This is a genomic window from Paenibacillus radicis (ex Xue et al. 2023) (genome assembly GCF_024722015.1).
Taxonomy (GTDB): domain Bacteria; phylum Bacillota; class Bacilli; order Paenibacillales; family NBRC-103111; genus Paenibacillus_S.
This window is the reverse complement of the sequence record NZ_JANQBD010000001.1, coordinates 461,372-519,042: the sequence shown is the minus strand read 5'-3', so window position 1 is coordinate 519,042 and position 57,671 is coordinate 461,372. Positions and strand designations below refer to the sequence as shown.

At 45.7% G+C, this 57,671-nt stretch carries 46 protein-coding genes and 1 pseudogene (2 of these 47 running past the window's edge); 35 read left to right on the top strand and 12 right to left on the bottom strand.

What is annotated here, in order from left to right; genetic code table 11:
- The 3 genes from NV381_RS02190 to NV381_RS02180 form a co-directional block, all read left to right on the top strand.
- A protein-coding gene (locus NV381_RS02190) for a hypothetical protein (protein WP_258211609.1) crosses the window boundary here: on the top strand, positions 1–1,425 show its 3' portion. Its footprint begins 1,059 nt before the window's first position; only the last 1,425 of its 2,484 coding nucleotides appear in the window; its start codon lies off the left edge, out of view; the stop codon is at positions 1,423–1,425.
- Between the two features lie 264 nt (positions 1,426–1,689).
- On the top strand, positions 1,690–5,034 hold the full coding sequence (locus NV381_RS02185) for a glycoside hydrolase family 44 protein (protein WP_258211608.1): 3,345 nt from the start codon (positions 1,690–1,692) through the stop codon (positions 5,032–5,034).
- A gap of 35 nt (positions 5,035–5,069) precedes the next feature.
- Positions 5,070–6,257 (top strand): S-layer homology domain-containing protein, encoded by a 1,188-nt coding sequence (locus NV381_RS02180; protein WP_258211607.1) that lies wholly within the window; start codon positions 5,070–5,072, stop codon positions 6,255–6,257.
- Positions 6,258–6,317: 60 nt separating this feature from the next.
- Here the strand turns inward: NV381_RS02180 and NV381_RS02175 are convergent, their stop codons facing one another.
- On the bottom strand, positions 6,318–6,608 hold the full coding sequence (locus NV381_RS02175) for a hypothetical protein (RefSeq protein ID WP_258211606.1): 291 nt from the start codon (positions 6,606–6,608) through the stop codon (positions 6,318–6,320).
- Positions 6,609–6,927: 319 nt separating this feature from the next.
- On the opposite strand from NV381_RS02175, the gene NV381_RS02170 reads away from it, so the two are divergent.
- Positions 6,928–7,974, top strand: a complete 1,047-nt coding sequence (locus NV381_RS02170; protein WP_258211605.1) for a metallophosphoesterase family protein — start codon at positions 6,928–6,930, stop codon at positions 7,972–7,974.
- Between the two features lie 83 nt (positions 7,975–8,057).
- Here NV381_RS02170 and NV381_RS02165 read toward each other — a convergent pair whose 3' ends face one another.
- From NV381_RS02165 to NV381_RS02135, 7 genes are all read right to left on the bottom strand, one after another.
- Complete coding sequence (locus tag NV381_RS02165; RefSeq protein WP_258211604.1) at positions 8,058–8,714, bottom strand: SOS response-associated peptidase; 657 nt, start codon at positions 8,712–8,714, stop codon at positions 8,058–8,060.
- Positions 8,715–8,847: 133 nt separating this feature from the next.
- On the bottom strand, positions 8,848–9,666 hold the full coding sequence (locus tag NV381_RS02160; RefSeq protein ID WP_258211603.1) for a tetratricopeptide repeat protein: 819 nt from the start codon (positions 9,664–9,666) through the stop codon (positions 8,848–8,850).
- Positions 9,667–9,855: 189 nt separating this feature from the next.
- A complete protein-coding gene (locus NV381_RS02155) occupies positions 9,856–10,947 on the bottom strand; it encodes a CapA family protein (RefSeq protein WP_258211602.1) in 1,092 nt (363 codons plus the stop codon).
- 62 nt (positions 10,948–11,009) lie between these two features.
- Positions 11,010–12,644, bottom strand: a complete 1,635-nt coding sequence (locus NV381_RS02150; protein WP_258211601.1) for an extracellular solute-binding protein — start codon at positions 12,642–12,644, stop codon at positions 11,010–11,012.
- Between the two features lie 24 nt (positions 12,645–12,668).
- Positions 12,669–13,544 carry a carbohydrate ABC transporter permease gene (locus NV381_RS02145; RefSeq protein WP_258211600.1) on the bottom strand — a complete coding sequence of 292 codons (876 nt, stop codon included), beginning with the start codon at positions 13,542–13,544 and terminating at the stop codon, positions 12,669–12,671.
- A 24-nt stretch (positions 13,545–13,568) separates the two neighbouring features.
- Positions 13,569–14,528 carry an ABC transporter permease gene (locus tag NV381_RS02140; RefSeq protein ID WP_258211599.1) on the bottom strand — a complete coding sequence of 320 codons (960 nt, stop codon included), beginning with the start codon at positions 14,526–14,528 and terminating at the stop codon, positions 13,569–13,571.
- Positions 14,529–14,704: 176 nt separating this feature from the next.
- The gene (locus NV381_RS02135; protein WP_258211598.1) at positions 14,705–16,966 is read right to left on the bottom strand and encodes a helix-turn-helix domain-containing protein; all 2,262 of its coding nucleotides are present in this window, start codon (positions 16,964–16,966) and stop codon (positions 14,705–14,707) included.
- A gap of 165 nt (positions 16,967–17,131) precedes the next feature.
- Between NV381_RS02135 and NV381_RS02130 the strand changes: the two genes are divergently transcribed.
- From NV381_RS02130 to NV381_RS02085, 10 genes and pseudogenes are all read left to right on the top strand, one after another.
- Positions 17,132–17,680, top strand: coding sequence for a hypothetical protein (locus tag NV381_RS02130; protein ID WP_258211597.1), 549 nt, complete (start codon positions 17,132–17,134; stop codon positions 17,678–17,680).
- A 94-nt stretch (positions 17,681–17,774) separates the two neighbouring features.
- Complete coding sequence (locus NV381_RS02125) at positions 17,775–18,488, top strand: response regulator transcription factor (protein ID WP_258211596.1); 714 nt, start codon at positions 17,775–17,777, stop codon at positions 18,486–18,488.
- Positions 18,461–19,756, top strand: coding sequence for a sensor histidine kinase (locus tag NV381_RS02120; RefSeq protein WP_258211595.1), 1,296 nt, complete (start codon positions 18,461–18,463; stop codon positions 19,754–19,756). Before NV381_RS02125 ends, NV381_RS02120 begins: the two co-directional genes overlap by 28 nt.
- Before the next feature lie 98 nt (positions 19,757–19,854).
- Complete coding sequence (locus NV381_RS02115; protein WP_258211594.1) at positions 19,855–20,280, top strand: FMN-binding protein; 426 nt, start codon at positions 19,855–19,857, stop codon at positions 20,278–20,280.
- Between the two features lie 11 nt (positions 20,281–20,291).
- Positions 20,292–21,173 carry an FAD:protein FMN transferase gene (locus NV381_RS02110; protein WP_258211593.1) on the top strand — a complete coding sequence of 294 codons (882 nt, stop codon included), beginning with the start codon at positions 20,292–20,294 and terminating at the stop codon, positions 21,171–21,173.
- Between the two features lie 2 nt (positions 21,174–21,175).
- Positions 21,176–21,964 (top strand): RnfABCDGE type electron transport complex subunit D, encoded by a 789-nt coding sequence (locus tag NV381_RS02105; RefSeq protein WP_258211592.1) that lies wholly within the window; start codon positions 21,176–21,178, stop codon positions 21,962–21,964.
- 16 nt (positions 21,965–21,980) lie between these two features.
- Positions 21,981–22,459, top strand: a pseudogene (locus tag NV381_RS02100) (transposase); the annotation flags it as partial.
- Between the two features lie 353 nt (positions 22,460–22,812).
- The gene (locus NV381_RS02095; protein WP_258211590.1) at positions 22,813–23,331 is read left to right on the top strand and encodes a GNAT family N-acetyltransferase; all 519 of its coding nucleotides are present in this window, start codon (positions 22,813–22,815) and stop codon (positions 23,329–23,331) included.
- On the top strand, positions 23,322–25,109 hold the full coding sequence (locus tag NV381_RS02090; RefSeq protein ID WP_258211589.1) for a cache domain-containing sensor histidine kinase: 1,788 nt from the start codon (positions 23,322–23,324) through the stop codon (positions 25,107–25,109). The genes NV381_RS02095 and NV381_RS02090 overlap by 10 nt, the downstream gene beginning before the upstream one ends.
- Positions 25,106–26,749 (top strand): response regulator, encoded by a 1,644-nt coding sequence (locus tag NV381_RS02085; RefSeq protein WP_258211588.1) that lies wholly within the window; start codon positions 25,106–25,108, stop codon positions 26,747–26,749. The genes NV381_RS02090 and NV381_RS02085 overlap by 4 nt, the downstream gene beginning before the upstream one ends.
- Before the next feature lie 218 nt (positions 26,750–26,967).
- On the opposite strand, the gene NV381_RS02080 is transcribed toward NV381_RS02085, so the two are convergent.
- Complete coding sequence (locus NV381_RS02080; RefSeq protein ID WP_258211587.1) at positions 26,968–27,180, bottom strand: hypothetical protein; 213 nt, start codon at positions 27,178–27,180, stop codon at positions 26,968–26,970.
- Positions 27,181–27,322: 142 nt separating this feature from the next.
- On the opposite strand from NV381_RS02080, the gene NV381_RS02075 reads away from it, so the two are divergent.
- The 9 genes from NV381_RS02075 to NV381_RS02035 all read left to right on the top strand — a co-directional run bounded on the left by NV381_RS02075 (position 27,323) and on the right by NV381_RS02035 (position 40,162).
- Positions 27,323–28,651: an ABC transporter substrate-binding protein gene (locus NV381_RS02075; RefSeq protein WP_258211586.1), complete on the top strand. Its 1,329-nt coding sequence runs from the start codon at positions 27,323–27,325 to the stop codon at positions 28,649–28,651.
- A gap of 113 nt (positions 28,652–28,764) precedes the next feature.
- Positions 28,765–29,658, top strand: coding sequence for a carbohydrate ABC transporter permease (locus NV381_RS02070; RefSeq protein ID WP_258211585.1), 894 nt, complete (start codon positions 28,765–28,767; stop codon positions 29,656–29,658).
- A 13-nt stretch (positions 29,659–29,671) separates the two neighbouring features.
- Positions 29,672–30,517 carry a carbohydrate ABC transporter permease gene (locus tag NV381_RS02065; RefSeq protein ID WP_258211584.1) on the top strand — a complete coding sequence of 282 codons (846 nt, stop codon included), beginning with the start codon at positions 29,672–29,674 and terminating at the stop codon, positions 30,515–30,517.
- 82 nt (positions 30,518–30,599) lie between these two features.
- Positions 30,600–31,946, top strand: coding sequence for a sulfatase-like hydrolase/transferase (locus NV381_RS02060; RefSeq protein WP_258211583.1), 1,347 nt, complete (start codon positions 30,600–30,602; stop codon positions 31,944–31,946).
- A gap of 219 nt (positions 31,947–32,165) precedes the next feature.
- Positions 32,166–33,092 (top strand): glycosyl hydrolase, encoded by a 927-nt coding sequence (locus NV381_RS02055; protein ID WP_258211582.1) that lies wholly within the window; start codon positions 32,166–32,168, stop codon positions 33,090–33,092.
- Between the two features lie 2,138 nt (positions 33,093–35,230).
- On the top strand, positions 35,231–35,797 hold the full coding sequence (locus NV381_RS02050; protein WP_258211581.1) for an RNA polymerase sigma factor: 567 nt from the start codon (positions 35,231–35,233) through the stop codon (positions 35,795–35,797).
- Positions 35,784–36,269 (top strand): hypothetical protein, encoded by a 486-nt coding sequence (locus tag NV381_RS02045; RefSeq protein WP_258211580.1) that lies wholly within the window; start codon positions 35,784–35,786, stop codon positions 36,267–36,269. Before NV381_RS02050 ends, NV381_RS02045 begins: the two co-directional genes overlap by 14 nt.
- Positions 36,270–36,293: 24 nt before the next feature.
- Positions 36,294–36,929, top strand: a complete 636-nt coding sequence (locus tag NV381_RS02040) for a DUF6677 family protein (protein ID WP_258211579.1) — start codon at positions 36,294–36,296, stop codon at positions 36,927–36,929.
- 125 nt (positions 36,930–37,054) lie between these two features.
- Complete coding sequence (locus tag NV381_RS02035; RefSeq protein WP_258211578.1) at positions 37,055–40,162, top strand: efflux RND transporter permease subunit; 3,108 nt, start codon at positions 37,055–37,057, stop codon at positions 40,160–40,162.
- Here the strand turns inward: NV381_RS02035 and NV381_RS02030 are convergent.
- A complete protein-coding gene (locus tag NV381_RS02030; RefSeq protein WP_258211577.1) occupies positions 40,104–40,595 on the bottom strand; it encodes a hypothetical protein in 492 nt (163 codons plus the stop codon). The genes NV381_RS02035 and NV381_RS02030 overlap by 59 nt on opposite strands.
- Before the next feature lie 148 nt (positions 40,596–40,743).
- On the opposite strand from NV381_RS02030, the gene NV381_RS02025 reads away from it, so the two are divergent.
- The 6 genes from NV381_RS02025 (at position 40,744) to NV381_RS02000 (ending at position 49,795) form a co-directional block, all read left to right on the top strand.
- Positions 40,744–42,546 carry a cache domain-containing sensor histidine kinase gene (locus NV381_RS02025; RefSeq protein WP_258211576.1) on the top strand — a complete coding sequence of 601 codons (1,803 nt, stop codon included), beginning with the start codon at positions 40,744–40,746 and terminating at the stop codon, positions 42,544–42,546.
- Positions 42,547–42,559: 13 nt separating this feature from the next.
- Positions 42,560–43,660, top strand: a complete 1,101-nt coding sequence (locus NV381_RS02020) for a response regulator (RefSeq protein ID WP_258211575.1) — start codon at positions 42,560–42,562, stop codon at positions 43,658–43,660.
- Between the two features lie 538 nt (positions 43,661–44,198).
- Positions 44,199–45,869 carry an extracellular solute-binding protein gene (locus NV381_RS02015; RefSeq protein ID WP_258211574.1) on the top strand — a complete coding sequence of 557 codons (1,671 nt, stop codon included), beginning with the start codon at positions 44,199–44,201 and terminating at the stop codon, positions 45,867–45,869.
- A 104-nt stretch (positions 45,870–45,973) separates the two neighbouring features.
- Positions 45,974–46,945 (top strand): ABC transporter permease, encoded by a 972-nt coding sequence (locus NV381_RS02010; protein ID WP_258211573.1) that lies wholly within the window; start codon positions 45,974–45,976, stop codon positions 46,943–46,945.
- A gap of 77 nt (positions 46,946–47,022) precedes the next feature.
- Positions 47,023–47,907 (top strand): carbohydrate ABC transporter permease, encoded by an 885-nt coding sequence (locus NV381_RS02005; protein ID WP_258211572.1) that lies wholly within the window; start codon positions 47,023–47,025, stop codon positions 47,905–47,907.
- 43 nt (positions 47,908–47,950) lie between these two features.
- Entirely contained in the window at positions 47,951–49,795 is a 1,845-nt protein-coding gene (locus NV381_RS02000) for a glycoside hydrolase family 97 protein (RefSeq protein WP_258211571.1), read from the top strand.
- An 82-nt stretch (positions 49,796–49,877) separates the two neighbouring features.
- Here NV381_RS02000 and NV381_RS01995 read toward each other — a convergent pair whose 3' ends face one another.
- On the bottom strand, positions 49,878–51,110 hold the full coding sequence (locus NV381_RS01995) for a dipeptidase (RefSeq protein WP_258211570.1): 1,233 nt from the start codon (positions 51,108–51,110) through the stop codon (positions 49,878–49,880).
- A 19-nt stretch (positions 51,111–51,129) separates the two neighbouring features.
- The gene (locus NV381_RS01990) at positions 51,130–51,978 is read right to left on the bottom strand and encodes an alpha/beta fold hydrolase (protein ID WP_258211569.1); all 849 of its coding nucleotides are present in this window, start codon (positions 51,976–51,978) and stop codon (positions 51,130–51,132) included.
- 245 nt (positions 51,979–52,223) lie between these two features.
- Between NV381_RS01990 and NV381_RS01985 the strand changes: the two genes are divergently transcribed.
- From NV381_RS01985 to NV381_RS01960, 6 genes are all read left to right on the top strand, one after another.
- Positions 52,224–53,054 (top strand): IclR family transcriptional regulator, encoded by an 831-nt coding sequence (locus NV381_RS01985; RefSeq protein WP_258211568.1) that lies wholly within the window; start codon positions 52,224–52,226, stop codon positions 53,052–53,054.
- 36 nt (positions 53,055–53,090) lie between these two features.
- On the top strand, positions 53,091–54,746 hold the full coding sequence (locus NV381_RS01980; RefSeq protein ID WP_258211567.1) for an ABC transporter substrate-binding protein: 1,656 nt from the start codon (positions 53,091–53,093) through the stop codon (positions 54,744–54,746).
- 76 nt (positions 54,747–54,822) lie between these two features.
- Positions 54,823–55,770, top strand: a complete 948-nt coding sequence (locus tag NV381_RS01975) for an ABC transporter permease (protein ID WP_258211566.1) — start codon at positions 54,823–54,825, stop codon at positions 55,768–55,770.
- Positions 55,763–56,662 carry an ABC transporter permease gene (locus NV381_RS01970; protein ID WP_258211565.1) on the top strand — a complete coding sequence of 300 codons (900 nt, stop codon included), beginning with the start codon at positions 55,763–55,765 and terminating at the stop codon, positions 56,660–56,662. The genes NV381_RS01975 and NV381_RS01970 overlap by 8 nt, the downstream gene beginning before the upstream one ends.
- 21 nt (positions 56,663–56,683) lie before the next feature.
- Positions 56,684–57,667, top strand: coding sequence for an ABC transporter ATP-binding protein (locus NV381_RS01965; RefSeq protein ID WP_258211564.1), 984 nt, complete (start codon positions 56,684–56,686; stop codon positions 57,665–57,667).
- A protein-coding gene (locus tag NV381_RS01960; RefSeq protein ID WP_258211563.1) for an ABC transporter ATP-binding protein crosses the window boundary here: on the top strand, positions 57,664–57,671 show its start. It continues 958 nt past the right edge of the window; 8 of the gene's 966 nt are visible here — the first part of the coding sequence; the start codon lies at positions 57,664–57,666; the stop codon falls past the right edge of the window. Before NV381_RS01965 ends, NV381_RS01960 begins: the two co-directional genes overlap by 4 nt.

The window sequence follows — 57,671 nt, the reverse complement described above, 5'->3', positions numbered from 1 at the left end:
GGAAATGATTATGCACAGCCTGTTCAAGCTGCAGCTCAGTGGCAAGGCTTTCTGCAGCAGTATCCCAAGCATCCGGCGGCTGATGATGCCGCATATCGTCTGGCACGCTGCTATCAGCTTGCAGGAGATGGCGAGAATGCGCTCTATTGGATGAATGAAGCGGTTCATTTGGGAGATAGGGATCTTACTTACGATGCCAGAGGCATGCTGATCTTTGTACTTGATGTTGAAATGTCATCGGATGCTCTAGGTGCTGTAAATACAAAGAGGCTTCCGTCTTGGATGAAGCCATGGATTGACTATTCGCAGGCAGTTGAGTACATACGGGCAAGGAAGTATCGGGAAGCAGCGTCAGCGCTGCATGCTCTTATTGATACATACGGAGGGAAAGATATTTTTGCAGAGGCTTATGCCGTTAATCGGACAGATAATGCGGAGGTCATTTACCCGGAGGAGCGATATCCGTTCTGGGAGCGAATTAATGCTCAGCTTCAATTGACGGAACGTGCTGCGAAGCTGACGGAAGAGGCAGAGCAGGCGGCAGGCGCGGAGAAAGCAGACCGGCAGTATGCGTTGGCAGCGATGATCTACAGGGAACCGCTGATGTATTATAACCACCTATGGCGAGAGACACGTCAAAGCTTTTTCTGGTTCGGCCATATTAAAGAAATGGACTATTATGAACCTCTGGACCGTTACATCGGCCGGTTTAATCATCTGATACAAGCGATCGATCAGTTTAAGGCAATCGATATTCAGGAAGCTGGCGAACAGACGGCCGCCAAGACGTTGTATTCAACGGCGCTTAGCTATAGCAAGCTGACGTATTATGGGGAGGAGGCATCGTATTATTTGACGAGCTCCCAACTGAATGAGAAGGCTGCCGCTTATGCCAAACAGCTGGTCGAAAGCTTTCCTGAGTCCGAGCTTGCGGACGATGCGCTGCTGCTGTTATATGCTCATACTCAAGATAAGCAATGGCTGGAGCAGGTTGAGCTGCGTTACCCGGATGGGGATCAGGTGAAGAAAGCCATGGAGTTATTGGAACAGCTGGCAGCCAAGGAAAGCAAGAGGGCTACATCCTTGTACGGACCGTATGAGCCCATATCCACAGTTTACTATGAGCGGCTTCAGCGTGGTGACAGCCATCTCTCCTCCTCGGTCAGCCGGTGGATTGAAGAGCATCGGGGCACATCCTATCATGGCACTCTGGCAGATGGGGATTGGGTTTATGTATTACTTTCAGCTGATGAGGGAAAATCAATAGATTACATAAATATTGGGAGCAAAAAACTTCAAATGCAAGTAACCTGGCAGGAGAGGGCAGCGGATACAGTTTCTGATAAACAGGATATGCTGCTGGCGCGGGTTAAGAAAAAATTTGTGCATGACGGAGATTGGGCTTGGAAACTGTATAGTCCTTAAGCGTTGTAACGATATTTTTGGCTTGGAATAATGTGCCTAACAGCGAAGGCAGCCGAGCAACCGACAAAAAAGCTAAGTCAGATATCCACTGTGCGGATTGACTTAGCTTTTTTGTGTGTACGCCAGAAAGTTTAATCAGCCAGCTATAGCATGGCTTTCTATGATGATTTTTATGACTACGTCATAGTCAATTTGGTCCTACTTTGTAAGACTTGTTGCCTATATAATGTCGATGTAGAAAAAAGTCGAATCATGGAAGGTGTGATGGCAATTATTCACGCGAAGAAGATCCGATGTTTCGTCGCTTTGCTTGTATTTATGAGCTTGCTTGCGTCCTTTGCAGCAACAGGCGTCAAAGCGGATGCGGTTAACGAACAAATGATTTATAAGGACGCTCTGTCCCCAGGCATAAGCGATCACAGCTGGGCAGATCATGCATTAAATGAAAGTAAGACGGTACATACCGGAAGCCGTTCCATCCGACTGAATCCAAGCATGGACGGAGCGCTTTACCTGTACAGCGCAAATCCGTTTCTTGTTTCCGAGTATAACACGCTCGAATTTTGGATCCATGGAGGCGAAGCAGGAGGGCAAAAGCTGAACCTTATTGTGCAAGCAGGCGGCGAGCAGGCCGCTAAGCTGGATTTGGCGGCTTATTTACCGGATGGCCGGGTCACAGCCGGGGTTTGGCAAAAGGTTCAATTGGACCTCACCCAGCTCAAAATTCCTAACGGCGTCTATGATGGGATCGTGCTTATGGATCAAAGTCACACACGTCAAGGGGATGTATATTTGGATGATGTGAGAGTCTTTTATTCCAAAATTCCGGTGTCCAATAAGCCGCCCGTGCCGGTAAAGGAACAAACGGTTGTATATGACGATGCGTTGAACCAGGGCTTTCTTCATTTTGGCTCACCGCTGATCAGTAAGCTGAATGATTCAACAACCGTTCACAGCGGAGTTTATTCGGTCTCGTTAATTCCGGATGAATGGGAAGGCCTGTACCTGTATAAGGACAGGGTGCTTAATACGAACGAATTTACAACATTGGAGTTTTGGATACATGGTGGCACCAGCGGCGGACAGCAGCTGGATATGGTAATTCAAGCGGGCGGTGTTCCATTGCGTACGCAGCATGTGAATGATTACTTGCCTGATAGCTTGGTTGCAGCGAATGTTTGGCAAAAGATTTCGGTACCTCTAAGTGAGCTTAATTTGCCTAACGGGCTTATGGACGGTATCGTATTCAAAGGCCGGCTGCCAGGGCAGCAAAGCAAGCTGTATTTGGATGATATTAAGTTTATCAAGGAAACCTACCTGCAGCCTAAGGTCAAGGAGATCGTATTTCCCGTTCCGTCGATTCAGATGTATGCGGGCAATTCAGAGCCGTCTCTGCTCACAGCAAACTATGACAACGGCTATACGGAAAGAGTAACCGCTAATGTGTACTGGGCTTCCACGCGGCCGGATATTGCAGTCGTTGACAACAACGGTACGATAAAAGCTTTGCAATCCGGGAGCAGCGTACTTACAGCTACCTATGAAAACTTGAATGCATCCTTGCAAGTAAATGTAATTCAAGTTGACAGTGAAATTGTGTATGACGATGAGCTGCAAAATAATTACGCCAACTGGAGCTGGGGAACCGTAGAACTCAATGAGCGCGATGTGGTTCACTCCGGGAACCGTTCCATCCGCTTTTTACCAAGATGGTGGCAGGGCGTCTATCTGGATCATGACGAGGATTACGAAGTAAAAGACTATTACGGGTTTGAATTTTATATTCACGGCGGGGATGACGGCAGGCAAAAAATTCGTTTCGTCGTACAGGATATGAACAGCATACTGGGGTCCGTCGTACTGAATGATATTATGCCACGTGGCATTGAAGCGGGAAAATGGAATAAAGTTACGGTACGCTTGGCGGATTTGGGCATTACCGAAGGTTATTTCGACTCGCTCGTATTCCAGGCATGGGATTGGAAGGAGCAGGAGCCGGTTTATATAGATGATGTTAAGCTGCTCCGGTATAAAGACAGAGTTCAGAATCCGAAGCCTCCCGTTAATGAGGTCAGTATACAGATTGATACGAATGCGAACCGCAAGCCTGTAAATCCAGATATTTATGGCGTTAACTTTGAAGAAATTGAACCGAAGGACATGTCGCCTTTCTCCAAGTATCCGGTTGTCCGATGGGGCGGGAATTCTACAACCCGCTACAATTGGGAATTAAATGTCCAGAATCACGCATCGGATTGGTTCTTTATGAACCTGCCGAAAGAGAACAGCCCGAACACTCAGCTTCCTAACGGCTCGAGGACGGATCAACTGATCGATCAAACGTTAAGCAACGGAGGCAAAGTGCTGTTAACCGTACCTACGATCGGTTGGACGCCTAAAGAGCGAAAGGTCGATGTCGGCTTTTCGGTGAAAAAATACGGCTCCCAACAGCAAACTGAATGCGCTTGGGGAGAGTGGTGGTGCAACCCTGATGCCGGCAACGGAGTGAAGACCAACGGCCAATATGTGAAGGGCAATGATCCGAAGGACACCTCCAAAGAAATCGGACCCGAATTTGTCAGCCGTTGGATCGGCCATATTCAAAGCCGCGTAGGCAATAAAGTTAATTATTATGCGCTTGATAATGAACCGATGCTGTGGCCTTACACTCACCGCGATGTGCATCCACAGATGACGACTTACGATGAGGTATGGGGTTATACGCAAGCTTATGGCCAAGCGATTAAAGAAAAGGATCCCTCAGGGAAAATATTCGGTCCGGTTGTCTGGGGCTGGTGTGCTTATTTCTATTCGGCATCAGACGGCTGTTCACCGGGTCCTGATATGCAAGCTCATGACGGCAAGCCTTTCCTGGAGTGGTACTTGTCCAAAGTAAAAGCGTACGAAGACCGGACAGGCACCCGTCTTCTCGACTATTTGGATATTCATTATTATCCGACGGAAGCAGGCGTAGCTTTATCTACAGACGAGTCTAATTCGATCGCGGCACGGAGGTTAAAATCTTTGAAGGCTCTGTACGATCCGAAATTCAAAGATAGCTCCTCATGGATCGGCGAGCCGGTTAATCTCATTCCCCGGATGAAGGAAATGATCAGTAAGACGGCTCCCGGAACGAAGCTGGCCATTACCGAATACAACTTCGGCAACGGTAAAGGCATCAGCAGCGGCTTGGCACAGGCGGAAGCAATGGCCATCTTCGGCCGCGAGGGTGTGGATTTGGCAACGCGTTGGGGCCAGCCTTTGGCAAATACGTCGGTGGAGGATGCGTTTAAGCTGTTTCTCGACTATGACGGTAAAGGAAGCCGGATCAACGGGGACAGCGTTAAAACGGTCAGCACGAATGCGGACATGCTGGGTGCGTACTCGATTCACGGGGCAGACGGGAAGGTTTATATCCTGTTATTTAACAAGGATACTCTTCCTAAGAAGGCCAGTATTAACATAACGGGGACATCATTACGGCAAGGAGAGGTATACCGGTTTGACGCTGGACACCGTCTGGGACGGGTTGGCGCTTTACAGCTGGAAGACAGCTTCATCATTGATGTTCCAGAAAGATCCGCCACATTAATTGTGTGCTCTCCGTAACTTGGAAGGCAATACATGTTCATAAGGAGATTGCTATGGGATTGTGTTTAAACCGAACGAAGCATGGAACTGCCGTTAAATGGCTCTTGACTATTGCTGTTTTCGCCTCAGCTTGCGGTTCTGCCTTTGCGGATGCTGCGTTTACGGATCTGGAAAAGGGCGCATGGTATGAGAAGGCCGTCGGCTGGGCGATTGAGAACAAGATTGTATCCGGCTATGAGGATCAAACATTCAGACCGGGCAATGAAGTAACGGAAGCGGAGTTTGTGGCCATGCTGTTAAGAACAGCGGCAGCAACGATTCGCCCCTCCAATCCCGGTGAAAGCTGGTATGGGCCGTATTACGAAATCGCGGGCCGATACCAAATCCCATTGTCGGATAACGACACCGGTCGAAATGCACGGATTCACCGCGGGCAGGTTGCCCACATCATAGCTACTTATTTGGGGCAGAAGCTGGATCAAACCGGAGCGGTATTATTCCTGGTCAAGCACGGCATCTCGCAAGGAAAGGTGGCGCCGACGGCAGAAGGCTATATGTCCGACGATTTCCTTACCCGTTCCGAGGCTGTTATGTTTGTGCAAAATGTTGTAAACTATGCGGAAACGTTAAAGCCTGTTATCCCTGTGCCTGCATCAGAAGCGATACAGCCGACCGAGCCGTCTGCTCCTGAACCGGCGGTAGTCCAACCAGGGGCTCCGTCAAGCCGCGGCTCCAGCCGTCCGAACAGTAACAACGGGAATGGCATAGATAACGGTAACGGTAACGGCAATGGCAATGGCAATGGTAATGGCAACGGCAACGAGAATCCCACAAGACCGGATTCTCCTTCAACCGTGCCAAGCACGGAAGCGAGGGCCGTCTTAGCTCAAAACCTGCTTAATGATGCGGTTCAGCTAGGGATTACTTTGGAGTCCACAAGCAAAGGTTATAAAATAGCACATCCGAATCGAACAGGCGTCGGCGTTATTTTAACCAAGAACGATGAGTTTGCCGGTGATCTGCAAATTTTAGATGTTACCGATCCGGCGGTGGTCCGTTCTGCTTATGTTCTGCTCAAATCCATCGGGATTCATATGGCGGAGTCAGAGTTTACGGATATAATTAGTAAAGTGAATGCGACGGGCGCGAACAGAAGTTTAAAAATCGGCAGCCAAATAGTTACCGCCGCACGCAGCGTCCCGTCAGTAACCGTAGTCGTTCGTTATACATTGATCAATTAACCGGAACTTATGGATCTGCACATAAAAAACCGTCAGGGTGATTTTCCCTGACGGCTTTTTTTAAGCTTTTAAGGCCGTTAGGCTGGCCTCATGCGTTCCATCAAAATAATTTTTCAAGTACAAGCTTTTCATTTTAAAGTAATAATTTCTGGACCTGATATAGGCGATTATTCTGCAAATGGTTTGCATATACTTAACATCCTCTATGCCAGAGGCAATATTGTATACCGTATTTAAGCCGCCAATCGCTTCATCCTTGCTGATAAGTCCCCTCTCTAATTCTGAAAGCAGTCTTTCAATCTCCTGGTTAATGAACCCCATTGCTTTAGTTTTAATTACACTGTTAATCAAACCATGCACCTCCTGAAGTATGTACCCAAATAGCTTACTTCATGTGTCATGTGAAGTCTGTCGAAATACCAGCGTATGAAACCACTATTTTTGGAGATTAATGGAGAATAGTCTACGGAATCGGAATAGCAGTCAATGTATGAACGCCCATAAAGCCAAATTGTAGAAGGCAGGAGCCAATCTTGATTTTACCATTCAAAAAACAGTTCATGTTTATACCTATTTCGTTTATCATTAGTATGTAAGAAGTAGTGTAGCCGATACGTTTATTGAACGGTGTGCTAAGCAGGTTTTATACAGGGCGGGGGTTGGTTGTATCATGTTATCGAGAAGACATTTTATTAAAAAGATGGTTGCATTTATTGCTCTACTCTCAGGTGGAGGAGCCTTTCTGGCGCATGCCTTAAAAAACGATACTGAGGTAGGTGCGCTAGAGGGGGAGAAGCCAACAAAGCCGAACGAACAGCCTTCGACCTCTGTTCCAACTGCTGATAACGCAAATGAGCTGTTATTCTCGTTTTTTTTGCTAAGTGATCTGCATATTTCCGATGGGATTTCCATGATGACGGATAAGCTGCATTTTGCTTTAAAGGATGTTAGTGACTTTGAGTCTCCTGTGGATATGATTGTATTGGGCGGGGATTTGACTGACATCGGCAGAGATACCGACTATAAGCTGCTGCGCTCCATACTCAACAAGTATAAATTGCCGCCAATCTACGCAAACATGGGCAATCATGATTATTATGATATATGGCTAGACAAGAAAGGTGAGTTTGCGAAGGAAACGTTGCCGAATGGCAAAACGGATAGTATGGCGCGGGAACGGTTTATGAAGTTTTTTGGATATAAGGAAAAGGCGTATGTGGATTTGTGGGTGGGGGATGTTCATTTGATTCTGCTTTCTCAGGAAGCGTATGTCGGCGATAAGCCGGAATATGGGGAGGGCGCCTGGTATTCGGATGAGCAGCTAGCCTGGTTTGAAAAAACGATGAAGCAGCATGAGGATGGTAAGACAGCGCTTGTATTCATTCATCAGCCGCTGCCCGCCCCGGGTACCGATGGGGGATCTCACGCACTCGTCAGGGCCAAAGAATTCCGGGCCATTCTCAAGCCATACCGCAACGTCTTCGTCCTCTCCGGCCACACGCACCGCAGTTTTGTTGGGGAAGATCACTACAATACACAAAATTCGTTTCACTGGTTTAATAATGCCTCGGTTGGGAAAACCCGCAATACTCAGGATAATAACTCTGCCCAAGGAATGTACGTGCAGGTTTACAGTAAGGAAGTCGTCGTGCGCGGCCGCGAATTTTCCGACCGCAGCTGGATCGACAAGGCAAGCTGGACGGTTCCGCTTGTATAAACGAAATGTGCTCAGCTTGTTCGCCAAGTGAGCACATTTTTTTGTATGCGGTTTAAAGTTTACGAAGCTGCGGAGTAGAGATCTCAGACCAGCTCGGGATGCGGATAATCGAAGTCGGTTGGCGCTTCGAATTTATCCTCAGCTGAAGCGAGTGTGTATGACCTCATCCTTAAGCTGTCCATAGGGCGAAGCAGCCTGATTAGGGTAAATGGGTTCTTCGAATCAGGCTGCAGCCACTGGTCTACGTCATCCGGCTCAAGAATTGAAGGCATCTGCTCTTGATATGGAGCGATCAGAGAGTTGGCTTCGGTCATCAGCATCGTACAAGTTCGCAGCTCCTCGCCATCGAAGGAAGAGCGCCAAACATCATACAGGCCAGCAATCCCGAAAGTACCTGTATTCATAGTAAATTTAATCCACTGGGTATTCTTTTTCTCCGTTTTGGTTACATAAAAACCGCTGCACGGGATCACACACCGCTGTTTCTTGAGAATGAGCTTGTAGACCTTCTTGTCAGTGATCGAGCGGCTGTCCATACATACCGAATTTTTTCCCCAGAACGGCATAAGCCCCCAACGAAACTCGTCCAGCTGACGAGAGTTATCGCGAACTACTATCGCAGAGACAGATTGAGTTGGACTGATTTCATAACGGTTGGACAAATACGATAAAACATTGTCAATTTTAAATTGCTCGGTTACTTGCGATACATCGGCAAGCATACTTATCGATTTACACAATTGCTTCCACCACCTATGTTTTTGGTTATTATGATCCATAATTTCCAGAAACATGCAGTCTTCTTCCGATTAATATGATATGTGAAACAAAAAGGCCGCCCAAAAGTTAACATTAACTTTTGGGCGGCTATTCTCATGAAGCATTAAACTTCCGCCATTCCTCAAGCTTGTCCTCAATCATGCCACGGGTAAGGGTCGTAATCATAGAGGGCTCATAGGAAAGTGCTTGCTCCATTTTATTCCAGGCAGAAGCTTGGTCGCCGAGCTCAGACAATGTCAAAGCATAATAATAATAGGCTTCAGCAAAGGTAGGGTTCAGCAGCATCAGCTTCTCATAAATTCCCTTCGCTTCATTGTAGCGGCCGAGTAGATAATAGTTGAAGCCCAAATTATCGAGAATGGTCTTATCCGAGTCGGTGTATTCATAAGCTTCGAGATTGAAGGCCAGTGCTTTGTCCAAGTCGTTCATCATAAGATAATAGAGTCCCAGGTTGCCGTATACAATCGAGTTTTTGAAGGAGGGAAGGATTTCTTCCAATATAGCAATGGCTTCTTGCTGTTTTCCCAGCCTCCATAAGGCTATCGAATAGTTAATTTTGGCAGTCATTTCATTATTGCGGGACAGCTTGCGCTGCATGACTTGCGATAGAAGCTTCTCTGCTTGCTCGACCTCTCCTAACTTCAGCAGAATAAAGGCTTGGGAGATGGAGAAGCTTGAATTGCGATTTGCTTTGTAAGCTCGGCCGTAATAGTCATAAGCTCCCTTTAAATCCTTTTTACCGTAACGGATATTGGCTTGGAGCACAAAATAATTGCCTCGTAGCCAATAAATAAGAATAGCTGCGATTACGGCTAACCCAGCCACTCCATACCATAATCCCAATTTAAACAAAATAAAAAGGATCACTACCGGAACGGCGACTTGAAGCACAAGCTTAACCCATGTTTTCATATGTTTCCTCCTAAGAGCTTCGCTTTAGCGAAACTTACATCGTAAGCAAGTACAGAATTGCGTTTCAGCAGAACTTGCTTCATAGGCAAGTGCTGTAGTGCATGCGTTTTCTTCGATTCTATCAAAACCGCCAGTTATTGCAAGCCAAAAATCCTCCGATGCTGAAGCATGGAGGATTTTTGAATACATTTAACCATTACGAACTATCGCTTTACCTACACCTTGCTCCATATAAATGGATGTTTGGAATGGCCGGGACAGCCGGGCCAAATGACCAAGGATTTCCTCGCCCTGCTTCGCGTCAGCCAGGCTGGGGGCGTCCAAACAGGTATATCGTCCATACGCCAGTTCTTCGGGATTGCCTCCGACCAGGATCGATTCGAATTGCAATTCGGTTAAATTCCCATCAACACCGAAGCTGCACGTCGCAATAACGCTTTGCCAAGCTTTCATACCGATCTGCCCCATCCAGCGGGCGGGTTGATATGTGTGAAAGATAAAATTGCCAAGGCCGTAAAAAATCGGGCGCTGCTTGTATATCTCTACTCCTTGCAGCAAAGGTGTCCCGTGACAAACGATCGCATTCGCACCCGCATCGATGCAGGCTTTGGCGTATTGTTGTATCCAGTCCGGCGTTATCTCCATAACCGGCTCCCAGTGATGGCTATGCAGGTAGGCGACAACGAATTCCGCTTCGACTGCCGCTTCAGTAATCATAGAGAGATGCCAAGCGGCATCTTCTGGATTAGGTTCAAGCTGGCCTGCCTCATTACGCTGTACCAGCAATCGATTATTTCCTGGCCGTGAAGAAATCAGGTCATTTCCATCAAAAGCATACGCATATTCGGGCTGAGGTCCGCAATCAGCGGCAATAAGGGCGACACGGCCGAGGCTCGTTTCCTTGTATCTTGGCTTCGCCGCATCATTGCGGTCTGTTCCTATACCTGCATGCAGAAACGCTTTGCCTGTTGACTGCTCCAATGTCGATAATATACCGCCGGGTCCCAAGTCAAAGGCATGATTATTACACAGAGACAGCATGTTGAAGCCCATTTCTGCTAATGAATCAAGAACATGGGGCGGGGATGCGGCAACCGCTTTATTCTTGGTCGGCCAGCCTCCAAAGCTGCCTTTAATCGTTCCTTCAAAATTGGTAAAGGAGAAATCTGCCTGTTTGATGGTTTGAATGACTTTTGCAAGCCTGTCGCAGTGCATATACGGTCTTAAATCGCGTTTGATAAGCGCTTGGCCTGTTGCAGCAAATGTGAATGATTTGCGCATATATGAATCCCCTCTTGTTCAGGAAGGAGACATCGGTTGATGTCTCCTTCTCCATAATCCGATTAATTTTCGTACAGATCCTTGGTTAGCAGCGCAGAATTTTTATTGTCCGCATACCATTTTTTATACCATTCCTCGACCTTCTTGCCGCCGCCTTTATCCCAAGTCGACTTCGCCTCCTGAATAGCTTGATCTACGGTGTAGGAGGAGCCGCTTACAATCGCCTTAATCATCAATTCATTGATGGCTTCGCTTAAGTTCGTTTCAACGGAACTGACCTCTTGGGGAAGGGATGGCCAATAAAACTTGGAGGTAACATCGGGAATCGGACGTTCCTTGGATAAATAAGCTTTATCTGCAATGGGAACAAAGCTCGCAAATTCTTTATTCACCGGCTTGCTCATGTCGAGGCTTTTCTCGAAGGATGCACAATCGCCTTCCATGATTGTAGAAAAGAACCCTTGGAAATATTGGTTCCACGTAACTTCCTTCTTGCTTTTTTCTTCATCAATAGCCTGATAGCAGCCGCTGCTGTCTTTCTTCGAATGAACGCCCTCTATACCATACTTAATCGTATTCATCGTTGAAGGAGTAATCATAAAATCAATATATTTCATGACAGCTTCAGGGTCCTTTGCTTTGGCATTGACTACTGAAACCATGCGGACAGGAGGCTCAAGATAAGGGCTGAATTGGCCGAAAGGACTTTTAGGCAGCTCTATCGGCAGAATGGTTGCATCCGGGTTGTTCTTTTTGAACGTAGTGAACACCTTGTACCCTGTGCTTTTGACGCCGTTTTGAATACCGAAAATGCCCAGCTTGCCATTCACCCAATCTTTTTCCGCTTTAGCCCCGTTCTTATCGGCCAGGAAATCTTTATCCACTATACCTTCGTCATATAACTTTTTACGGAATACGGTATGCTCCTTAATACGATCCCAGTCACGAACAATTTGGTCATTGCTGACTACCCAGCCTACATCGCCAAACATTTCTCTAATATTATCACCGCTCATGAAGCTCAGGCTGGTTCCGAAAGTATCTTTTTTTCCATTACCATCCGGGTCCTGCTCTGCAAAAGCTTTAGCCACCTTATATAAATCTTCCGTCGTCTTAGGCACTTCAAGATTCAGCTTTTTCAACCAATCCGTACGTATGAACATAACATGGTTCGTGACCATTTTCTGCACACGGCCGATCTCATATATTTTACCGTCCGGCTTCGTTCCAAGCTTCTTTAACATGGGGTACTGCTGCATCAGCTTTTTATATTCCGTGCTGTACTTGTCAATCATATCATCCAGCGGCATCAGCTGCTTTTGTGTATACAAGCTGTTGCGGTAGGCATCGTCATATTCCGTAATTAAGTCCGGTGCGCCTCCGGAAGCAAACAAGGTATTGTAAATTTGGGTAGATTCTCGGCGTGTAATAGGTACGTATTGAACATCCACAGGTCCTTTTTCATTCACCCACGTTGCCCAGCTATTTTTTTGCGAGTTTCCTGCTTCAGCCGGTATTTGACCTTGGTCGTAGATCGATACTGTAATTTTGCCGCGTTTCTTCTCTGTTTTAGCTCCTGGTGCTTCAGCCTGCTTCTGATTACCGGGACTGCTCTGGGAGCATCCGGCTGCAATAACGCTGAGAGCAAGCCCACAGGTCAGCAATACCGGCCAATTACATACAGTGCGTTTACTCATAAAACGACCTCCTCAATGTTGGGACTAGCCTTTTATTGCTCCTATCATAACCCCTTTAACAAAATATTTTTGCAGCAGGGGATAAATCAAAACCATCGGTAAAATCATCACTATAATACCCGCCGACTTAATTCCTTCGGGAGTTACATCCGTCATTTCGTTGGAATCCAGCTTATTCATTTCAATTAATAACGACTGGCTGTTAACCATCTGCTGCACCATAACGGTTAAATTATGCATTTCCACATTTTGAATATAAATTAATACCGTCATAAACAGATTCCAGTAATGGACCCCATAAAACAACGTTAGAGCGGCAATAACAGGAAGCGAGAGGGGGAAAATAATCCTTATCAGCAGCCCAAATTCTCCACAACCGTCCATTTTGGCCGCTTCTTCAATCTCTGCGGGGATGTTCTCCAGAAAGCTTTTCAGCACTAGCATATTGTAAGCACTTACTAAACCGACCAACCAGACGGACCCGTACGAATTAACAAGCCCCAAGCCCTTCATCAGAAGAAAGGTGGGGATAATGCCTCCTGAAAAAAGCATCGTAAAAACAATCGCAAGCGTAAAAAAACGGGTATAGTAAAAATATTTTTTGGATAACGGATAGGCGGCCATAATTGTAAACATCATACTCAAAATGACTCCAACAACCGTTATAATCATACTGTTTCCAAAAGCTCTAATAACCGGGGTCCCGCTGATGAGCGACTTGTAAGACTCCAAGGAAAATCCTATCGGCCATAGTGAAACCAAGCCGGATCTAATGGCGTCAGCATTGCTAAAGGAAACCGATAACGTATACACGATGGGAATTAAACAGCTTATTCCTACAACAAATAATACGCAGTAGTTGAACATGTAAAACAGCTTTTCTCCTGCAGAAGCTTTCATCTTCCTGTCCTCCCACATCCTGTGCTACCAAAGTCCACGGCCGAATATTCTGGCAATTCGATTGGCGGCGAGCACCAAAATCAGACCAACTACAGATTCAAACAATCCCAGTGCTGTCGTTTCACTGAACTTCGCTCCTAATAAACCGTTGCGGTATATATAAGTGCTGATTACATCCGAGATATTCATTACGCCTTTATTCTGCAGTACAAAAACATGATCGAAGCCTACCTCCATAACCTTGCCTATCGATAGAATAAACATAAGAACAATAATGCCACTAATGCCAGGGAGAGTTATATGCCATATTTTACGAAACTTACCGGCACCGTCCAGGCTGGCTGACTCATAAAGAGCCGGATCGATGGAAGTTAAAGCTGCTAAATAAATGATAGCGCTCCAACCGGCTTCTTTCCAAACTCCCGATCCTAAGAAAATGGAAAGCCAAGAAAATTCTTTGTACAAGAAAGGATAGGGACTTCCTGTCCATAGCTCAATCCAATGGTTTAAAAAGCCGGACTGTTGGGAAAAGATCGTCACGACCATTCCTCCAAGAATAACCCATGACAAGAAATGGGGAAGGTACACGAGCGTTTGCACCGTTTTTTTAAACCACATTTTTCGAACTTCATTGAGCATAATAGCCAAAATAATCGGGAATGGGAAACCGACGAAAATGTTTAATAAACTAAGCAGCAATGTATTTTTAATAACATTCACTGTCTTGGGACTGCTGAGCATCATGTCGAAATGATACAGCCCTACCCAAGGGCTTCCCCATATACCGTCGGCAAAATTATAATTTTTAAAAGCGATAACCAGACCTGCCATAGGAAAATACTTAAAGATGAGAAAGTAAACGGCTACCGGTATAAACATTAACAGCAGCGGCATGTTTTGACGGAGCCTTCTTCCCCTTGCCTTTTCCGGACTGAGAGGTTTATATATAGGCGGGGCGGTTTGAAGCTGATCGGCTCTTTCCATTGTTTAATCGTCACCTCCCATCCTGTAATATTGTGCCTGCTTGCTAATCAATGTACACCAGTCCGATTTGCAGGGTCAATCCACATGATTTCCTGACCGCACCTTTTTCCGCATGTAGCATGAAATACAAAAAAGGAGGCATGAGCCCCCTTAACCGCACCTTTTTCCGTACTCACTTATTTCCTGCTAACGTTTTTCCTGTATTCTCCCGGGGTCATGCCTACAACCTTTTTAAATACGCGGGTGAATGAATACAAGTGGATATAGCTGACTTCAATTCCGATTTCCTGTAAAGTCTTATCCGTTTGCTCCAATAGCTGCTTGGCCTTTTCTATCCGAACGTTAGCTAAATAATCGACAAACTTTTGACCGTAGCCTTCTTTGAAAATTTGACTTATGTACTTGGCCGTTACCCCGAACGTCCCTCCCAGCTGCTCCAGCGATAAATTCGGATCATCATAATGCTCATCAATATAAGCTCGAATTTTCGGAATTAATGCATACTTGCTGCCACTTTCCCGGAAACTGTTGAGCTCCGTCTGAACCTGCTGCAAAAATCGGTACAGCTCCGTCTGAAGCTCATCGAATGTTTCACATCGTTCTAACAGATCTTTTAATTCAGGTAAATGAATAGATTCCCAGGCAGCTCGGAATTCATCGGGCAGCTTTAACATTTCTTTGTGTAAATGATAGTGCACATAATCGGCCAAGCTTCTGAATTCATCATTTGAAAACATACCCGCACGCAGTTTATTGAACAGGGCTAGAAATCTCTCCGTCCATTCTTCTCCGACCTGAAATAGCTGAACGATGGAACGGATCATTTGCAAATGATCATAAACTTCTTCTTGATGTCCTTCACCTTCATTAATCTCATTTTGTCTGATCAAACGGTTAGAGCCAAGGGTTGCTTTATAGCTTAGTGCCTCTCGTGCAGCAGCGTAAGAGCCTTGGATGTTGGAAAGATTCGCGGCGTAGGGCCCAATGGCTATGGTTACGGTGAAGCTCAAGTTCTCCGATACCCAGCACCGCAGTATCTCCTGCAATTGCTCACATTGATCAAGGCACTCATGTGCTTCTTCATTACTGAAATAAATACAGCCCAACCTGCTTTCAGACAGCCACTCCGCCCATAAAGTCCACGAGCGGTCTTCAGCGATCTCCTTGGTCGCTTTCAATAAAGAAAACTTCAAGAGTGATTTGTCTTGAGTGGAATAAGCTTGGTTAAAGGAGAATTCTTTATCCATCTCAATAATGACAGCTGCAGCACCTCTCCAAGCTCGATAAGGCTCGATGGCTAGCGCAAAACGTCCGTCTTCGGCTTCCGAAGCTTGTGATTGTTCAAGTAAATAACGGAAATCTTCCTGCCGTTTGACCGTTAAATACTTCTCTTGCTGCAGAGTATATTCGTTAAACTGCTCAATCATCTGATCCATGGCCGATTCAATCATTTTAAATTCGTCATTAGCTTTCTTTTGAACGGTCCCGCCATTGTTCTGCTTTTGGTTGGAATATACTTGAACCCGGCTCATAATAGATTCAATCGGCCTATAGTTCCTTCTCGTCACTATAATAATCCATCCGATTCCTGCAAGAAGCACGCCAATGCCTGCGAAGATCGCTACGTAAGTCAAACTGTTAACGAAATCGAGCTGTCCTCTGTTCCTCACACCGCTGCCAACTTCCCAGCCCGTGTAAGCCGACCTTACTCTTGCTAATTCTTTTCCTTCGCTAAGCTCGGTCATAAGCGCTTGATCTGCACTGCCGCCGGTCAGCGGTTTCCCTAATTGATCGAACAGCTGGAAATAGACCGTTTCCGAGTTGGATATACCGCTAATAAGCTTTTCAATCTCATCCGTGTTTATGTTAACGACGATCATTCCTTGTCCGCCTGAGATTTGCGGAACCCGTTTGACGAGCGAAACGACGGATTTACTTTTCTGCTCCCCTTCAAACTCTCGGAAGGTTCTTATTGACGTCCAATGCTCAGGGAAGTTCTCACTTATCATGCTTTGAATAAATTCCTTGTCCCCGAATTGCTCCAAGGGAGATTCCATGTTCTGGCTCAAAATTCTACGATCATGGATGCGAAATAAATACATCGAGTCAATCATAGGTACGGTTGTAATAATTTCAACCATTTTTTGTGACGGCTCGCGAATCGTATAATACGTATTGTCCCATAATGAATTGAAGAAAAATTGCTTGAGCTTGGAGTTGGTTTCAATTTCTTTATACAACAACTGGTCGATGGAACGAAGTGATTGATCAACCACATCCATGGCGTAGTTGGTATACGCCTCATTGATGGTTAAAGTCATTCTTTTGGAAACCATACTCAAGGATAAGAAAGATAGCGTCATTAATAAGACGGTCATAATTAAGAATACGGGAAGGTAAGAGAGCAGCATTCGGTTAAACCAGCGATTTTTAAACATAGTCACCTACAATCCTTTTTCCTCGGGTTAGATTTCTTTTAAGAGCTTGTTTACTTTAATGTAACTTTCGGTAGTTATTTGTCTATTCCTGCAAACTGTTTATTTTCATTTAGTTTTCAGAATAATAGAGTATATTATAGCTATCACGAAGGAGGGGGATTAACCATGCGTATTCAGAAAGATAATCTAACAAAACAAACATGGATCCCTCAAAAAGAACGAATTTGGGTGGCTGGCGCGATTACAGTTACTACATTAATCGTGGTATGGCAACTTTGGAGCCTATTACAGCTTCCATCAGCGACCCTGCACAGCCGCAGTTTCGAGCATACGTTTAAAAATTATGGATCGAACGCACGAATAGCCTTGTTTTTTGTATTAGCTAATTATGTGCTTGCCTTCATAATCAAACAGCGTATATGGGAACGGCTGGATGATCTGAAAAAGTGGATGGTTACCTTACTTCGATTCGCCAGAAGCTGGCATACGCCAATTGCTATTCTCGCTATTGCGCTTATTTTGCTTCATGTGGTTGCCGTTTTTATGTATGGTTTTAAATTTGATTTCAATAATATAAGCGGGATACTTGCGCTCTTAGTCTTGCTGCCGGTACCGGTTTCAGGCTTGCTTAGATATAGGAGGCTGGACCGAAAGTGGCATTTGCGTTTTGGACTGGCATTTGCCGTTCTATTTTTGATTCACTCTTTTTTTTAGTATGGATGCAGGCTAGCTGATCTTGTCCAGCGAGCTTGCTTTTTTTTAGGCGGAACTAAAAAATCATAGTCGATATGAAAGGAGCGGGTGTAGCATGAATATTTTGCTGGTTGAAGATGACAAAAAGCTTGGGGAATTAATCCAATATAAATTAAAAAAACAGTTGTACCAGGTGGAATGGGCACAAGAGGCGGATGCTGCACTGGATTTCATCGAAAGATTTTCCTTTGACATTTATATTTTGGATTGGATGATTCCTCAAAAAACGGGAATTGAACTGTGCAAAGAGATTCGAATGAAGAAAAATCGGACGCCCATTCTAATGCTGACTGCACGTGATTCAATAACCGACAGAGTACAGGGCTTAAATGCAGGTGCAGATGATTATCTGGTCAAACCCTTTGCTTTCGAAGAGCTGATCGCGCGTCTGAATGCCTTGTATCGCAGGAAAGAGACTAACTGGGAGGCGGATACCAAATCATTCGGCGATACGCTTGTCATTGACCATAGCACATACGAGGTTATAAGAAACGGGGTTCCTGTTGCACTTTCCCGACGCGAATTTCAATTACTGGCATTAATGTCGAATCATCCTAGACAAATATTGAGCAGGGAACAGCTTATGGATAGGGTATGGGGATTGGATGCTGAGATTACATTAAATGCCGTAGATGCCACGATCAAATTGCTTCGCAAGAAATTGGACGATCCTTTCCCCGAGAAAATCATTCAAAATGTACGCGGGCTTGGCTACCGTTTGGATGTAAAAGGGGGAGAAGTATGTTCGAGCGAACAAGAAAACAGCTGACGATATTTTTCGGAAGCATCCTTGCTGTCATTATAATTCTAATTACAGTAACTTATTATCTTATTCTTCAGCAAACGTTGCAAAAAAATGAAATCGAGAGATTGGTGAATGTCAAGGATAAAATGAATCACCAATGGGAGCATCGGGTAGAGGAGATGAAGAGAGAGCGACGAGCACCGGATCGTGAAATGAAGACGATGGAATGGGTCTTTTTGCTATCGGATGAATTGATTGCATTAGTTAACCCGGAAGGGAAGACATATACATCTCCAACTGCTTATACAGCAATGTCCAATCAACTTCTGAAATGGGCACAAAACAAAGAAGTAAAGAAAGAGCAAGGAGAACGATTCGAAATCACGGACGGAGTAAAAACGGAGGTATTTCTGGTGAGCTCAAACCAATTAAATAACTCTGGTGGAGCTTATTGGATGGCAATCGACATAACAAGGGATATCGAATTGTTGCGGAGTATTAAGCTGCTGCTGTTCTTCTTCACGCTTATATTGTTATCCATTGCTATTGGCTTAGCTTATCTATTTGCAGGGAAAGTTATGGTTCCCCTAAAAAAATCGTATCATCGACAAGTGGAGTTCACAACCAATGCTTCCCACGAGCTAAGGACGCCGCTTAGTGTTATTCATTCATCGGTAGAGCTGCTGGAGGATTGCAAAGAAGCGCTGCCCGAGTTTGAACAGCATGTGCTGGACGGTTTAAAGGATGAAGTGGAACGTATGATTCGTCTAGTTGAGTCGTTATTAACTTTGGCTCGAAGCGACTCGAAACAATGGGCATTCCAGCTGGAAGCTGTGGATTTAGGTCAAATTTCGCATGAAACCTATCAGGCCATGCTGCCGCTGGCTCTAAAAAAAGGAGTTGATATACAGATAGACCCGCCGACCATCGATGTCCATTCATCAGTAATTCAAGGAAATATAGATCAATTGCGGCAATTGATTTATATATTGCTAGATAATGCGATCAAATACACGCCATCCGGGGGGAAAGTGACTATTAAATATCTATGTGATACTCATTCGAGAACGACCCTGCAGATTACCGATACCGGGATAGGAATACCTAAGGATGAGCTTTCGCGTATCTTCGAAAGGTTTTATAGAGTGGATAAAGCGCGGTCCCGTGAATTTGGCGGAGCCGGGTTGGGGCTATCGATCGCGGCAGACATATTACGCAGTCATCAAGCATTTATTCATGTAACAAGTGAAGAAGGTAAAGGTAGCGTATTTGAAATTGTTTTTGAATCATAGCCTATTTCATTTTGTTTTCACTTACATGTTGTAAAGTAGGTATTGCAATCTAATATATCCTACAGGGAACAAATTTATCGCACATTGGAGGGATGTATATGGCAAAGATGAACAAAAAGTGGGTCGTCCTTTGTTCAACAGCCATTGGAGCGATATACGCGGCCGGATTATTCTCAACTGAAACTCAGGCATCCTATCAGCAACCTCAGCAATATAACCAAGCTAATATTCAGACAGGCAGCATTCAACCCAAAGCTCAATATAAAAGTGGGACTTTCTATGGAACAGGAAAAAATCGGCGCGGCTCCATTCAGGTAGCCGTTAGCATTAAGAACGATAAAATAACGGATGTTGAAATTAGTAATTTTGCCATGCACTATTCCAAAAATGATGTAGTCGGATTGCCGCAAGCAGTAATACAAAAACAAAGTGCGCAAGTTCAGAATGTATCAGGTGCAACGTATAGTACACAAGCTTTTAAAGATGCCATACAAGATGCGCTATCCCAGGCACAAAACACATAATGGCGGCAATCATGGAAAAAACCAAATTATTTATGGATACCGTTGTAACTATACAGGTTGTCACTCGGAAATCAAAGAATGAGTCGGAAGCGGCTATCGAGCGTGCTTTTGAGGCATTTCGAAAAGTCGAACATGCCTGCAGCCGTTTCAGTCTGGACAGTGAGCTGATGGAAGCCAGCCGGCAAATAAAGATTCCAGTACCTATTAGTCCGTTTTTATTTGAGCCTTTGAAGTTTGCTTTGGAGGTGGCCAAATGGACGAAAGGCATATTTGATCCTGCCGTGGGAAAAACGATGGAAGATCACGGATTCAACCAGCATTATTTAACCGGGGAAACTATCCAAAGCTCCTCGTCTGTTTCTGCTACCTATCGGGATGTCGTCTTAAATGAACAGGATCGTACGTTGTATTTACAAAAGCCTCTGGTGATTGATTTAGGAGGTGTGGCTAAGGGATTTGCCATCGATTTGGCCGCACACGAGCTGAAACAATTTGAAGGATTTGTCGTCAATGCCGGCGGGGACCTCTATGCTGGAGGTGTGGATGAAAAAGGAAGAAAGTGGAAAATTGACATTCAGCATCCAGAACACAAAGAACAAATGATACAAACGGTTGAAATTTCGAATGAGGCCGTATGTACCTCGGGCAGCTATGAGCGCAAGAGCACATTAAAAAATGGTGTGCATCACATCATCGACCCGAGAAGCAAGCAATCGCCTAACGAATGGATCAGCTGCAGCGTTATTGCCCCTTATGCCATGATGGCGGACGCCTTCTCGACGGCCTCTTTCCTACTGGGGTTAGATCGCGGGAGAACTCTAATAGAACAGCTTGATCTCAGGGGTATTCTAATTACATCCGATTTGCAAATATATAGAGTAGGAGGAATATAAAATTGAGAGTTAATCAATGGAAACATACACCAAAGGGATATGTCATAATTTCCATGGTTGCCTTTCTACTAATAGCAACGATCTGGTCACTGGATATCGGTGGTATTTATAATGCTATCATTGCCGTCGGAGTTTCTTCAGCGGTCGATTACCTTTGTTCCCGCATTGCCAAAAGGAAGCGAGTTTTGCCGGATAGTGCGGTTATAACAGGGTTAATCATCGCTTTGATTTTAAGCACAACGACCTCATGGTATATGGTTGCGGCTGCTTCCATTATGGCTATTTTGTCCAAACATTTACTTGTCTATAAGAAAAAACCAATCTTCAATCCAGCAGCTTTCGGACTGCTTCTATCCATTCTTTTTTTTCGAACGGGACAAAGCTGGTGGGGCGCATTCGGGGATATCCCTGTATGGACCCTTGTGTTTCTTTTAATCGGGGGATACATGGTAACGAACCGTGTGAACAAATTTCCTCAGGTTTTTTCATTTCTAGGAATATATTTCATCTTATTATTGTTCATGGGATTGATCAATATCGGGGATGCAACTGACGCACTTCGGCCCCCTTTTATTAATGCCTCTCTTTTCTTTGCACTTTTTATGCTTACAGACCCGCCTACTTCCCCAGCCAAATATAAGGATCAAGTTATTTTTGGCATTCTTAGCGCGGTAGTGGGAGTGGTCATTTATGGTTTCTATGGAGGGTTGATGTATTTATTTATAGGATTACTTGCAGGGAACCTATACCACCTATTAAAAACAAGAGTGCCTTCGCGCGTACTCAATTAAGATCCACATCCTGTTATGGAAAAAGTATGACTTCATTTAATTTGAAATGTTGCGAAAGCAGTGGCAAACGGTCGTATTAAAGCTGATAAGAAAGCATGTGAGTGCCGAAGAAAAGAAAAAAATACAGCCGCTGTTACAGAAGGCCTATTCAGAAAATGTAAAGGGCTTCTATATCCATTCCCGGAAGCAAAAGGGGGATGTGAAGATGCAGCTGGGGTATATGGGCCGTTTTAGGCGTCGACCTGCGATCGCGACAAGTCGGATGGAGGCCTTTGATAGGCAAACGGTGACGTTTCGATATACAGATAAAACAGATGGAGAAGAAAAGCGAGAAACCGTTATGGTAGAAGAGTTATATCGAGGGTGATTCGACCTATTCCAGACGAACAATTTAAGTCGATCCGGCATTACGGCATCTATTCATGTAGGACGAAAAGCTTGTGTAAAAAGCTTGTTACGGCATGGCAAAAAGAAGCGAGGAAATGGATCGTAAAGGCAATGGGTATGAATATCGCCTGACCGACAGGCTAGGAGCAGTCAAGAAAGAGGTAGCAGAAGGCAGTAAAGTAGAACCGTAAGAGGGAACGGGTGTGGGATGGAGGAGCGATAGCGTCCGCCTTTGAAGCTCGTGTTCCAACCGTTGCAAGTCATAAATTCAAATGGAACACGACTTCAACAGCGGCCGGAATCCCATACCCGATTCCCTTCCAACGCACAAACGTAGATTGTACACCAAGGACCTGGCCATCGGCCAGGTTTATCTTACGTTCGCCCTGTATATCCATGAACGGACTAAGTTTGTTACAATGGTATCGTTATTGATAATGACGGCAAAGGACGGATTGAACATGGATCAAAGCCAAGTAATTCTTCGAGCGTTTGAGAATGAGGATATTAGGGAGCTGCACCGATGGTTGAATGATCCGGTTTCCATAGCGATGGTTGGCCGAGCGCCGATGACGTACGAGCAGACGGTTAAGCATGTCGAGAAAAAGCGTAACAACGGCGATTTGGTGCTTGCAATAGAGAACGAAGAACACAAGCTGATTGGCTGGATCTTTCTGCAAAATATCGAATATGAGCATGGCAGAGCGAGTATCGGTATTTTACTGTCGCCCGAAGGTCGAGGACAGGGCTACGGATTGCCGGCCATGCAGCAAATGGTTGAAATTGGATTCAACCAGCTCCGTTTAAATAAAATTTATTTAACGACTAGAGCCATTAATGAACAAGCCGTAGGCTTATATAAAAAAATAGGCTTTATTATAGAGGGTCAACTAAGAAAGCATGCTTTCAGCGATGGGCAATACTATGATACTTATTTTATGGGGCTGCTGGCTTCGGAATGGAATGTGAAATGTTTATAAAAAAGAGCAGCCTTCAACAAAAAATGCTGATCTCTTTTCTGTGCTTGATTGTCATTCCTCTAGGAGTGTTTGGATATGTATCCCTAACTATATCCAAGCAAACTATTGAAGAGCAGACTATTACCTCCAATCTCAAAACGTTGGGGCTTATCTCTGAGAAACTGGATATTATGGCCTCCGACCTTACGGCTATATCGAATATTTACTTTTCCAATGAGGATTTACGTAAAATTTTGATGCAGCCTTCAGGTACAAGAACCTATGAGGAGCGAGCAAAAAAAGAATTTTTGACCAAAATGATCATCAATTTTAAATACGCTTACACTTGGCTGGAATACTATACCTCCATTCTGGGGTTAAACGCCTTTGAACTGCATACGTTCTATGATGGACGGGTCGGGATAGATGAATTGAAGAAGGAGGATTGGTATCAGGAGGCATTCCGGCAATACGGCGGGATCATCTGGGTGTCAGATCCTTCTCCCAAGCTGGTTCCAACGGTAAATGAAGAGCATTTTGTTTCGGCTGTCCGGGTACTGAAGGATTTTGAGAGCGGTGTACCGCTAGGTCTGCTTATGATCAATGTTAATGAGAGCTTTTTATTCCAGCAGTATGCCGAGGCCATGAAGGATTACGACCAGCTTATGCTGGTAGATGCGAAAGGAACGATTATTTCAACCACTCAAAAGTCTTTGCTGCACCAGAACATAAAGGACACCAAATATTATAAGCAAGCTACGAATGGAGAGCGCGGAAGCTTTAAGGATGAGATTGATGGCACAAAAATGCTGGTCACCTATCATAATGTTAAACACACAGGCTGGTCGATCATTGCCTATACGCCTTTTGATAAGCTGTTTGCGAATATTTATAGAGCGCAGCTATTGATTGTCATCGTGTTTGTAATTGTTCTGTTTCTTTCCATTCTTGTCTCTTATTTCATTGCAAACCGGCTTTCGGTTCCGATAAAACGTTTATATAGAAGCATGCAAAAGGTAGAAATGGGAGACTTGACGGAACGGACAGATGTGCTCGGAAGCGATGAGATAGGGGAGCTGGGGCGCAAGTTCAATCGAATGGTATCGAGAATCGAGCAGCTGCGCGACAGGGTTGTAGTGGAGCAGGAAATGAAGCGCAGAAGCGAGCTGCAGGCTCTCCAATCACAAATTAATACTCATTTTTTATATAATACATTAGCCTCCATCCGTTATATGCTACTGACTCAAACGGCTGAGAAGGTAGATTCGGTTATTGTAGCACTTGTGAAGCTGCTCAAGAGAACGTTAACGGATGAGAATGAATATATCTCTGTGGGCGAGGAAATCGAAAACCTCAAAAATTATGTCTACATTCAAAAAGCAAGGCAGGATGGAAAGCTGGAAGTCGAATTCCAAATCGACGAGGGGATTACCCATGCTCAAACCTTGAAGCTTCTTTTGCAGCCTATTGTGGAAAATGCTATTTTTCATGGAATTGAGCCCAAAGAAGGGAACGGCTGTATAAGTGTGAAGGGCTGGGAGGAGCAGGAGAACTTGATGTTTGAAATCACAGACAACGGGGTTGGCATTACGAAGCTGAAAACCGAAGGAGCAGCGGATCTTACAGAAGCCATACTCTCTATGGGGAGCGGGATGGGGCTGCGTAACGTAAACCATCGGATAGTGCTTCATTTTGGCGAGGAGTATGGATTGAGGGTATTTTCGCAGGAAGGGGAGGGCACCAAGGTTACCCTTAAGCTTCCCAAATTTGTAAAGGCTGAGGAGCTGACATCCTTATGAATGTTGTTGTAGTAGACGATGAGGTGCAAATTCGGAAATGGTTTCATATTCTGCTGCTCAAAACGGGATTGCCGCTGCAAATTGCAGGCTCTTGTGGAAATGGCAAAGAAGCTTTGGAGCTGTGCCGGGCTTCTCGGATAGATCTTATCATAACGGACATAAAAATGCCGGTTATGGATGGAATCGAGTTGATTCAGCATCTAAAATCCGAGTTTCCTGCTATACGAGTATTGATTCTGAGTGCTTATGGAGAATTTCACTATGCATCGGAAGCATTGAAGGCTGGTGCGAGTGAGTATATTTTGAAAGCCGAGGTCACTGTGGAAAGCTTGAAGGAAGCTGTTCTAAAAGTAATGGGTGATATCGATACCGAAAAAAAGCGAGTTCAGGAGGTTGACACTTTAAAAAGCACGTTGAATGAAAATCAAAATGCTCTGCGTGCTTTATATTTCACCGAGCTGCTAAGAGGTGTGCCGACAGCTATTCAAGAATTTGATAATAAGATGGGCGTCTTCAAAATTGCATTGGATAAAAGGCATATTACACTAATGGCCGTCTGTATTGACGATTACCGGAACACGCTCAAGACTGCCAGAATTAAAACTAAAGAGCTTCTGGATATGGCGATGGTCAACATTATGGATGAAACCTTGCAGAATGAAGCTAATGGCGGCTGCAGCTTGTTGTTCGAGCAAGGAGTATATGTGGTGCTGGTGAATACGCCGGGGCACGGCGGGAAATCAGCACGGGAAGCTACGCTTCGATATGCTCACCGGATATCCAATCATTTGTATGATTTTATAGGAGTGCCGGTCTCTATTGGCATCAGCCTTACCTATAATGATCTTTCACTGCTGGGCAGACAATATTCAGAAGCCTATGAAGCGCTGAGTAAGAAGCAGTTTTATGGAAGAAGAAGTGTTGTTTGGTATGAAGATGTGGAAGAGAGGCCGACCAAAAAGGATAACAAGGAATTAAATGCTGCACTCTCGGAATGGTCGCATTATTTAGATAGAGGCGATTATGAGCTGGCAAGGCGGTACATACAAGCTTTTATGGAGGACATGGGACGTCAAAAGCATATTCCTGAGCAAGAGTTGAAAATGTTTTGTCTGGAATCGGTGTTTCTGCTGCTGCAAAACTTAAGACGCAAGCTTAGTCAAGGTATGAACGAAGCACAGGCGGCATTTGATACCGGCTTGCCTCAACAGGAAATTAGTCAGCTGTCTTCCTTCCATGAAGTTAAGGAATGGATACTGCTGCGGATTGGGAAGCTATTGGAAGAAGCAGGTACATCCCGCCAAGGATATAGTGAAGCGATTCGTAAAACCTGCGATTATATTTATGCTTCATTTTCTGAGGAGATTTCCCTCCAGTATGTGGCCGAGCTGGTCCATCTGAATAAGACGTATTTAAGCGAGTTATTTAAGAAGGAAACCGGCACCAGCTTTAATGACTTTCTGACTCAGGTCCGCATTGAAAAGGCGAAGGAGCTTATTTTGGCAGGGGAAGTCAAGATGGGGGCTATGGCTGAGCAGGTAGGTTATCCGGACGGAAGCTATTTCACCAAGGTGTTCAAGAAGGTGACCGGAATGACACCGATGGAATTCAAGCAGTCCGGCGGACGGTTAAAAGGATAAAGCGTTAATTCAAGCAATCCGGGAGGCGGTTAGAAGAATAAGCGTCGATTCAAGCAATCCGGGAGGCGGTTAAAAGGATAAAGCGTCGATTCAAGCAGCAGCGGGGGCCGTGATGGAACCCGTTGTTTTGTTATTAATGCACCCCATGTTCAAGGGGGATTTTTATAGGAATAGCGGCGATGAGCCCTGGGGGATTTTGTACGGAACGGAGAGTTCCGTTATTCCATCTGCCGCCGCCAATCTGGGGCTATAGCGGAAGCGGGAGTTCCGTTATGTTGGCCGAATGGAGCATTTATGCACAAAAACAGAGCAATAACGGAACTGGCTGTTCCCGTATCACTCTGATTTTTGGACTTTTCATATGATAAAGGAACAATTACTTCCGCATTGCCCTTCACTTCCGTGGATGCAGTACCGGCGTGTTCCCACACCCATCCCTCCAAAGCGTACACTTACGAATAAATGACCAAAATATCTGAACAAATGACCAAAAATAGTTTTTCATTGATCTTATAATAAAAGCAAGGGCAAACCTAATTGTCGATAATACGATAAGAAAAGGCGGGTTGTTATATGAAAAGAAAGAACAAGATTATTATGGGGGCTGCAGCCGTAAGTTTGATGGCAACGATGACAGCTTGCAGCACAGGCGGGAATACTACGGCACCGGCTAAAGATGCCGGGGGCAATAAAGACGGTAAACCGGTTGAGATTACCTTCGCAAACTGGATTTCCGTTGAGGATGCAACCAAGGATGCGTACGCGAAGCTGATTGCCGATTTCGAACAGAAGCATCCTACGATTAAGGTCAAGTCGCTTGGGATTCCTTTTGCACAATTTAAGGATCAGGTCCTCGTAAATTCTGCGGGAGGTACACCACCGGATGTAACAATGGCGAATCAGAATTTTACGGCTGCTTTCGCTGGAGCGAATATTACAGAACCGCTTGAAGAAGCACTCGGCAAAGAGTTTGTTGATGACATTGTAGCGGGAAGCAGGGCAGGAGTTACATACAGCGGTAAAGTGATGGCGATGCCTTGGGCACCCCATCCGAATGCGTTGTTTTGGAATAAAACATTATTTAAGAAAGCCGGCTTAGACCCTGAGAAACCGCCTAAAACCTACGATGAGTTGATCAGCTATGCGAAGAAAATCGCAGCTCTGGGCAAGGATGAGAAGGGCAATCCGATTTATGGAATTGGTGAGAACTCCTCGACAGAATCTTATACAGGCAACATGCTGCTAAGAACGGCGCTTTCCTACGGCGGCAAGTTTGTTGATGATAAAGGGGCCGTCGTGTATGACCAAGGCTCGGCATTGAAGGATACGCTGGCTTATTACAAAGACATGATCAATAACAAGGTGTCTCCCAAAGGTGCGGCTATGAAGGATCTTCGCGGCATGTTCGCCAATGGTACACTTGGAATTCTGATTGACGGCGATTTCGGCCGCAGCAGCTTCCGCACGATGAGCGGTAAAGGTGAAACTTTTGATAAAGAATGGGGAGTATCCATTGTACCAGTCGGTAAGACAGGGCGCAGTGAAACGGTATTCACCGAGCATCAATTGATTATTACAAAAACCGGTAAGCAGAAAGCAGCGGCGGCTGAGTTGGTTAAGTACCTTGTTTCGAAGGACGCTATGCTGATCTATCATAAAACGAATGGCATCATGTCTTCGCGTAAATCGATTGCCGCATTGCCTGAAATGAACGAGGATGATTATGCCAAAGTATTTAACGAACAGATGAAAACAGCTTCGCCGCTTCCAGCTGCAAATCCTAAATTCGATAACGCGATGAAGGAATCATCCGATATGATTGTTCTTGTAACGGAAGGGAATAAGAGCCCTGAGGAAGCCATTACTACGGTTATATCTAAAATCAAAGATCTTTACAAGTAACCGTCTTTCGAGACAACAAGTGAACATTGTAATCGAAGGGACAGTGACAGTCTGCTGTCCCTTTCATTATTCATATGAAGGCATTACACTATCCGACAGACGGGGTGAGGAACTTGAACGCTAGGCTGACTCGTGAACAGCGCAACCTTTTCTTTGCTTTTTTATTGCTATTACCTGCAATTCTTCTTTTGGGTTTGACGATTATTAGTCCCCTTGTTAAATCCATTTATATGAGCTTTACGGACTATTCCTTACTTAACAGTGATCCTAAATGGAATGATTTCGCGAATTATTTGACGATTCTAAAATCCCCTGAATTTTATCATTCTCTTCAGATTACATTGACTTATGTTGTTAGTGCCGTTACTTCTGATTTGCTGCTAGGTCTTGTTATGGCGCTGCTGTTGAATAGAAATATTCGCATGCGAGCTTTTTTCCGCAGTATCGTTATGATTCCGTGGGCTATACCTACAATCGTAACCGCATTAATATTTATGTGGATTTATCAGTCCGACTATGGGGTTTTGAATTATAGCCTTATGAAGCTCGGAATTATTCATGAAAATATTAACTGGCTGCGGAGCATGGATTGGGCACTGACCTCCATCACAATAGTGGCTGTATTCCGACAAATGCCTTTGGTTGCTGTTATGCTGCTGGCTGGTTTACAGAGTATCTCCGCAAGCTTGTATGAAGCGGCGAGAATTGATGGAGCAGGCGGCTGGAAGCTGTTTCACCATGTGACGCTTCCGCTGCTGAAGCCGGTTATTACTAGTGTTTCATTAATTATGATTGTTAATAATTTCCAAATGTTTACTTTATTCTTTACTTTGACAGGAGGAGGGCCTGCGGGAGCCACTTCTTCATTAGCTATCCTCACTTATGAGACGGCATTTTCCAGGTATGAGCTGGGAAAAGGTTCCGCCATCGGTGTAATATGGCTTGTCCTGCTGTTCACCTTTTCGATCATTTATACCCGTTTTATGAATAGAAACACGGAATACTAGGGGGAGCTGCACAATGAATCCGGTTAAACATCTATTGTTCAAAAGAGAAGGATTAACCTACGCCTTGCTTCTCTTCCTGCTGTTCTTCTTCTTGTTCCCTATCTATTGGATTGTTGTGACCTCTGTACAAAATAACAGTGATTTGATGCAGCTTCCACCCAAATGGATACCGGTGCAAATTCAATTAACCAGTTATATGGAGATTCTTCGCTCTTCTGTATTTCTGACGTTTTACAAAAATACGTTCATTGTTGCATTGGGAGCGACAATATTATGCATCTTTGTTGCGATTTTCGCAGGGTATGCTTTATCGAGGTTTCGGTTTCGGGGAAGCAATTTGATCACTCTGATCTTTTTATCCGCCCAGATGTTTCCGACAGTCACCCTTGTGATCGGTTTGTATTCCCAATATCAAGCGCTGCACTTATTGAACACCTTATTCGTACTTGTATTGGCTTCGACCATGACGGCGCTTCCCTTCTGCATCATGCTGATGAGGACGTTTTTCAACGGCATCTCCAAGGAGCTTGAGGAGGCAGCGGAGATCGACGGAGCCTCTCGCTTCAAGACGCTCTTTATGATCATTGTCCCTTTGGCGAAGCCGGGTATTATGGCTGTTGCTATCTATACGTTTCTTATCGCCTGGGATGACTTTTTATTCGGCCTGACTTTAGTTAGCGACATTGATAAAAGGACGTTAAGCCCGGGACTATCGCTTACCTTCCTAGGCGAATATTCGTACAATTGGTCCGGTGCGACTGCTGCTGCGGTTACGGCAACTCTTCCTTTATTAATTGCTTTTATGTTTTTGCAGCGGTACATGGTGGAGGGGCTGACGGCTGGAGGAGTTAAGGAATAAAAGAACTGTTGTAAAAGAACGATGGAGTGGCTATAGTAAAACGATTATAGAAAAATGATTACGAGAGGAGCAACATCAGATTATGGAAAATCAACAGCAGAAACGCCCAAATGTGATTGTATTTTTTACGGATCAGCAGCGCTGGGACACCTCCAGCCTGCATGGCAATCCGATGCAATTAATGCCTAACTTTGAGAGGATGGCGCTTGGCGGAACGCATATCACTCACTCTTTTACATGCCAGCCGGTATGCGGACCCGCAAGATCCTGCTTGCAAACAGGGAAGTATGCAACGACAACGGGCTGCTTTGTCAATGGGATACCGCTTCCGGAAGAGTCGAAGACGTTAGCGCATTATTTCAACGAGGAGGGCTACCGCACCGGATATATAGGCAAATGGCATTTGGCGGGAGTAGAGCCTGTACCGGAGGGCAAACGCGGGGGATACCAGTATTGGCTGGCATCCGATGTATTGGAATTTACTTCTGACTCGTATCGTACGGTCATGTATAACAATGATAATGAGCCTGTTAAGCTCCCGGGATACCGTGTGGATGCAATTACAGATGCTGCGATCCGGTATATCGACGGGCAAAAGGAAAATCCTTTTTATTTGTTCCTTTCTTATTTGGAGCCGCATCATCAGAATCATCTGGACGATTACCCTGCACCTGACGGATATAGGGAAAGATATACCGGTGCTTGGCTTCCTCCTGATCTAGCTGCGCTTGGAGGAACCGTTCATCAGCATATAGCAGGATATTACGGTATGGTGAAGAGACTGGATGAAGCATTGGGAAGATTGATGGATGCGTTGAAGTCACTCGAATTGGATGAGAACACAATCATTCTGTTCACCTCCGACCATGGCTGCCACTTCAAGACGAGGAACGAAGAATATAAACGTTCAGGCCATGATGCTTCCATTCGTGTGCCGAGCGCGATAACAGGTCCCGGCTTTTGGGGAGGCCGCCAGTTGCAGGAGCTCGTGAGCTTGATTGATTTGCCGCCGACTTTGCTGGATGCGGCGGGAATTCCAGTGCCTGCGGATATGCAGGGACGATCACTGCTAACCGTGGACAAGTCGCCTTGGCCGGAAGATGTGTTCGTGCAGATCAGCGAATCGCAGGTAGGCCGTGCGGTCAGGACGAAGCGATGGAAGTATGGCGTAACAGCGCCGGAGAAAAATAGCTTCACCGATGCCGGGTCGGATCGTTACCAGGAGGCTTACCTGTACGATCTGAAATCCGATCCCTATGAGCTGACGAATCTCATAGGACTCGATTCCCACCGCGAGGCTGCTGATAGGATGAAGCAGCGTCTCATCCGGCGCATGCAGGAGACGGGGGAGAATGCCCCGGTTATTGAACTTGCGCCCTCCCGTCCGGGGGGACAACGGAGAGTAACAACAAAGGAAGCTATGAGTTGATACGGTAAAGTCCTTCACCTGGGAGATTCCTGGGTGGGGGATTTTTTTGTTGGTGATGGATTTGGAAGTACTGCAAGAATCATTTCTTCAACGCTGAAGAATTAGATACTTGCCGACATTTGGGCGATAAATGTACAATGAGGACAAATCGAGCCTTACATACTCTGATGGCAAGGCATTATACGGAAGGCTATGGAATTAACAAGGAGAGTGTAGCCAATGAATGCACCATTATTTAGAGATCCTGTATACGATGGGGCGGCCGATCCGGTTGTTATATGGAACCATCAAGCCCAAGAATGGTGGATGATCTATACGAATCGCAGAGCGACAGCGGAGGGCCTCAAGTTCGCGTGGGTTCACGGAACTGATCTGGGTATCGCTTCTTCGTCAGACGGAGGCCGCAATTGGGTTTACAGGGGGACTCTGCCCGGGCTGGACATTGAATGGGGACGCAATACATTCTGGGCTCCGGAAATTATATTCGAGGCCGGTACTTATCACATGTATGTCAGCTATATACAAGGGGTCCCTTACGATTGGGCTGGACATAAGCGTCGAATGCTTCATTATACAAGCCCTGATTTGTTGCAGTGGACGTTCCAATCTGAGATCAAGCTAAGCTCAGAGCGGGTTATCGATGCTTGTATCCACAAGCTTCCTGACGGACGCTTTCGGATGTGGTACAAGGATGAAGATAATGAGTCGCATACCTATGCGGCGGATAGCCATGATTTGTACGAATGGAGTGTTGTGGGGCCAGTCATAACGAGTCATCCCCATGAGGGACCGAATGTGTTTGAATATAAGGGAAGCTACTGGATGATCATCGACGAGTGGAGAGGGCAGGGAGTATACCGTTCCCAAGATGGAGAGAAATGGGAGCGCAACGGATTAATCCTAAGCGAAGCCGGAACCCGTGAAGATGACCGAACGATCGGTTTGCATGCGGATGTAGTCGTTCGGGGAGAAAATGCCTACATTTTCTACTTCACCCACCCTGACCGGGTACATCATAATGATCAGTCCCGCACCTATGCGGCTCGCCGTTCCTCTATCCAGGTTGCTCGATTGGAAGTGAAGGATGGGGTATTGCAGTGTGATCGTAATCAGTCCTTTGAGCTTGATTTGAATCGAGGGAACTGAGAGGAGCAAGAGAACCGAGAGGAGTAAGGGAAACGAGAGGAGCAAGAGGAGCAAGAGGAGCAAGAGGAGCAAGAGGATAGTTAGAGATAGGGGGCCATTTGCTCCATGAAAAAAACACTTAATAAGCCGGATTCATCTGAATAGCTGTTGATTTAAGGGAGGGCCACTGAAAAAGTGATGCTATTGAAAAATAAAGAAATTAGGCGATTCCGAGATGTCTCCCTAGCTGTGAAACGAGCCTTGGAAGCGATTCTTGAGGCTCATTTTTATTGGGCACTAAATCAAATCAGGGGCTGATGGAGTTAATCGATTTCGGTTGAGAACGTCGATGGCAGAGCCAAGATATTATTAGATCCAGCTCCGTACCCAGCCCAGCTCTAGACAAGACCTTAGAACGGCAATGGCAGAGCCAAGATATTATTAGATCCAGCTCAGTTCCTGCCCAACTCTAAACAAAACCTTAGAACAAAATTGGCAGAGGGCAAGATATCATTCGATTCGAAGCCATTGTCTACACCAAAAACCTGCATTCATACATCCTTTTGGCCGTTTTATCGTAGTATTCTGAAATTCATGCAAATGTGCATCTTTTTTCTCATTCTTAATTGAAACTGGCTGAATTATATGAGAATTGCTGTATATTCGCAGTTTTTTCCTCTCAACAGCAAATTTCTTCAGAAAATAACTGCATGTTTGCAGGAATTTATGCGGAATTATGGTCGGAGGAGGGGCAAGCGCTGATTTTGAGGTTGAGCTTTTTTGAATTTATTTTTTAAAAGAAACGCAGACCTTTTCAGTTCACTTGAGGAAAGACCGGAAAGACCGGAAAGACCGGAAAGACCGGAAAGACTGGTTTTTTGGTGTTTGTGTGTTTATACTTTGTTCGTTTTTGCCTTGTCTTGACTAAAAGAGTCGATGGAAGATGTATCCAGCTACCTGTGAATCATGAATTCGATGGGAAGCAAGACAAATAGGGCGATTACGTTCAGTAAAAGAGAGAAAAGATAGTGATGCCGCAAGGCGTTCTGTGCCGGGCTTTATATGTTTTGGGGCGAGCGAAGCTCACTCATTATTTCCAATTTATGGAGTGTTGAGGTATGCACTCGAACGACGTATGGCAACCAATAGATTTCGATGAGCCTACGGGCCTTTGATCCGGTACGGATAGCCAACGCTATATACAGTATAGGTGAGGTCTCTCTCTTAGGGGGAGTGGGAATGGGAACCTGATGAACATTTTCATCCACCTATGCTATGTTTTTGGATCATCTAACATGAATTCCGCTGACTAACGGAACGTCAATCCTCTATTGTTTGAAAACCCATCCCATTTCATGAAGTCGCGGAACTACGATACGTTATTTCGACTTTAATAGTCAGAAATGCGATATTTTAAACAAATAAGAGATCCTAGTTCCGTTTCGCTTGAAAAATAACGTTAAAACAATGAAATAACGCACCTCACTTCCGTCTAAGCGAGTGATTGGCAGTGTTAATGGGGATGAAGACACGCCACCGACTTTAGCTTTGAAGGTACATAGAGAATATTAAAATGGGGAATAGGGCTATGAATGCCGGATCGAAGACCGGATAAAGTAAGAAAGAAGGGGCAGGCAGCACAGAGTAGAACAAGGAGGGAATCGGTGTAGGGTGAAGAGGCGTGAGCGTCCGCCCTGATACCTCCAGTAAATCTACGGGTATGCAGCCTAACTATGAAGAATTACCTCCCAAGCACGTATGCGTTTGAACATATCGTGTTCCCACCGCTGCAAGCGTACCCATCCACGGAACACGATTTCAAGTACAGTCGAAACCCCACACCGATTCCCCTCCCACGCACACGTATGAGTTTGCACAAACAGGACCGTCAGGATTGAACTGAAGGTCCTTTTTATGCTTCCCAGAATATCTCTTCGTCTTAATCCGATGGAAAAAAATGTTTTTTAATTTTCTGAGGGGGACAGCGCCGTTTCTCGTCTTATATAACAGAAGGAAAACAAATACAATATCGCTTAATTGTTTGAACAAAAGCTTAACTGGTGCAAGGAACTGATCTTCACGTGGAATCGAAGCCCTTTATTTATATAGTTTAGGCTTGCGTGTGCACGTTTTCTGGAAATTATTTGGGTGGTGAAGCGATGGAGCAATGGACGGATGAGCAGCTGGTCGAACAAGTCCGTCAAGGCAATCAGGATGCGTATCGAATACTTGTGAACCGGCATAAAAATTATATTTTCTCATTGATATACCGGATGTTGAAGCATCGCGAAACCTCGGAGGATTTATCTCAGGAGGCATTTATTAAACTGTACCGATTTTTGGACGGCTATCAGGGCAATGCCAAATTTACAACTTGGCTGTATCGTTTGACTGTCAATTTGGTGAAGGACTACCAGCGGTCAAAGGGGCAGAAGCTCAATGAGACAGTGCTGGATAAAGTCAAGGGCTGGTTTGCGAGACGATCGGAGGGGCCGGAGGAACAGGCGGAGCTGAACGAAACGAGACATCTTGTACAATCCTTGCTCTCAAGCATGCCGGAGAAATACCGTTTGATTTTGTATTTGTATCACTATAAGCAAATGTCGTATCAGGAAATCGCCACGGTTACTAATTTGTCGCTTAAAGCAGTAGAAAACCGGCTGTACCGTGGAAAAATGATGCTTAAGGAAAAATGGTTGGAGGTGAACAGGGATGAGTCTTCGTAAAAAACACCCAAGCCAAGCTCTGCTGATCAGCTACCTTACTAACGACTGTACGATGCTTGAACAACAATGGATGGATGCTCATTTGGCTTGCTGTGCAGCTTGCCTGGAGAAGCTTGAGCTGGAACGGACGATAAACGAACTGCTTGACATTCTTCCTATCCTGCAGCCCGCCGACGATTTCACCGATCGTGTCATGGATTCGATTTCTGCAGCAGGCCAAGTAACGAATCAGGGTTCGTCAGAGGCTCCATCAGGGCATAAAAGCTACACCAATTGGAGGGCGGAGATTATGCACGCCATGATTGCATTTATGGGTACTTACATTTTCATTGCCTCCGGAACGCTGCATCGGATCGTAAATCAGTGGGCCGGACAATTTAGCTTTAGTGTGCAGGAGACGGTATTGAAATCAATGACCATCAGCTATAAATTGCTGGATCAAATAGCTGCATTATTTAATCATTTATCATAAATAAACATTTAGGAGGAAACAGCTATGGACGAACATTTGACTAATAATCCACATTCAAACATAAGGCATGAAGAACAGGATACGGATCCGTTTATGGAAGAACGCTTTAAACAGATGAACCCCCCGTTAACCCCGCCGCCCTTCATACCCTACGCACATAAAAGCAAGCTGATGGCTGGATTGTTAGCATTTTTCATCCCGGGTACCGGACACTTGTATTTGGGATTGATGCAAAAAGGGCTGCTGGTAATGATGCTCCTCGTTTTGGACATCTGCATGATCATAACGTTTGATGGCGATAAAAATGGGGGAAACCCGGTGCAGACTTTTTTTTGTTTGATGTTTCCGGTTATTTATTTCTACAGCCTTTTTGACGTTATGCATTCAACCGAAAAGGTCAATGCCAGAAATGCTTTCCTTTATAATGGGCACCTGGATTTCGAGCACATGAATCAGTGGTTTGACGAGCCGCTGGGCCTAACATTCAATCCGAAAAAATTCGGGCTGCTGCTCATTGCCGGAGGCATGCTGGTCTTCGTTTTCAGCACGAAGCCGCAGTGGATTGCCAAGCTGTTTGAATTCATGGGCTCCTACTTAGGCGCCATTGTGTTGATAGCTATAGGTATCTTCTTATTTTTGGGCAAAAGTAAAAAACAGTGAAACCAATGTCCATCTACAGCAATTCTTCAGAATAAATTAAGAGATTCCATCACTTAATCCTCAGATGTTTTAGATAAGATGAGTGTGTCTGTATTAACTAGCAGGGTTATGGAGGAGTAAAAAGGATGAGCAAGTTAACTGATTTTTCGATGAAAAACATTGCAGGCATACTCATCATTATGCTGCTGCTGCTTGGGGGAGGCAGTTATGCCGCAACGACGCTGAAGGTTGAGATGATGCCGGATATTTCATCAACGCGAGTTTACATCACCGCCCAATATACGGCTCCGCCTAAGGATATTATGGAACAAATCACCAAGCCGATCGAAAAAGCCGTGTCAGGCTTGCAAGGACTGAAGAGCCTGACCTCCACTTCGCAGGACAATAGCTCAACCATTGTTTTGGAGTTCGAGCAAGGCAAGAAAGTGGAGGATGCCAAAAGAGAAGCGGAAAGCATCGTCACCAATGTCCGTCTGCCTCAAAGCGCGGAAAAGCCCAAGGTGCTTACGGATGGCTTCGCCTCCAGTCCCGTATATTACATGGCCGTATATGGAAGTGATGGGATGAATCAGAATGAGCTCGATAAGATGTACAAGGATATTATCCTTCCCGGCTTTGAATCCATTAACGGGATGGACCATGTTGACTCCGCTGGAAATCAAGAAAGTGTGTTAACCATCCAATTGGATGCCGGGGCAATTAATAATTACGGACTTACACTGGCTCAGGTTACTGGCTTAATTCAGGCATCTCTAGTTTCAACACCCGCAGGCTTGGTCGATTTTAATGGAAATACGCATATGGTCCGGGTTCGAGGGCAGCTCAACTCCCTTTATAATCTTGAAAATCTCAAAATATCGTTACCTCAAGGGGGGACGCTTTTACTTAAGCAGCTAGCCAAGGTAGAAGCGATCAGTGAGTCAACCTTCATTGCTAGGGTGAATGATCAGCCGGCTATTGGCGTAATTTTATACAAAACAAAAGGAGCGAATGAAGTAGAGTTTGCCAACACAGTAGACCGTATGATCGCAGAATGGGAGCAGAAGCTGCCCGGAGTGGAGTTTCATATTGTTCTGAATGGCGCTACTTTAATAAAAGAGTCGGTTCATGGCATGGTCCAGGAAGGAATTCTGGGTGCCTTGTTGGCCTCTCTCATGATTTTCCTGTTTTCAAAAAATGTGCGAATGACCTTGATTGTATTGGTTTCAATTCCGCTTTCGATCCTCATCACCTTGTTGTTCATGAATCCGCTCGGTATTTCTCTTAACATTATGACATTAGGCGGATTAGCTATAGCGGTTGGACGTGTCGTCGATGATAGTATCGTAGTTATTGAAAACATATACAGCGAATTACAAAAAGCTCATGAACGCAATGAATCCGTGATCAAGCTGGCAACTCAGCAGGTTTCCGCAGCTATCACCTCTTCAACTATAACGACAGTCGGGGTTTTCGCTCCAATCGCTTTCGTCAGCGGGGAGATCGGAGAAGTATTTCGCCCCTTTGCGCTTACGCTAGGTTGTGCTTTGTTGTCCTCACTTTTGGTCGCGTTGACGGTTATACCGATGCTGGCGAAGCTTATGGTAATGAACAACCGTGCAATACCACAGCATGATGAGTCCAAGGTTGACTGGGTGGGGAGCCGATACAAAAGAGCATTGATAGGGTCGCTAAAGCACCGGATCAAAACTTTGGTCATCGCGGGTCTCGTGTTTGTTCTATCTATGGTACTAATCGTTCCGCAGCTTGCTAAGGACTTTATGCCGGAGGGCGAGTCTGACGGACAAATTTTTTATCAAATTGAGATGCCGAGAGAGACATCGATGGAAACGATGAATGCCAAATCGAAGGAAATCGAAGCTATGCTCAGAGAGGCCAAGGATCAAGAGGGCAACCCTTTATTCATCTACAATGAGGCGCTTGTTGGCTACAGCTTCAGCAGTGAACGAACGGCTTATAGAACCTCGATGTTTACCAAGGTTGCCAAGACTGCAAATGCCAATGAAGCGGTTAAAAAATATGAAGCTGAGATCCTCAATTTACTTCCGAAAGGCGCTACTGTAAAAGGTAAATTATTAAGCGGGGGGAGCAGCGGCGGTGGTGTCGATTTCTCTTACTCACTGCAAGGGGACGATCAGCTTTACCTGCAGCAAGCGGTGTTGATGGTCAGAGAGAAGATGAAGGAGTTTCCCGAGCTTTATGATATTACCGACGGTCTTAGTAAGTCCAAATCGGAAGTCGAGGTTACAGTTGATGAAAACAAAGCTGGTATTTATGGATTCACAACCGCCGGAGTACTGGAAAATGTGCATAACTGGATCAAAGAGGAAAAGCTCGGGGATTTGAAGTTCGATAATGTAACCTATGCGACAAAGGTGATGCTGGAACCGAGGTATAAAAATTCCGTTGACAAGCTGGGAACGCTGCTTATGAAGTCACAGACGGGCCAAACTATTCAACTTAATGAAATTGCCAAGGTCAAACTAATCGATGCACCGGTTGTAATAAGTCGCGAAGCGCAAAAGCAGGTGTTGAAGGTGACTGCCAAAATCGACAGCAAGGATAAAGGCGGCGTAAGCAATAAAATTTCAATGGAGCTAGGAAAGCTGGATCTCCCCCCAGGTGTAGGCCGTGAGGTGAAGGGGGTCGCCGATGATATCGACAATAGCTTCTCGCAAATGTACGCAGCCATGGCAGCATCCATCTTTATTGTCTACCTGGTTATGGTGCTTGCCTTCGGCAATGCCAGCGCTCCGTTCGCCATCTTATTTTCCCTGCCCCTGGCAGCTATTGGGGGTCTGTTGGGTCTGCTCGTTACTGGGGAATCACTCAATATAACATCAATGATAGGATTCTTGATGCTGATCGGTATCGTCGTAACTAATGCAATTGTGCTAATTGATCGTGTTCAGCAGCTTATAGAGCAGGGGCACTCAGTCCATGATTCGCTGGTGGAAGCAGGAATGACGAGATTGAGGCCGATTATTATGACGGCAGGAGCGACTATTTTAGCTTTGATGCCGCTTGCTCTTGGTTTTTCCAAAGGGACGTTAATTTCCAAAGGATTGGCTGTGGTAGTTATTGGAGGGCTTACGACCTCCACGCTTCTTACGCTGGTTATCGTGCCAATTATTTACGAGCTTATCTACGTATTTAAAAATAAGTTTGCCCCAGCTAGCAAAGCTCATGCAAATCCTTCATCAACCATTCATCCGTTCCATCTCGAGAAATAAACCATATATGGGTGAACTTTCCTTGAGGTTTATAGATCAATTCTTTAGCACGCAATATATCTGACATTCCGAAGGCTGGGGAAGCATTTCTAATAATTAGCGCAATAGGGTAAGTGGTGGAGTACTTATCTATTTTGATTTCCTTCGTTTGGATCCTTTTGTTTAATTCCTCGATTAACATCTCAATAACCTCAAGGCTGTGGACGCTTTCCTTGGAACGGCCTAACAGCATCTTGGCTTCTTCCGAATCATAAAATAAATGGGTGATCTCCACCCCCATTTTTCTATGGTACGAATCCTGCAGCACTGCATCCGGGCGCTCCCGCTGGTACAGCAACCTAAGCTTTTTATCATGGTTTTGGTTATAGATCTGGATGAAAATTTTTACCGCCGTACGCTCCAGGTCTCGCTTCTCTTGATAACCATGTACCATAGAACCCCTCCTAAATCTACCCCGATGACTTCTTCTAATTGTCTCATGAGAACGGTTAAAGGACAAGTCTTTACAGGGTCGGCTATTGCCAAACTCCCAAGAAACGATGATAATTTAAACTGTTCATCTGGCAGGGGAGGTAGATGTATTGCAGCTATATCAACGATGGACAGCGAATTGGAGATCCAGCTTGAAATGGAAGTTAGTTTCCGTATTTGCTGCTATCATTTTATGCAATTCTGTAGTGATAGGTTTATTCGTCAATAAGGAAGTAACGACTGTTATCGAACGGGATGAAGTCAGGTTGAGCGGGCTTGTATTGAAGCAAGCTAACTTGAACCTGGGCCGTTATTTACAAGAATATGAGCGATTCCTCATGACGCTGGGAACAAGCCAGGAAATGACTACATGGACCAACCTAAGCATTAACAAGAAAGTGGAGTCACTAGTACCTTATTCCATTCTTCAAAAGGATCAACTCCAGCCCTTTGCTAATGTTCATCCGGAGATTGTATCGATTAGTCACTATAATATAAATGAAAACCAGACGTTCTTTTCTCCTGAATGGGCACAGCGCATCGGATATTCGATGAGAAACGAGCCTTGGTTTGGGGAAATTCCGGTAGTGGGAAATATAAGCTATCATGTGGAAGAAAGCCACAGCTACATGGATTCCAGGCTTAACCCTATTACGATTCCGGTCGTATCACTCATTAAACGTTTCGGATTTAAAGGGGCCACTTATGTAAAAATTGATATTCGTCCGGATCTGCTCCAGAGCATATTGAATGAAATGCATTTGGGCGACAACGGTACAGGACTTATTGTGGATTCGAGCGGAACGATTGTAGCGCATCCTAACAAGGACCTGTTCTTATCTCCGCTCAATCAGGCGATGACAGAACGGATCCAGGATTCTGCTGAGGGAGCTTTCGTATTGGATGATACCAAGGAAATCGTTATCTATGATCCGGTAGCGAATACGGATTGGAAATCAGTCATTATTTTACAGTACGATGAGATCGCTCAAAGCATTTTTAAGATTCGTAATGTGATGCTGGCTACTACGATTATTTGCTTGTTACTTTCGGTAGCTTTGATCGTCTTTGCTTCGTTCTCGATCACACGCAGGCTAACCAAAATGAAGCAGTCGATGAAACAAACGGGGTTAGGAAAATTTAACGTTCCCGTACCCGTGGAGGGCCAGGATGAAATAACCCATTTGGCGCAATCGTATAATACGATGCTGGAGGATTTGCAGGATCAGATCAAACGACTTGCGGAGTCGAAGCTTGCAGAGCAGCAATCCGTTCTCTTTTCTCTGCAATCCCAGATAGACGCCCATTTCTTGTACAATACACTCGAAATCATTAACTCAATGGCTTCGCAGATCCAGCATCGGGACATCGAGGAAATCACAATCTCACTTGCCCATATGTTCAGATATATTGCCAACAATAAGCAAGCAGGTATTACCATAAACGATGAGGTTGGGCATTTGCGGCGGTACCTCCATATCATACGCATTCGTTATCGGGGACAGTTTACTTATAATCTGGAGATGAATGAGTCATGTCGGGATGCGGAATGCTTAAAGGTTATTTTACAGCCATTGGCCGAAAATGCTCTTAAACACGGTCTGGAAACTACGGGTCAATCCATTGACCTTTCCATTTCTATTCGGAATGTGGAGGATCGGCATGTCGAAGTGATCATATCCGATAATGGAAAAGGATTTGATGAGGAACGATTGCACAGTCTGACGGGTGAGCTGCAGAGAAAAAATTTCCAGTCAAGCAATTTTCAAAGAATAGGTCTGCTGAATATCCAATACCGCTTATCAACCCTGTATACTTCTGCAGAAGCGGGGCTGACCATAGGTAATAATAGTTCGGGCGGGGCTTATGTGCAAATTGTATTTCCTTATATCAAAAGCGATCAACAGCAGTAAGGGGGAGCATTCTGTGAAACGTATATTAGTTATCGACGATGAGCAGCACATTCGTGCGGGCGTTATCGCGAAGGTAGAGCAACTGGGCGATGAAACCATGCAGATTTGTGGTGAGGCTTCCAATGGGGCTGAGGGGCTCAAGTGGCTGGAAAGTAATTATGCAGACATTTGCATAACGGACATTCGTATGCCCATTATGGATGGATTGACGATGATTCCGCTGCTTGAGCAAAGATACCCTTGGATGCAGTGTATCATTATGTCCAGCTATGACGATTTTCAATATGCTCAACGAGCTATCCAGCTGGGTGTCACCGATTATATTCTAAAGCCGATTGAGCGTGAAATTCTGAGCGAATCGCTGGATCATGCATGCCATCAGATTGATCAACGACGCAAAGATCGAGCTTATCATGTGATGGCCAAGAGGATTCACGAATCACAAGCTCTCATGAGCCGTTGGAAAGATTTGATTGTAACACGTCAGTTCACCAAATATCCGCTGCTGGTGGCAGATACACTCAATAGTATGGAGGAGTGGAGTCAAGGTGCCTTGTATTTGTTGGAGGCCCTGTCTTACACATGGATTCAGATGGTGGCAGCGGAGGTGAAGCTGGGACAGCCCACAATGTCAGCTGTCAGCGACAGTGAGTTGGGCTTTGAATCGTTAGTTCTGCATCATGAAGATGCCCGATTTTACTTTCGGCTAAGTGCAGTCATGCGCTTGGAGAGAGGTATATTGGATTTATTCGAGATGGTGAAGGGCGGCGCCGTTCAAGAGAACGCTAAGGTTGTCGGTTCCGTGAAACAATATATTGATGAGCATTATGCGGAAAAAATCAATCTGGAGGAGCTTGCGGACCTGATCCCGATGAGCAGATCTTATTTGACCGTATTGTTCAAGCAAAGCACAGGGATAACGATATGGAATTATTTGGTCGAGGTTCGGATGAATCAGGCCAAGCTCATGCTGCTGGACCAACAGCTTAAAATTTACCAAATTGCCAACCGGGTCGGTTATGAGAATAGCGAGCATTTCTCCAAGCTGTTTAAAGAATACTTTGGGGTGACCCCCAAAGAGTACAGGCGTCTGGTTGAGTTGAATGTGGAATAAACATTTTCGTCAGAAGTGCTTCAGGAATCGGGTGTGCTCCCGATTTTTTTTGACGTATAAGAAAGTTTAAGTGCTTTACTTTACACACTAAAGTGGGGATACCCTTTCTAATGTTGCTTAAGTCATGGAGCGAGAACAGATGCTCAAAGTTTCTTTCATTGTAAAGGAGACTAGGATACTCTTACGGCTGCGAAAAGAAAGACGATAGATGGAAATCCTCCCGTTAATCCAGCCTGGATATCGTTTGAAAGCAATCTAACTGGAAAAACTCCTGCTAATAGAGATGATAGGGATGAGATGAGCCAAAATCCTTAGAATTAGCGTGAGAAATTCCAGTTATAGGGCTGGAATGCTATTTTTGGGAGAAAATAACGTGACAATTTCCTGATAATTGCGTGGGGATCGCTAGGCTGCAACCAGGGAATCATCTAAAAATCACTATGGTTTTAATCCTATTGCCTTGTTGTGAGCTAGTCGGCATTGGCTGATAATAATAGAGAGAGCAGTAAGATAAAGTTTTAAAAAGGGAGTATGGCCGATGAAAAGGAAAAAACTACTTGTATCGTCATTTTGTTTGGTACTCAGTATGTCTGTGGTCTTAAGCGCTTGCAATGGAACGAAGGATGGCACTAACAGTGGTGCCAAAGAGAACAACGGAGCGAAAATTAATCCTGTTGGAACGTATCCGATTTCAGATGAAAAGATCAATCTGAAAGTATTTACTCAGCAGGATGTAAACGTTGAAAACCTGGAAACCAATGATTTTACGAAATGGTATGAAAGCAAAACAAATGTTCATGTAGAGTGGGAGGTTGTGCCGAAGTCTGCGGCGGCGGAGAAGCTTCAAGTGAAGCTGGCCGGAGGGGATCTCCCCGAGGTATTCATGTCTGCAGGCATTACGGATAGCCAGTTGGTCGCTTATGGAAGCCAAGGATTGTTTATGCCACTCAATGATTTGATTGAGAAGTATGCGCCTAATGTGAAGAAAATGATGAAAAATTCGCCATGGCTTGATCAATATATGTACACGCCGGACGGAAAGATCTATTCGATTCCGAACGTAGGGGAAACATTTCATGCGACAATGCCCAAGAAGATGTTTATTTATAAGCCTTGGCTTGACAAGCTTGGCTTACAAATCCCAACGACAACAGAGGAGCTTTATAATGTGCTGTTGGCATTTAAGACTAAAGACCCGAATGGCAATGGGAAGGCAGATGAAATCCCGTTGTCAGGGGCGAACGGAACGACTAATTCGAATAATGAGCCGGAAAGCTTCATTATGCAGTCTTTCATATATTACGACAAAACGAGTTACTTAATGGTCGACAAAGGGCAGGTTGAATTTGCAGCTGATAAGCCGGGCTACAAAGAAGGGCTTAAATACATACGGAAGCTCGTGCAGGACGGTTTGCTGCAGCCAGATGCATTCATTCAAGACCGCAAAGCGTTGACTGCCCTGGCCGAAGATCCTGCGGGCTCAAGACTTGGAGCGGGAACCGCGCTGTATTGGGGCAACATGACCATTGATAATGGACCAAGCGGCCGGTATAAGGATTATGTTGCCGTTCCGGTATTAAAGGGTCCGAACGGTCAATTCTTCGGGTTCGATAGAGGACATGTTCCAAGCGCAGGAGCGTTTGTTATAACAAGAAACAATAAAAATCCGGAAGCGAGCATGCGTTGGATCGATTGGTTTTTCGATGAGCATGCCAAGCTTAATGAAGGCTGGAGCGATTATCTGGGGCAGGAAGGCGTCGGTTGGAAAAAGCCGGATGCCGGCATGAAAGGGATAGACGGAAGACCGGCTACTTATCATATGATCATGCCGTTCGGCACAAAAAATAATAACCGCTGGACGCAAACAGCCCCTCGATACCAGGATGAAGCTTTCCGCATGTCCTTGGCTGCCACACCGGAAGCGGAAACGGAAGTCAGGCTGCAGGCGAACACCAAGGAGCTGTACAAACCGTTTTCCAAGGCGGAAATGCAGGTTCCTCATATGTTCTTCAAAGAAGAAGACCTGGCGAAGTTCGGCGATATCCAAAAGAACATTACGACAGTCGTACAAGATTTTATGCTCAAATTCGTTACGGGTTCCCTGGATATTGAAAAGGATTGGGGTAAATACACTCAGGAACTGGACAATGCAGGATTGCAGCAATATTTAAAAATCATGCGTGAAAATTATTCGAAAATCAAAAAGTAATCCGGCTTCCTCACAATGAATGAGCAGGGCCTCCGACTCCGGGGATTGCATCGTTAATCTTACTTTGTGATCTTCGGAGAATTACCCAAAGGAGAGGATTCCGAATGTTGAATCAAGCTAAAACCCAATTGCATCCTTCCGCCAATGTCCCTGCTTCAGCTAATAGCAGGCTCAAAAAGTTGAAAAAGATCAGGGAGAATTGGCAGCTCTATTCGCTGCTCTTAATCCCGTTTGTATATGTAATTGTATTCCATTATGTTCCCATGACAGGTCTTGTCATCGCATTTAAAAATTATAATGTGGTCCAGGGCGTTTTTAACAGCAAGTGGGTGGGGCTCGCACATTTCCAACGATTTTTCAACTCGTATGATTTCTGGAATGTGTTGAAAAATACACTGACGTTGAGCGTTTATAACCTTGTTGTCGGATTCCCCGCCCCGATCATTTTGGCGTTATGTATTAATTATTTACCGAGTAAAAGGTTTAAAAAGCTGCTGCAAATGACGACCTACGCGCCTCATTTTATTTCAATCGTAGTTATTGCTGGCATTATCGTGCAGCTGCTCTCACGTGAAGGTCTTGTCAACACAATGATTGTGGCATTAGGTGGAGAACGGATCAACTTCTTGGGAACTCCTGAATATTTCAAATCCATCTATGTGTTCTCTGGAGTGTGGCAGCAAGCTGGTTGGGGCTCTATCATTTATTTGGCGGCTTTATCAGGAATCGACCCGCAGCTTCATGAGGCTGCCCGGATGGATGGGGCTAACAAGCTGAGACGGATATGGCATATCGACATTCCCGGGATTTTACCGACGATCGTTATCCTGCTTATTATGGATGTCGGCCGTATCATGAATATCGGGTTTCAAAAGGTGCTGCTGCTGCAAAATCCACTCAATGTATCGACATCGGAAGTCATTGATACGTATGTTTATAAAGTGGGCATCATTTCCGGTATGCCGAACTTTTCTTACGCTGCTGCCATTGGTCTATTCAAATCCATCATTGGAGTTATTCTGATCATAGCGGTCAATCGCATCGCCCGAAAGGTGAATGATACCAGCTTATGGTAAAGCAGAGGCTCCTGCTTGCGCGATGCCAGCTTCAGCTTTTTATGCAAGTAAGATAAGCTCTACAAGGAGGGAAGAAGATGAAAGAACAGAGGATCGGCAGTGATAAAATGTTTACCATCCTGATTAGCATCCTTTCATTTATCATATTGCTTGCCGTCTCGTATCCGCTCATTTATGTTATCAGCGCTTCCTTCAGTTCGCCTGGGGCATTGATGTCAGGGAGAGTATGGCTTCTGCCTGTGGAGCCTGGTTTGGAAGGATATAAAGCGGTTGTTGCGTACAAAAATGTATGGACGGGATACGCGAACAGTTTATTTTATACGATTATAGGCACTTGTATTAATGTTGTGCTGACTATTGCAGCTGCATATCCGCTGTCCAGGAAAGACTTGTCTGGCCGCAAGTTTATCTTGTTATTGTTTACATTTACGATGATTTTTTCCGGTGGAATGATTCCGACTTATTTGCTGGTTAAGGATCTGGGTCTTCTCAATACAAGATGGGCGCTGCTTATACCGAATGCACTTAGCGTTTTTAATGTTATTGTAGCTATGAGCTTCTTTCGCAGTAATATTCCCGATGAATTGCTCGAGTCAGCGAAGATCGACGGGTGCAGTAATTTCCGCTTTATGACGAGCATCGTGCTTCCTGTATCGGGTGCAATTATCGCTGTTATTAGTTTATTTTATGCAGTGGATCATTGGAACAGCTTTTTCGATGCTTTGTTGTATTTGTCGGACAAAAACAAATATCCGCTGCAAATTTTTTTGAGAGAAATATTGCTGTTAAATACTTCGGACAATTTGACATTGGATGTAGCGGATCAGAACCAAAGGCTGTATTTGAACGAGCTGTTGAAATATTCTTTAATTATTTTTGCTAGCTTGCCACTGATTATCACGTATCCTTTTGTGCAAAAGCATTTTGTCAAAGGTGTCATGATCGGTTCCTTGAAGGGATAAATGCTGCGAATCAATCATATAAGCTTGGGAGGGTTATTGAATTATGAAGCAAACGGTTGGATCATTAGTAGAGCAAAGCTGGTCACTTCAATCTCCGGATGGTTCCATTGAATTCATTGTAGCGCTGGATGGGCAAGGAAAGCTGGGGTATACGGTAGATAGAGCTGGAAAGTCTATTTTGGCGTTTTCTTCTCTAGGGATCGTGACGGAGAGGGAGAGCTATACGGAGGGACTCTCGTTCAATAAGGCTGTCCATACTATCATTGATGAAGCTTACAAGCTGCCTCATGGCAAAACTAGTCATTATTTAAATCACGCTAACGAGTTGACTCTTAACTTGGATAAAAACGGGCATGAGCTGCTGTTGGTATGCCGTGCTTATAACGATGGCATTGCGTTTCGCTATCAGCTTCCAGAAGAAGGAGAAATACAGATTACTTCTGAACCTACCGAATTTGTATTGCCTCAGGAGACACTTGTTAATGTGTGGGCACAAAAGTTCATGGAATGTTATGAGCGAACTTATGATCACAGTATGCTTGAGCTTATGGATGAAGAGGATTACGCCTTCCCGATGCTGTTCCAGGTGGGCAACGACGGCTGGATGCTGCTGACGGAAGCAGCCGTATTTGGCGAATACTGCGCATCTCATGTGAAAGTAAGCAGAGAGAAGGTGCGTACGCTCGATCTTGCCTTCGCCCCGGATCAGGCAGTGCCGAATGTGACGAAGGGTCCATTTGCCACACCTTGGAGAACTGCGATCATCGGCGGCGATCTGGCTGCTATTGTGGAATCCACTTTGGTGTTCCATTTGAACCCGCCTTCGGAGGTCGAAGATATTTCATGGATCAAACCGGGCCGCTCCGCTTGGTCTTGGCATCCGGACAGCATGTCCCCGAGAGATCAGGAGAAACAAAAGCGTTTTGTTGATTTTGCCGCTGAGATGGGCTGGGAATATTCGCTTGTTGACGGTGGTTGGGATCGCGAGGAAAGCACTACAGATGTCCCAGAGCTGATCCAGTATGCGGAACCGAAAGGGGTGGGCATTTGGCTGTGGTCCCATTTCAAAAATTTGAAAGAGGAAGATGAATGCAGACGGAAGCTCGCGCTATGGGCTGGTTGGGGAGTGAAAGGGGTCAAGGTTGATTTCTTCGACAGCGATGCTCAAGAGCGAATCCAAGTGTACGATATGATTGCCCGCGTTGCGATGGAATACAAGCTAATGATCAATTACCATGGCTCCACCAAACCATCCGGGGAGGAGCGCCGTTGGCCGCATGTCATGACCAGAGAAGGGATTCTCGGAGCTGAATATTGGAAAAATGATTGGAACGAAGGGCCTAACGCAGCTCATAATTGCACAGTTCCGTTCACCCGCAACGTCGTGGGGGCAATGGATTATACGCCGGTTACTTTTTCAAGGCTGACTCGTACAGGGCATTGCCATCAAATGGCTTTGGCGGTTATTTTCGAATCGGCCGTACAAAATTTTGCTGATTCAATTGAAGCGTATGAGGAAAGCATCGGGAATCCGTTCTTGAAGCAGGTTCCGGCGGCATGGGATCAAACCGTTCTGCTTGAGGGCTACCCTGGACGTTTCGTATCAATGGCCAGAAGAAGCGGGGAAGATTGGTTCGTAGGCTCCATATGTGCCGCTGGAGGAAGAAAGGCTCATATCTCCCTTGATTTTCTAGAGAGCGGGGGAGCTTATGAAGCGGAGATCTACGAGGAGGTTTTCGGTCCCTTGGATCATTACCGGTTTAAGCATTCCACTGAAATCACGGTGCGCAAGGAAACGGTAACCTGCAACGATACGCTGCATCTTCCGCTTAAAGTTAATGGTGGCTGTGTGATTCGGATTACGAAATCGGGGAAAGTTAGCTCATAAAAGTATAATGAAAAGACCTCCAATCCCAATATTCAACGGGGATCGGAGGTCTTTTATTAGTAAGGAATTCACAATCCATTGTTTACTTGTGATTCGGTCCATGGCCTTGCTTCTTCGGGTCGCACCATACTTCTTCCAATACCCGCATCGTATTGCCGCCGATCACCTTGGCGATATCTTGATCGGAGTAGCCATGCTTAACGAGCCAACGAACGATATTCGGGAAGCAGTCGCCGGGATTTTCCAGTCCTTCCACATATTCCACCTTCTCATAGGGCATGTTGCCTTTGGACGCGGAAAGCGACAGCGCTTCGGAAAGCGCTTTGTGTATAGCAACATGGTCGCCGAACAACGTGTCGGGTCCGAATGTAACATGATCTATTCCTACAAGCTGGACGCAGTATTCGAAATGCTCCATGAAGGACTCGATGTTATGCTTGGGATGGTTCTGGGTGATTGTTGTATGCGGTGCTGCTTCGATCGCGATAACTCCGCCTTTGGCCGCACAAGCTTTGATGACATCGTCCGGCTTGAGGCGGTTCGTATTCCACAGAGCACGAGCTCCGGCATGTGTGATGAAGATCGGCTTATCGCTCACCTCAATGGTATCTAGAGAGGTTTGGTCATTGGAGTGAGAAACATCGATGGCCATGCCGAGTTTGTTCATACGGCGTACGGCTTGCTTGCCGAATTCCGTTAATCCGCCGCTTTTTTCCTTCAAGCCCATGCCAAGGGCGTTGCCTTCGCTATAGGCGATCCCCATGCAGCGAACACCGAAGCCGTAAAGAATATCGAGGCGGTCAAGTTCATTCTCGATCATGCTGGCCCCTTCAATAGACGCAACGAATGCGATTTGACCGTTTTGCTTGGCACGGCGAATGTCATCCGTGGTCAAGCCCATGATGACCATATCCTGATGGGCGATATCACTCAAACGCATGCCAAGATCGTAAAGAATATCGTCCCACTTCCAGCCCCCGCGTGAGGTGATCATAGCGGTGCCGTTCATCAAATTATCGAACACGCAGTCCAGCCCGGAGCGAGATAACCCTTCGTATCCGGTGAAATCACGGCCCCAACGGCGGAATTCCAGAAATTCATTCAGGTTGGCTGGCGCTTTGAACGTATGTTCATGTAGCGAGATGACGATGTTTTCGGCAAGAATGTTTTGTACTCGTGCTTCTTGATCTTCAGTTATCGGAACAATATATTCGGGGAACAGCGTTGTTTCCTTCACAAGCTCAAAGCTCTTGAAATCTACGCCTGGCTCGAGATATTGATACGACTGGTAACCGCGGTAATTTTTTTTATTCATGATGTAATCACGCCTCTCATTATTTGGAAGTAGGTACAACTTCGTTCAAAAACCGACGGACTTCCGCCTGAAATTTCTCGCGTTCTTCATTCTGTGGGGAATGACCGCTATTCTCGAATACAACCAAGCGGCTGTTCGGGATTTCACGGGCGATTTCCTCGGATGCTTCAAGCGGCGTAATCCAGTCATGACGTCCACATAGAACGAGAGTCGGAGCTTGGATCGTTTTCAACCGGTCGACGATATTGAAATTGGGCTGATTATGGGAAAATGCCCAGTTGTGGGTTTCGTAACGAAAAATGATCGAGTTAAGATGGTTGTCCAAATCGGCCTGTGTAAACTTGACCCAATACAATGGTAGAATAGCCGCATACATCGACCGGAAATCGTCGTTGTCTTTGGCTTGTCCGTTGAACAGCCGGTCCAACAGCTCCTGTGTAATGCCGGGAAGGCCGCTTTTCATCGCACGTTCATGTGCCGTATACCGGTAAGCATTGGAAGCCGCCGTATCGCGAAGCACAATGCCGGCTACGTTCTCTGGATACCGAAGGGCATATTCAAGAGCCAAATACCCGCCATAAGAACCTCCGGCTATGATGATCTTACCTAATCCGAGCTCAGTGCGCAGCGCTTCTGTATCGGCATTGAACTGCTCGTGGCTGTATGGCTCTGCGCCTTCCGATTGGCCGTTTCCCCGTTGATCATAGGAAATCGCACGATATCCCTCGGAAGCAAACGTTCCATAGACGGCGGCGTCCCCATGTCTAGAGCCGAGTCCCGGTCCGCCGTGAAGAGTAATAATCGCCGGACCTTCGCCTTGATCCTCAACATAAAGAGTGACGCCGTTTATGTTCATCTTTTTAAGCATGTACCTACTTCCTTTCCGTTAGAAATCGTCCTGCTTTGTTAGTTGAAAATAAAACAAGTTTGATTACAAAAACGAAAAAACTAAAATAATGGTGGAATTCACCAGTCATTACAGTTCAATTCTACGTTATTTTCTAAAATCCTGCAAAATATTATTTTATTGAATAAAAACTGTTTGACTAAATCAAACGAAAACGTTTAAAATAAATCAAAACATAAGGTTTAAGATTAAGGAGGGTTTGAATTTTGGAAGAGAATTTGCCTGCCGCTACTGAACGTAAAACTGGCGAATCCCGATACGCCATCGAGTCAGTTATGAAAACGCTGCAGGTGTTGTTTTCGTTTTGTGAGCCGCCTTACCGTTTCACTATTGGAGAATTGGAAAGTTTGACGGGATTGTCCAAAAACCAGGTGTTTCGCAGCTTGAAATCACTTGAGGAGTTTGGCCTTCTGCGGATGGAAGCAGGGGGGCAGTACCTGGTTACAGCAATGGTATATAACTTATCCATGGCAGTTGAGCATGACGCTCCGCTTGAGGAGCTGGCTCAGCCGATTATGGAACAGTTGCAGCAAGCTACAGGTGAAACCGTCAATCTGTGCTGCCTGCTTGAGGGACAATCCACCATCATAGCCCGACGCCACAGTAAGCAAGGACTGCGTTTAATGTCCCGTCTGGGCGAACGGATGCCTCTGCATGCGGGGGCTTGTCCGAAGGCGATGCTTGCACACTTGCCTGTAGAGGAACAGGAGAAGGTATTAAGCATGGTTCCGCACTATCAGAAAATGACAGAAAAAACGGTGTCGGATCCAAATCTTCTGCGTATCGAATTGGATCAAATTCGCAAGAGGGGTTACAGCATTAGCGATGAAGATTATGAAGCAGGAGCTATTGGCGTAGGAGCACCGATCTTTGGCAAGAACGGCAAATTGATTGCTGCCATTAGCGCCGGCGGGCCGACTATTAGAGTAAGCCAGGACGACATACCTATGTTGGGCCAAATAACAGTCGAAGCAGCCAACAAGATTTCCAGGATTCTCGGTTATTTTCCAACCCGACGACTCGATGAACCACAGTGAAATCCATTTATCATTATAAGGGGGAATAATGTACACATGCATAAACGCAAACCATTATTGACCGTTACAATCGCTTGTCTTCTGGCTGGGGTGCTGGCCATCTCTGGCTGCAGCATCAACCCTAACGCGGGCTCGAGCGCTCCCAGTCCGGCGCCGAATAATTCGGCTGCGCCTGCACCTGCGGCTACGGCCGCAGTTTCGAATGCTACAGTAAATATGGCCATTAACGCTGAGCCTAACTTCAATCCATGGTTCCCTACCGGCTTCGCAGAATCCCAGCCTGTTACGGAAATTTTGTTTGACGGCTTAACGAAATGGGGCACCGATTACCAGCCGGTCCCGGCTCTTGCGACAGATTGGAAACCGGCTGACGATGGCATGAGCTGGACGTTCAATCTCAAGAAAGATGTCAATTGGAGCGATGGCAAACCATTCACAGCCGATGACGTCGTCTACACTTTTAATGAAATCGTTCTGAAGAAAGAGCTAGGTGCCAGCAACTCATCTAACTTCGTGGATGTGGATAAGGTTGTTGCCGTCAGTCCAACTCAAGTGCAGTTCGTGCTTAAGAAGCCTTGGTCCTCATTGCCGAATTATTTGGCATGGTACGCCAAAATTTTGCCCAAGCATATCTTTGAGGGACAAGACCCTTGGAAGCTGACTACGTTCAACAAAGAGAAGCCGGTTGGCACAGGACCTTTTATTCTCACCAAATATTCAGCGGGCCAATTCGTAGAATTGGAGCGTAATCCCAATTATTACGGCGGCGGCGCCAAATTCAGCAAGATCGTCTTCAACATCATTCCGGACAACAACACACAAATCGCACAGCTGCTATCCGGTACGCTTTCCATGATCAACGTACAGGATCCGAACCTGTTGGAGAAATTGAAGTCGAATCCGAATCTGAACGTCAATGAAGTGCTGGATAACAACTATTTCTGGATCGCATTGGATCAATCCCAGGAGCGTTTCCGTGATGTCAAAGTTCGGCAAGCTCTATTGTATGCTATCGATCGAGAGTCAATCATCAAGGGAGTGTTGAAAGGCTACGGCTCAGTAGCAACCGGACCACTCGCACCGATTCAGGAGAAATATTACAACAAGAACGTGAAGAATTATGCATTTGATCCGGAGAAAGCCAAATCGTTGCTTAAAGAAGCTGGATACACGCCGGGTGCGGACGGGTTCATGCAAAAGAATGGCCAGGTGCTCGAGGTGAATATGCCTGCCGGACAATACGGCGTGTTGGTTCAAGCCTCTCAGCTGGTTCAACAATATTGGCAAAAGGTTGGCGTGAAAGTTAATCTTCAGGTTATCGACTGGAACACTTACGTGCAGAAGGTAGTCGGAAACCGTCAATACGATGCAACACTTTGCTGGTGGCGCGCACCGGTCGATCCGGATGTTCTAGCTTATTATCACAGCAGCTCCGCAGGTAAAGGCAACAATATCCCAGGCTACAAAAATGCTGCACTCGATAAATTGCTTGAGGATGGACGTAAAGCCAAAACTACGGAAGAACGGGTAAAAATTTACAATGATGTGCAGACGTTAACTGCAGAAGAGCTGCCTTATCTGTACCTCTGGTATCCTACTATGGCCGTGGCTACACAAAAAAGCTTAACGGTTCCCAAAACGACCTTCATTGTAGCTGAGGATCATATTACGGAATGGACGATTCAAAAATAACAATACTTTCTTACCAGGGTGCGGGTAATGAATTCTGCGTACCTTGCGCCCCGGAAGAAAAGGGAGGAGCTGCCTGGTGTCCCGATTTATTACTTTACGGATCGGTCAAGGAATTATCACGCTTTTACTTGTGTCGATCCTGACCTTCTTCCTCATCAACCTGGCTCCCGGCGGGCCTTCGGCCATCATGAATTTCGAATCGACTGCGCAGCAAAGGGAAGCGCTAACAAAGCAGCTCGGCCTCGACAAGCCGGTTGTTCAACGATATTTCGAATGGTTGGGTGGTGTAGTTAAAGGCGATTTGGGGAGATCACTTGATTCCCAACAGCCTGTTGCAACTTTACTCGCTGAGCGGTTTCCAAATACGGTATTACTGTCAGCAGCGACATTGGTTTTTACTTTGTTGATTGGGATTCCTCTAGGTGTTATCGCTGCGGTGAAGCGGGGGAGCTGGCTTGACAGGTTAATTACATTTATGTCTACTTTCGGCATGGCCATTCCTGAATTTTGGCTGGGAATTTTGCTGATCATCATTTTTGCCGTGACGTACCAAATGCTTCCGCCTTCCGGTATGATTACGGCGGGCAGCGTCTTTTCGTTGGGGGACTTGGCTAAGCATATGATAATGCCTATGCTGACTTTATCGATTCTCATGCTGCCGAATATTGTCCGATTTACCCGTTCAGCTATGGTTGACGTCATTGATCTTGATTACATACGTACAGCCAGAGCAAAGGGACTTAAAAGCTTCAGCGTCTTTTTCAAGCATGCATTGCGCAACGCCCTCATTCCGATCGCAGCTATCGTCGGGCTTATCATTCCGATTTTGCTTGGGGGCTCGGTGGTCGTGGAGAATGTGTTTGGCTGGCCTGGAATGGGTCGATTGGCTGTACAGGCAGCAACCAATCGTGATTATACCGTGGTGATGGGCTTAACCTTAATGGTAGGAACGATTGTAATCATTACTAATATTGTGACGGACCTTTTATATTCCGTCCTGGATCCGAGAATACGCTATGAGTAAGTTGGCTGCTGTTCAAGATAAACAATGGACCGACGCATCCGTAGCCGCCCCAGGAATGATGACAGGTTTTCAGAAGACTCTCCGAAACTTATCCGTTCTTGGGAAAATAGCCTTAGCTTATTTGCTTATTATGCATCTTTTTGTACTTATTGCTCCGTGGGTTCTAAGTCATTCACCTACGGATACCGATCCGCTGGCGGTCACGCAGCCTGCAAGTGCCGCACACTGGATTGGAACCGACGAGCTTGGCCGGGATGAACTGGCGAGGATCGTTTCCGGAGGCAGAATTACGCTGATGGTTGGACTTGCAGCCATGGCGCTTGCCGTTGTGCTTGGTGGCTTGCTTGGCTCGATGGCGGGATTTTTCGGCGGCACTACAGAGTACATCATTATGCGCATCGTGGACATGATGCTTTCGATCCCTTCGTTTTTTCTCATTCTGATCGAAATCACTTCATTCGGGAATAGCCCACCGGTCGTCATATTCGCTGTTGGCCTGACCTACTGGCCTCAGATGGCTCGAATCGTGCATGCCGAAGTGCTGAAATGGCGCAGCAGCAGCTTGGTTGAAGCTGAAACAACGCTTGGCGCCGGCCCTTGGCGCATCCTGTTCCGGCATGTCATTCCACAGACGTTCTCATCCATTATCGTCTTGGCGACACTTGGGATAGGGTGGGCGATATTGGCCGAATCAGGACTGTCTTACCTGGGACTCGGCATTCAACCGCCGCTTGCCTCATGGGGGAATATGCTTCAGAATTCGCAGAATTACATTTGGACTGCACCCGAGCTGGCTGTTTATCCCGGAGTGCTCATCTTGGTAACCGTATTGGCATACAGCCTGCTGGGTGAAGCGCTGCGGGACGTCCTAGATCCCAAGCTAAAGCGGTGACTCCAGAAAGAGGGGCTTGTCATGGCGAATAAACTTATAGAAATCCGCAATTTGAGAACATACTTTCATACCAAAAACGCGGTGATTCGCGCCGTGGACGGTGTCGATTTAGATGTGGACGAAGGGCAAATCGTCTGCATTGTCGGAGAATCGGGCAGCGGCAAAAGCATTACCTCTCTATCCATTATGCAGCTGCTGGCAAAGCCGGCGGGGCGTATCGTTGACGGAGAGGTCTGGTTTGAAGGAAAAGATTTGACGAAGCTGGCGGAAAAGGAAATGACGGAAATTCGCGGCAATCGGATTTCGATGATCTTTCAAGAGCCAATGACTGCGTTAAATCCGGTAATGAAGGTCGGTGAGCAGATCACGGAAGTGCTGCTGCGCCACCGTTCGGTTTCCACAGCCGAAGCGAACATTAAGGCAGTAGAGATGCTGAGGTTCGTTGGAGTACCCCGGGCTGAGCACATTGTAAAAGAGTACCCGCATCAATTGTCCGGAGGCATGCGCCAACGGGTTATGATCGCGATGGCGATGGTCTGTGAGCCCAGACTGCTGATCGCGGACGAGCCGACAACTGCTTTGGACGTGACCATCCAAATTCAGGTGCTCGAGCTGATGAAAAAAATGCGGGATGAGTTGAACACGTCCATCATCTTGATTACGCATGATCTTGGCGTCGTTGCCGAGATGGCCGATCATGTAGTAGTCATGTATGCCGGTCAGGTTGTTGAAAGCGTACATGCGGATACGATTTTCGATACTCCGCTGCATCCTTACACCCAGGCGCTGCTCGCCTCCATCCCTTCATTGGATGATGAGAAGGATGTGCTGTATTCGATTCCGGGTACGGTGCCAAGCGCAGCGGCATTTCCTCCGGGCTGCCGGTTTACGGAACGCTGTGAAAGGGCGCAGCCTTCATGTGCCCGAAAACTGCCTGAATTGCGGGAAATTGAACCGGGGCATTTCGTTCGCTGCGATTTAGTCCAGAGTGGAGGCAAGCTATGAGCGA

What these genes read in the sequence shown, in the direction of transcription:
- NV381_RS02170 (WP_258211605.1), top strand. Translation starts at nt 6,928, where the DNA reads ATGTTATCGAGAAGACATTTTATTAAAAAGATGGTTGCATTTATTGCT.
- NV381_RS02045 (WP_258211580.1), top strand. Translation starts at nt 35,784, where the DNA reads ATGAGTCTTCGTAAAAAACACCCAAGCCAAGCTCTGCTGATCAGCTAC.
- NV381_RS02140 (WP_258211599.1), bottom strand. Translation starts at nt 14,528, where the DNA reads ATGGAAAGAGCCGATCAGCTTCAAACCGCCCCGCCTATATATAAACCT.
- NV381_RS02085 (WP_258211588.1), top strand. Translation starts at nt 25,106, where the DNA reads ATGAATGTTGTTGTAGTAGACGATGAGGTGCAAATTCGGAAATGGTTT.
- NV381_RS02060 (WP_258211583.1), top strand. Translation starts at nt 30,600, where the DNA reads ATGGAAAATCAACAGCAGAAACGCCCAAATGTGATTGTATTTTTTACG.
- NV381_RS02040 (WP_258211579.1), top strand. Translation starts at nt 36,294, where the DNA reads ATGGACGAACATTTGACTAATAATCCACATTCAAACATAAGGCATGAA.
- NV381_RS02135 (WP_258211598.1), bottom strand. Translation starts at nt 16,966, where the DNA reads ATGTTTAAAAATCGCTGGTTTAACCGAATGCTGCTCTCTTACCTTCCC.
- NV381_RS02185 (WP_258211608.1), top strand. Translation starts at nt 1,690, where the DNA reads ATGGCAATTATTCACGCGAAGAAGATCCGATGTTTCGTCGCTTTGCTT.
- NV381_RS02050 (WP_258211581.1), top strand. Translation starts at nt 35,231, where the DNA reads ATGGAGCAATGGACGGATGAGCAGCTGGTCGAACAAGTCCGTCAAGGC.
- NV381_RS02155 (WP_258211602.1), bottom strand. Translation starts at nt 10,947, where the DNA reads ATGCGCAAATCATTCACATTTGCTGCAACAGGCCAAGCGCTTATCAAA.
- NV381_RS02015 (WP_258211574.1), top strand. Translation starts at nt 44,199, where the DNA reads ATGAAAAGGAAAAAACTACTTGTATCGTCATTTTGTTTGGTACTCAGT.
- NV381_RS01965 (WP_258211564.1), top strand. Translation starts at nt 56,684, where the DNA reads ATGGCGAATAAACTTATAGAAATCCGCAATTTGAGAACATACTTTCAT.
- NV381_RS02180 (WP_258211607.1), top strand. Translation starts at nt 5,070, where the DNA reads ATGGGATTGTGTTTAAACCGAACGAAGCATGGAACTGCCGTTAAATGG.
- NV381_RS01990 (WP_258211569.1), bottom strand. Translation starts at nt 51,978, where the DNA reads ATGCTTAAAAAGATGAACATAAACGGCGTCACTCTTTATGTTGAGGAT.
- NV381_RS02115 (WP_258211594.1), top strand. Translation starts at nt 19,855, where the DNA reads ATGGCAAAGATGAACAAAAAGTGGGTCGTCCTTTGTTCAACAGCCATT.
- NV381_RS02065 (WP_258211584.1), top strand. Translation starts at nt 29,672, where the DNA reads ATGAATCCGGTTAAACATCTATTGTTCAAAAGAGAAGGATTAACCTAC.
- NV381_RS02030 (WP_258211577.1), bottom strand. Translation starts at nt 40,595, where the DNA reads ATGGTACATGGTTATCAAGAGAAGCGAGACCTGGAGCGTACGGCGGTA.
- NV381_RS02005 (WP_258211572.1), top strand. Translation starts at nt 47,023, where the DNA reads ATGAAAGAACAGAGGATCGGCAGTGATAAAATGTTTACCATCCTGATT.
- NV381_RS02120 (WP_258211595.1), top strand. Translation starts at nt 18,461, where the DNA reads ATGTTCGAGCGAACAAGAAAACAGCTGACGATATTTTTCGGAAGCATC.
- NV381_RS01995 (WP_258211570.1), bottom strand. Translation starts at nt 51,110, where the DNA reads ATGAATAAAAAAAATTACCGCGGTTACCAGTCGTATCAATATCTCGAG.
- NV381_RS01980 (WP_258211567.1), top strand. Translation starts at nt 53,091, where the DNA reads ATGCATAAACGCAAACCATTATTGACCGTTACAATCGCTTGTCTTCTG.
- NV381_RS02090 (WP_258211589.1), top strand. Translation starts at nt 23,322, where the DNA reads ATGTTTATAAAAAAGAGCAGCCTTCAACAAAAAATGCTGATCTCTTTT.
- NV381_RS02095 (WP_258211590.1), top strand. Translation starts at nt 22,813, where the DNA reads ATGGATCAAAGCCAAGTAATTCTTCGAGCGTTTGAGAATGAGGATATT.
- NV381_RS02145 (WP_258211600.1), bottom strand. Translation starts at nt 13,544, where the DNA reads ATGAAAGCTTCTGCAGGAGAAAAGCTGTTTTACATGTTCAACTACTGC.
- NV381_RS02125 (WP_258211596.1), top strand. Translation starts at nt 17,775, where the DNA reads ATGAATATTTTGCTGGTTGAAGATGACAAAAAGCTTGGGGAATTAATC.
- NV381_RS02160 (WP_258211603.1), bottom strand. Translation starts at nt 9,666, where the DNA reads ATGAAAACATGGGTTAAGCTTGTGCTTCAAGTCGCCGTTCCGGTAGTG.
- NV381_RS02010 (WP_258211573.1), top strand. Translation starts at nt 45,974, where the DNA reads ATGTTGAATCAAGCTAAAACCCAATTGCATCCTTCCGCCAATGTCCCT.
- NV381_RS01970 (WP_258211565.1), top strand. Translation starts at nt 55,763, where the DNA reads ATGAGTAAGTTGGCTGCTGTTCAAGATAAACAATGGACCGACGCATCC.
- NV381_RS02035 (WP_258211578.1), top strand. Translation starts at nt 37,055, where the DNA reads ATGAGCAAGTTAACTGATTTTTCGATGAAAAACATTGCAGGCATACTC.
- NV381_RS02130 (WP_258211597.1), top strand. Translation starts at nt 17,132, where the DNA reads ATGCGTATTCAGAAAGATAATCTAACAAAACAAACATGGATCCCTCAA.
- NV381_RS02055 (WP_258211582.1), top strand. Translation starts at nt 32,166, where the DNA reads ATGAATGCACCATTATTTAGAGATCCTGTATACGATGGGGCGGCCGAT.
- NV381_RS02000 (WP_258211571.1), top strand. Translation starts at nt 47,951, where the DNA reads ATGAAGCAAACGGTTGGATCATTAGTAGAGCAAAGCTGGTCACTTCAA.
- NV381_RS02075 (WP_258211586.1), top strand. Translation starts at nt 27,323, where the DNA reads ATGAAAAGAAAGAACAAGATTATTATGGGGGCTGCAGCCGTAAGTTTG.
- NV381_RS02110 (WP_258211593.1), top strand. Translation starts at nt 20,292, where the DNA reads ATGGAAAAAACCAAATTATTTATGGATACCGTTGTAACTATACAGGTT.
- NV381_RS02150 (WP_258211601.1), bottom strand. Translation starts at nt 12,644, where the DNA reads ATGAGTAAACGCACTGTATGTAATTGGCCGGTATTGCTGACCTGTGGG.